Origin of the sequence: Micromonospora sp. H61 (genome assembly GCF_018070325.1) — a bacterium.
Lineage (GTDB): Bacteria > Actinomycetota > Actinomycetes > Mycobacteriales > Micromonosporaceae > Micromonospora > Micromonospora salmantinae.
The window spans coordinates 55,766-97,049 of record NZ_JAGPXY010000020.1 but is presented as its reverse complement, the minus strand read 5'-3'; the positions used below and the strand labels follow the sequence as shown (position 1 = coordinate 97,049).

The following is a 41,284-nucleotide window of genomic DNA, read 5'->3' as shown; positions in this document are numbered from 1 at the left end:
GTAGGTGGCGATGGTCGCCGCCAGCCCGGATGTGGACAGGTTCGGGTTGTCCTTGCCGAAGGTGAAACGGCCCCACTCCGGCTTGCCGAAGTCCGCCCACCCGTCCCGCCCGGACAGGCCCAGGATCTCTCCCCAGCCCAACGATCCGCGCTTGCGTACCAGTTCGGCCTTGGGCTGCGGCATCGCGATCACCAGCGGGCTGTTGGCGATCGACGGGTAGCGGTCCGGAGTCTGCAACTCCCGCCCGGCGGCTTTGTCGAGCAGCCGGAGTTGGCCGGTCCAGAGGCTCGACGTCGGCAGCCAGACCTGTGGTTGCGGCAGGCCGGTGTGGGTCCAGCCGGAAGCCAGCGCCTCGGTGGCCTTGCCCGAGTTCAACGCGCTGACGTGCACCTGGGCGCAGCCACCGTCCTTGATCGACCGGTCGCTGCGGTTGTAACGCTCGGCCAGGTCAACCAGCAGAGCCGCCTTCTCCGTCGAGGAGTTGACCTGGAGGATCGTGGCGCAGTCGGTGCCCGCTTCGCGCTGTCGGACGAACACGAACGCCCCGGCGATGACCACCAGCCCGGCGGTGACGGCGGCGGTGTACGGCAACCACTGCCGCGTACGCGTAGCGGGTGGGGCCATCGGGACGTCCTCCTCGGCGGGCGGCTGGTGGCAGTCAACCTATCGATGCGGCGCCAGTCGGCGAACCCGACCCCAGCGCGCCGGTCACCTGCGGTCGGGCCGTCTCCCGAGGGCCGTCGCGACCAGCAGTCGAACCAGGTAGACCACGACGAAGGCGACCGCCCCGACCGCGGCGGCCGGGCCGACAGCGCTCGACGCGACGTAGCCGGCGGCGGCCCCAACCGAACCGAGGAAGAGCGCTGTCGAGATGCCCCAGGCGTCGAGGGCCTCACGACGCAGCCGCCGCAACGTGCCACCGCCTCCAGCACCCATGCCGGGCCCCGTCGCCGGCAGGTGTGCCGGCTGGGTCTGCACCGGCGGGTGTGCCGGCTGGGCCGGTCGGGCCTGGGTCGGCACCGTCGGCCGGGCCGGTACCTGCGGCTGCGTCGCGCCCGGTTGCGACGCCGTCGGCGTGAGCTGGGGGAGCGGTTGGTTCGGCGTCGGCGCGCCCGCGGTCTCGTTGCCGGCTTCGAGCAGGCTCTCCCGACGTAGCGGCTCGGTGACCCTGCCGTCCTGCCGAAGCAGCCGCACCAACACGCGCTCGGCAGCCGGCCGGTCCGCCGGGTCCTTGGCCAGGCACTCCCGGATCAGCTCGTCCAGTACGGGAGGCATCGCCGGCAGGTCGGGCGGATCGTTCAGCACCCGGTGCATCACGGCGAAGAGCGAGTCGTTGCCGAACGGCGGCCGACCACCGGCGGCGAAGGCGATAGTGGCCGCCCAGGCGAAGACGTCGCACTGTGGACCGATCACGTCGTTGCGGAACCGCTCCGGTGCCATGTAGGCGGTGGTCCCCATGACCCGGCTGGAGGCGGTCTCGGTGTTGCCCAACGCCCGGGCGATACCGAAGTCGATCACCCGAGGACCGTCCACGCCCAGCACCACGTTGTCCGGCTTCAGATCGCAGTGCACCACCCCGGCACTGTGGATCGCCGCGAGCGCCGTGACGGTGCCGACCGCGAGCCGGTGCAGGGCGTTACCGGTCACCGGACCACGCTCGCGGACGTGCCGGTGCAGGGTCAGGCCCTCGATGAACTCACTGACCACGTAGGGCCGCTCGCCGTCCACCTCCGCGAAGAGCACCTGCGCGGTGCAGAACGGCGCGACCCGGCGGGCTGCGGCGATCTCCTTGACGAACTGCGACCGCGCCCGTGGATCACTCAGGTCGACGTTGACCATCTTGACCGCGACCCGGTCACCGGCGTCGTCCTCGCCGAGATAGACGACCCCCTGCCCACCCGCACCCAATCGCCCGACCAGGCGATACGGGCCGGCGGTGACCGGGTCGTGCGTCCACAGTTTCGCCAACCCCGGCACCGGCGGGCCGGCCAGCTCTGACATCCCGACTCCATCAGTGTCGTGCCCGGCCACCGGCGGCGCAGGACACGGCCATCGTGCCATGTCGGCCGCCGGCGACCGAGGACGTTCGACAATGGGTCGAGGTCGAAGAAGACCCATTCGCCAAGGGCCATCCGGTACGACGACGCAACCGGTGCGACAGCGCCGGCCCCGGTTTGTCGCAGGGTGCGCTGAACAGGTCTTCCATGGCCCGCGTGAGATCACCGCCGGCTCCTTGTCAGCTCTGTTGGCCGGGCTCGGGCCGGCACGGCTGCTGAGTGGCAGAACCCTGCCGACCGTTCTAGGCTCTTCTCTGGGTCAAGCCACGTGCCCGACACGATCCCGAGTCTCGGGAGGTCCGCACGTGACCGACGAGCCAGCAACCGCATCGGCCGTGAAGGCCCACCTGATATCCATTGATGCAGGTTTGCGGGCGGCTGGCGACCCGCCCGGTCTGAGCACGACGCGGCCTCCCCACGCGGGGTCGCGACGACGCCCAGACCGGACAGCGGAGGAACCCATGACCACCACTTCGACGGGTCGGCCCGCACAGACGAACAGCCCGGCCGACCGCGGCACCACGCCTGAGTCGCCGGCCAGCCAACTCCTCGCCGTGATGGTCGCGCTGCCGGCTGGCCATCCGTCCAGGCCCGCCGCCCGCGCCCAGGCCATCGAGGCATGGCTCCCGTTGGCCCATCACCTCGCCCGGCGCTACAGCGGCCGCGGCGAGCCGAACGAGGACCTGACCCAGACGGCAGCACTGGGCCTGATCAACGCGATCGACAGGTTCGACGCTTCGCGTGGGATCGAATTCGTCAGCTACGCGGTCCCCACAATCGTGGGAGAGATCAAGCGTCACTTCCGTGACCGCACCTGGGACGTGCGGGTTCCCCGGCGGTTGCAGGAGCGGCGGATGGCCATCGGCGAGGCCAACAACAGCCTCACCCAGTTGCTGGGCCGCTCGCCGACCGTCGCCGACATCGCCCGACATCTCGACCTCACGGAGGAGGAGATCCTCGAAGGGTTGGAAGGCGCCCGCGCGTACAACGCGGTCTCACTGTCCACCCCGTTCGGCGATGGCACCACCTCCAGGGAACTGGGCGACACTCTCGGCGGCGACGACAACGAACTCGCCCTCGCCGAGCTGAGGGTGGCTCTCACGTCGGCGGCGGCGGTCCTTGACGACCGGGAACGGAGGGTCATCGCACTGCGCTTTCACGGCAACCTGACCCAGCAGGGCATCGCCGAGCAGATCGGGGTGTCACAGATGCACGTCTCCCGGCTGCTGACCCGCGCGCTGGCCAAGCTGAGGGTGCAGCTCACTGCCACCCCTTGAGGGCGGGCCGGTGACCTGCGGCGATCGGTGGATCCGGCCGCCGCCGGGCCGACGGGCAGGAGTCGCCGGATGGGATTCCTGACATCTTCGTCAGACAGCCACTAGCGAGCCGGTTTTCGCTGCAATCGGCGCAGCAAGGTGCGGGTGACCAGCTAGCGTGGGCTATCGCTAGCGGCGTTGCCAGCTCTGTGACGGTGGTCTTGACGTCATAACCTCGGGCAACCTGGGGCGCGGTTCGCGACAAGTGCCCCGGTCAGGCCCCGGCCGGTAAGAAGGTTCCGTCCGGGGCCGCCCGCCTAGGTGAGGGAGCAGCGGGATGGCTGGCAGTGACAGCGGTGCGGGCACCGACGAGCCACGGCCCGCAGCGGTGGACGATCTCGCGGCGAAGCTGAGTGACCTGGCTCGGAGGTTGCAGCACGAGGACAGCGTGGAGGCGACCCTGCAGGCGATTGCCGGCGCAGCGGTGGGGACGGTTCCGGGCGCGGAGCAGGCCGCCCTGTCCGTGGTAGAACACCGCCGGGAGATCCACACTCGGGCCGGTACCTCCGACCTGGTGTACGCGGTGGATCGGGTGCAGTACGAGGTCGGTGAGGGCCCGTGCCTGAGCGCGGTGTATGAGCAGCAGACCGTGCACGTGCCGGACATGAGGGTCGAGGGGCGGTGGCCCCGGTTCACCCAGCGCGCCGCCGAGTTGGGCGTGTCGAGCATGTTGTCGTTTCAGCTGTACGTGCAGGACGACAACCTCGGCGCGCTCAACCTGTACTCGTCGCGCACGCACGCCTTCGATGACGACTCGGCGCACGTGGGGCTGCTGTTCGCCGCGCACGCCGCAGTGGCGATGTCCGGCGCGCAGCACCTCGAACAGCTCAATCAGGCGATCTCGGTGCGGGACGTCATCGGGCAGGCGAAGGGCATCCTGATGGAGCGTCACAAGCTGACCGCCGATCAGGCATTCGCTGTCCTGGCACGGGCCAGTCAGAACACCAACCGGAAACTCGTCGACGTCGCAAGGTACCTGACGGCGACGGGCCAACTGACCCACGCACACCCCGGTGAACGGCGCCTCCGTGTCCCTCATGCTTCGGATCGAGAAGGCGGGGACAGGCGGTCGGGCACGCCGAAAACACCCAGTAGCCCGGTGATGGCCAAAACCCTGTGCACGGTCGGAGTCAGGTTGCTCAGACGCAGCCGGCACCCTGTCCCGTAGGCGTGTTCTCGGCAGGTGAGTAGGCACCTGATGCCGGCAGAGTCGATGAACGTCACGCCGGCGAGGTCTACCTCTATGTCTCGGAAGTCGCGCTCGCGCAGAATGCCCTGCACAACCTGTTCGAAATGATCGGTGACGCACCCGTCCAGCTCACCGACGGCAGCGACTCGCGCCCGCGTCGAGGTTTCGACGTGTACGTCGACCCGCAGGAGGCCTTGCTCGGTCGGACATTGACCGGGTGAGTAAGGGTGCACGAGGTACCTCCCGCAAGAGCGGCGGTCATGGTCTCTCGCTGCTGAAGGTGGAACTTGTTCGATGGCAACTATAACCGTTGTCGCTCTGCCGTCCACCATCGATGCGGACGTCTCCGGGGCGATGACGTGCCGGCTCAGGGCCTCCGGATCGTCGCGGCGCGGGCGACGAGCGCCGCGGCGACGTCGCGAAGTTTGCGGTTGGAGTTTTGGGAGATCTTCGCGAGGATCGTGAAGGCTTCGTCGGCGGTGCAGCGTCGCTCGCCCATGATGATTCCCTTGGCCTGCTCGATCACCGCGCGGCTCTTCATCGCGGCCTGCATGTGCTGCGCCAGGGTCACCTGGGTGTCGTACAGGTGGGCGTTGGTCATGGCCACGGCGGCGTAGTCGCCGAAGGTCTCCGCGAGGGTCACCGCCTCGGCGCGGAAGGCGTCGGGTCGGGTGGCGTAGAGGTTGAGCGCACCGGTGACGGACTCGTGCATCGGCAGGCCGATCGACAGGGAACTGTGCGCGCCGGCGGCGACGGCCTGGCCGGCCCAGTCCGGCCAGCGGCTCTCAGCCGTCATGTCGACCACGTGGACGGTGACGTTGGCCGCCGCCGCCACGAGACATGGACCCTGGCCCTGTTCGTACTGCGCTTCGTCCAGCGCGAGGGCAAGTTCGCCGGTGAAGGCCGCGGTGTGCGCGCCGCCGGCCCCGACCAGGGTGACCGAGACCTGGTCGGCGCCAGGAACGGTCCGGGTGGCCAAGCCGGCTACCCGGGACAGGACACCGCTGAAATCGGTTTCGGTGAACTTGATCCGACCCAACTCCGCGAAGGCAACGGCAGGCAGCAGTGGGTCTACGTCACTCATGTCTGTGTCCCTCTGAAGGGCACGTCACAGACGCTCCAGCGGGCGCCCGGGCATGCGGATCACTGCAGGGCACCCAAAGAGAAACCCAGGAACCGCGCCGCTTCATGACGCCGGATCGCCGACACCCGGAGAGGCATCGGCCACAGATGAGCCAGCATAGCGGCTAGATCCAGCTTCGCCACATGCCTGCCTCGGCGGCCTAATCCGATGGTGGTTGGCGGCGGATGACGAGCAGGGCGATGTCGTCGGTGGGATGCTCCTCCGCCGTGGTGGCCATGATGTGGTCGCACAACGCTTCGGCGGGCCCGGACCGCACGGCGTCAGCGAGGCGCTCGATGCCGGTGTCGATCAGTTCGCTGCGGCGTTCGACCAGTCCGTCGGTGTAGAAGACGAGCGCCGCGCCTGGCGGTAGGTCCAGAACGGTGGTGCGGCGACTGGTTGATGGTCGGCCCACGCCGAGTGGCCGGTCCACCGTCAGGTTGACGAGCTGGGTGGGATGGCCGGGGACAGCCAGCAGTGGTGGCAGATGGCCTGCGGAGGAGAGGTGGACCGTTGTGCGGTCGGGCGCGATCAGGGCGTAGACGGCGGTGGTGAGGGTGCCCGCCTCAAAGTGGTGGATCTTGCGATCGAGGGAGGTCAGCGCCACGGCGGGATCGTCGGAATCGAGGGCGTAGGCGCGTAGCGCGCTGCGGATGCGTCCCATGACGACGGCGGATGGCAGCCCGTGGCCGGAGACATCACCGATGACGGCGCCCAGCCAGCCCGAGGGCAACGTGAACACGTCGTACCAGTCGCCGCCGATGCCCAGGTCGTGGCCGGGCACGTACCGGGCGGCCAGGTCCAGGCCGGGAATGTCGGGTAGCCGGCCGGGCAGCAGGCTGTGTTGCAGGGCCAGCGCTGCCTGCCGGTCGAGGACCTGTGCTCGGGCCTGACCTGCGAGGCTGGCACGATCGGCTACAAGCTGCAACAGCTTCACGTCTTCGGGGCCGAACCGCCGCAGGGCGAGGGAGCCGACGTGCAGCACGCCGACGAGGATGCCGTTGGCGAGCATGGGCACACCCAGCAGGGCACGTATGCCCGTGGCGAGCAGGACCGGATTGACCACGTCGTCGGGAGTAACGTCATGGATCGTGACCGGCGCGCGTGTCGCCGCCACCCGCCCGGCGAAGCCGCGTCCGACCCGGATGCGGAATCCGCGGCGTACCTCCTCCTCCAGGCCCTTGGCCGCGGTCGCGACGAGCTCGCCGGTGTGGTCGTCCAGCAGGAGGATGGTGGCGGTATCGACCTTGAGCAGATCCCGGACCCGTTCAAGGAGCTCGTCGAGCAGGTCGGCGATGTTCAGCCCCGACAGAGCGGCATCGGTGATCGCCTCGATACGTCGCAGGCGCTCCTCATTCGTCACCACCTCGGCATCAGCCACCCAGGCAGCCTAGACGCGGGCACCCGGCCGGTGGCACGTCAGGAGCAAGATCAACAGTGTCGCGCCGTCGACGCGGGGTACCTTCCGACGTCACATCGATGCACTGCCCGACTGGTGAACCCGTTCCGGAGAGCTATCCTCCCTCGTGCCACCGGTAAGGTCACCGGCTCCACGTCCGACAGGGAGGGGAAGCAGTGGTGAACCCGCCGCTCGATCACCACGCTCCCACCGTCAGGAAGCCCCTGCTCTCGACGTCGTTCACCCTCGCCGACCTCAACCGCGTCCGACACGAGGTCGAGGCCGTCAGTCGCCGGTGCGGCCTCGACCACGACGAGATCGAAAAATGGGTCATCGCAGTCAACGAACTGATGATCAACGTGATTCGGCACGGGGGCGGCGCCGGCGGGCTACGTCTGCTTCTGGACGGCCAGCTCGTCTGTGAAGTCACTGACCAGGGGCGCGGGTTCAACACCGCTCGCTACGTTCCGCGCACCGAGCGACCGCCCCTGTCCGATACAGGAGGAATGGGCCTGTGGGTGGTCGGGCGCATGGCCGTCTACCTCCTTGTCGACAGCGGACCCGCAGGCACCACCATCCGCATCGCGGCACGCACCCGCGGCACTCTCGGATAGCCGGGGTCGCTCGGCCGGATCGTCAGATCACTGGTTCCCGTGGTTGCCCTCCCAGTGGCCACCTCCGGGCGGAGTGTCGGTCTGGATGGCGAACCGGTTGCCGTCGAGGTCGTTCTCCACGACGCGGCAGTTGACGCAGTTACCCCGATCGGTGATCAGGATTCCGTGGGTCTGCGTGTGGGACTTGGTGTCGCGGATCAGGTTGCCCCGGATGGTGACCGAGTCGGCGGCGGCATTGATCATGATGCCGGCTCGTCTGGTGGGAGCGGCCGGCAGTTCGTACGGTGTGCCGGGCGGCGGTGTGTCGGCGCTCCAACTGTTGGCGCTGCCGGGGCGGATCGGGGTGAGGGTGAGGGTGGTGGCGTCGTTGGCGGCCACGACGGCGTACCGGTGGCTGACACGGAGCACCTTGCCGCGGTGGCCGTCGGCAGGCCAGCTCGCATGCTGGTCAACCATTGTGTTCTGGCTGTAGCGAACCGATTCGCCGCCCCCCTCGGCGGCGTCGGCACACTGGCGGCCGTTGTTACGGATCCGGTTGTTGATGATGACGGCGTCGGTCAGTGGGCGGTCGAAGCGGATACCGTCGAGACTGTTGCCCCAGATGTCGTTGCTCTCGATGACGATCTCCTCGGCGGCGGCCTGGTCGCCGTCGCCGAGGTCCTGGTGGTGGTAGCCGTAGCGGCCGTTTCCAGTGATCCGGTTGCCCCGCACCGTGTAGGGGCCGGCGGTGTTACCGATGCTGACACCGTCGCGAAGGTTACCGTCCAGGACGCAGTCGGTGAGCAGGCCGCCCTTGCCCGGGATGCCGGTGGTGCCCTTCGCCGAGACCTGGAAGCCAGCCTCGAGATTTCCGGTCATCGTGCATCCGGTGATGATGAGACCGTCGGCGCCCCAGTCGGAGATGCCGAACCGGTTGGCCTCGGCGTGGCAGGCGACGATCCTGATCCCCCGGGGCTGGGGTCGATCGGGGTGCTGCATCTCCAGGAAGATGCCGTTGGTCGCGTTGCCGACCGTGACGCAGTTGGCGATGGTCAGCCGCTCCATCGCCCCCCATCCGCCGATGCCGACACCGATGCCCGCGCCGCCCATCTCCATGCCGTTGTCGATCCGGCCGCATTCGAGCACCCGGACCGCCTGGATCAGGGTGTCCTGGAGGAAGTCGCAGCCGAAGCCGGTGGCTGCCGTGTGGTGGATGAACAGGTTTCGGAACAGGCCGCCGGTCACGTACTGCAACCCGAGCCCCTTGGAAAGGGGGTCGTACGCCGGCTGCGCCACCCCCGACCCGTCGATCTCGAAGTCCGCGAAGGTGCAGTAGGCAAGGTGACGGTCCGGACTCGCCCCGTGCAACTGCGCGGTGTAGAACGCCAGGGGTACCGCCTGGGACCGGTTGCCCTCGTTGCTCAGGACGAACCGGGTGGCGCCGGGCCCGGCGCCCATCAGCGACACGCCGCTGCGCCAAACGGTGGCGGCGTCGCGGATGGCGTACACCCCGGGCGGGCAGTAGATCACCCGCGCTCGCCCGTCCGCGGCGAACGCGTCGCCCAGTTGATCGACGAGCGCGGCGAGCGCGGGCTGGTCGTTGGTCGTACCGTTGCCGGTCAGGCCGTGATCCTGAGCGTTGCAGAGCAGCGGGGCCCCGGCCACGGGGTACTGACGTACTCCCGGGCTGGCCGGGGTCATCTGGCTCGGCACCGAAAAATCTCCCCTCGTGACCCCCGGCGGGCGACCGGTCCCTCAGCCTCGATCCGGCCTGGGATGCGCGAGTTGGCCTGCTCCGACGGTACGGCGATCCACGCCGCCCGACGGGTCAATCGCCGTGAACACCCACAGATCATCACCGACGGCCTGTGGACCTAACCGACATCCCGCTTGCTGACATGGTGCTCCCGCTGTCCACCGACCGCCTCCCTGCCGTACGAGACGCGCACGTCGGTCACGGCGAACCGGCTGCGGGGCAGCGTGGGGATTCGGCGCAGCGAGATCGTCAGGTCCTGCTCGGGCACCGTGTAGTCCAGCCGTGCCAACCAGCCGGCGAAGGCCGCGAGCAGGGCCACCGTGACGTCCTCACCCGGGCAGCGGTGCCCGGTGCTCGGATCGGCCCCGCCCTGGGGGATGAGTTCGTACGGATCGGGAGTGCGCCCGACGAATCGCTGGGGGTCGAAGCGGTACGGGTCGGGCCACAGCCCCGGGTCGTGGTTCTGACCGTATATGTCGAGCAGGACGAGCGACCCGACGGGAACGTGCTGGCCCTGCCAGGTCAGGTCGGTCACCGCTCGGCCACCGACGAACGGGGCGAACGGATAGAAGCGGCGCACCTCGTGGGCGAAGGCGACCGCATAGCCGGTGTCGTCGGCGCGCAACTGGTCGCGGTGTTCGGGCCAGCGGTGCAGCGCGTGTGCCGTGAACGCCACGAACCAGGACACCGCGACGGTGGGACGGATGATGTTGAGCAACTCGACAGCGGCGAGCTTGGCGTCCGCCAGTTGACCGTCTCGGTGGCGGTGCCCGGCGACCGCTTCCAGTGCCGATCCGGCAGGTGCGGTGATCGCGTTAACGCGGACCTGCTGGACGAGCCCGGCCAGCCAGTTCTCCCGCCGCCCACGGGCGCGCCGTGCCCGCCAGTGTCGCGGGCCGAGCGTGGCGAAGCCGTCGACCAGGGCGGTCAGGTCGCGGGCCACGGGTCCGACAGCGGCGTCGCCGAGTGGGATTCCGGCCCAGCGGCAGACGCCCTTGGTGATCGCGTGGCTCGCCTCGTCGAAGAGCACCACCGGTCGCCCGTCACCGCTCGTCGCGATCGCCTCGTTCCAGGCCGCGCCCACCTGGTCGACCAGGGCGGCAACGCCACTCGGATCGGTGAGCAGGGACAGGAACATCGCCTTGCGGTGACGATGGTCCGCACCGTCGAGGGTGTGCACAGCCCGGTGACCGAACAACGTCCCCTGTACCGGCTCCGGGATGGCTGCGTGCCGGCACACGTGCCGTTCGTCGTAGAAGAACCGCACCGCCTCGGGTCCGCGGAGCGCCAGTGCGCGCTGACCCAGCACCCGGATCCGCGCGCTGGATGCGCCTTCACGTCTCAACAACCCGGGCAGCCAGGCGTAGCCGTTGAGGATCGCCCCGAGGGTGTCGTCCAGATGTGGTCCGCGCTGGTCGGTCATGAGCGGGCAGTGCCCACAACGCCCGGCGCGAAACCCGCCTGGCCGACCCGAACGACAGTGTGAGCAGGAACCCGCGACGTCGGCGGCGGGCGAGGTTCGGGGCAGCGGTGTCCATCGCGGCAAGTGGCTCGTCCCAGGTCCATCGTGGAGGTTGAGCGGGTGTAGCGTCGCCGCATGACGGTGCTGCAGGAGTTTGTCGCCGCGCTCTCCAGCGGCCGGATCCAGGTTGTCGACCTCACCGCTCCGCTCTCGGACCAGACCCCGATCCTCGGTCTGCCCGAGCAGTTCGGCCAGACCTGGCCGTTTCAGCTCAGCGAGATCAGCCGGTACGACGACCGTGGCCCGGCCTGGTACTGGAACAACTTCTCCACCGGCGAGCACACCGGCACCCACTTCGACGCCCCGGTGCACTGGGTCACCGGTCAGCAGGGTGCCGACGTGTCGCAGGTTCCGGTGAGTCAGTTGATCGCGCCGGCGGTGGTGATCGACCACGCTGCCGACGCCGCCGACAACAGTGACTTCCTGCTCGAGGTCGAGCACGTCAAGGCGTGGGAGGCGGAACACGGCGCCCTGCCCAGCGGTGGCTGGCTGCTCTACCGCACCGGCTGGGACGCGTACGGCGACGACCCGGAGCGGTACGCCAACGCCGGCCGCACCCCGGGCATCTCGGCGGAGTGCGCCCGCTGGCTGGCGGAGGAGTCGCCGATCCAGGGCGTCGGAGTGGAGACGGTCGGGACCGACGCTGGTGCCGCGCACTCGTTCGACCCGCCGTTCCCGTGCCACTCGTACCTGCTCGGCCAGGACAAGTACGGCCTGACCCAGCTCCGTAACCTGGCGCAGTTGCCGGCGACCGGCGCGGTGGTGATCGCCGGGCCGCTGCCTATCGTCTCCGGGTCCGGCAGCCCGTGTCGGGTCCTCGCCCTGGTCGAACGGTAGGCCGAGCCACCGATGCGGGTAGCCGAGGTGGTCGGGCGGGTCCTGTACGGACACGGCGCGCGGCACGTCTTCGGGGTGGTCGGCAGTGGCAACTTCCATGTCACGAACGCGCTCGTCGCGGCCGGCGCCCGGTTCGTGGCGGCAGCCCACGAGGGCGGCGCGGCGAGCATGGCCGACGGGTACGCCCGTACCGCCGGGACGGTGGGGCTGCTCTCGGTGCACCAGGGCCCAGGTGTCACCAACGCGTTGACCGGGCTCACCGAGGCGGCGAAGAGCCGTACCCCGATGGTGGTACTGGCCCCGGAGGCGACCGCGCCGGTGTCGAACTTCTTCATCGACCTGCCGGCGCTCGCCGCCGCGGTCGGGGCCGACTTCCACCGGGTACGCGCGACGCACGCGGCTGAGGACACCGGCGCGGCGTACCGGGCCGCCGCCCGGGGCGCGACTGTGGTGCTGGGCCTGCCGTTGGACGTGCAGCAAGCCGTGACCGAACCGTGGTCCGGCCCGGTCCCTGCGGCCGAGCCGACCCCCGTCACCGCCCCGCAGGTCGTGCCGTTGCTGGCCGCGCTCCAGGCCGCCCGTCGACCGGTCTTCATCGGCGGTCGGGGCGCCCGGTCGGCCCGGGAACCGCTGACCCGGCTCGCCGACGCGTGCGGCGCGCTGCTCGCGGTCTCGGCCGCGGCGAAGGGGCTGTTCGCCGGCAACCCGTGGAACCTCGACGTGGCCGGTGGCTTCGCCACCCCGCTCGCCGCCGAGCTGATCGGCAGGGCGGACCTGGTCGTGGCGTGGGGCAGCACGCTGAACATGTGGACCACCCGGCACGGCGAACTGATCCCGCCCTCCGCCGTCGTCGTCCAGGTCGACAGCGACCCGGCCGCGTTCGGGGTGAACCGCCCGGTCGACCTGACCGTGGCCGGCGAGGTGACGGCGGTCGCCGAGGCGGTGCTCGCGCGGCTGGGCGTCGGCTCCACCGGGGCCGGGGACGCCACCACCGGCGGGTGGCGTACGCCGGAACTGGCCCGACACATTCGCGACCACGGTCGGTGGCGGACCGTTCCCTACCAGGATGAGGGCGGCGGCGCCCCGGCGACGATCGACCCGAGGACGCTCTCGGCCGCCCTGGACGACCTGCTGCCGGCCGACCGGACGGTGGTGGTCGACTCCGGCAACTTCATGGGCTACCCGTCGATGTGGCTCGACGTTCCGGACGTGGCTGGATTCTGCTTCACCCAGGCGTTCCAGTCGGTCGGGCTCGGTCTGGCCAGTGCGCTCGGCGCGGCGGTCGCCCGGCCGGACCGGCTCACCGTCGCCGCGGTCGGCGACGGTGGCTTCGTCATGTCCGCGACCGAACTGGTCACCGCCGTCCGGCTGGCGCAACCCCTGCTCGTGGTGATCTACGACGACGCGGCGTACGGGGCCGAGGTGCACCACTTCGGCCCGGACGGGCATCCGTTGGAGACCGTCACCTTCCCCGAGACCGACCTGGCCGCGATCGCCAGTGGTTACGGCTGCGACGGATTGACCGTCCGGACCGTCGACGATCTTGGACCGGTACGCCGCTGGCTCGCTGGTCCCCGTACCCGGCCGTTGGTGATCGACGCCAAGGTCTGCGCCGCGCGCGGCTCGTGGTGGTTGGAGGAGGCGTTCCGTGGTCACTGAGCCAACGCCGCCGTGCCCAAGGCCAGGCCAGACCCGGCGCTCCCGGGCGTCAGCCGGGGCAACGCCCGGTCAGGTCGGTGACAGGGTGTCATAGCTGACGTACGTTGGCGCGGTGGCCACTCTTTGGACCTTGGGATGCGATGCCGACGATCCCCAGCGGATCGCTGCCTTCTGGGCGTTGGCCCTCGGCTATGTCAAGGAGCCCGGTTTCGACGAGCCCGACAACGCGTCCATCGTCGATCCGGACGGCAGGGGTCCTGCCATCAGTTTCCTCAAGGTCCCCGAGGGCAAATCCGCCAAGAACCGTATGCACATCGACATCCGGGTGGCCGGTCCAGGCTCCGGGGACATGGCCGAGCGCGCCCGGTTGATCCGGCAGAAGGTGCCCGATCTGGTTGCCGCCGGCGCGACTGTGGTCCGCGAGGAGTGGTACGGCGATGTCCTCGGCCACGTCGTCATGCTCGACCCCGAGGGAAACGAGTTCTGCGTCGCTTGAGGCCAGGATCAGGGCCGAACCCGCATGTGGCCGCCGGCCGGCTTCTCGACCGGCGGCCGCGGGATGCCCGCCGCTGCAGCGGCTGTGGCATCGTCGCCATTTTTCCCCGGGCCGGGCGAATTAAGCGCGGGCGAGCCGCCGTCGACTACTGACCGGCGGTTTCAGCGGTGCGCTCCACCGATGCTTGGGCGACCTCGCGGACGGTGCGGTTGGTGTCGTGCGCCATCCTCGTCAGGTCGGCGAAGGCTCGCTCGGGGGTGCAGCGCCGGTCGCCCATGACGATCCCCTTGGCCTGTTCGATGCTGGCTTCGCTGTCCATGGCGGCGCTCACGTGTTGCGAGAGGGTCGCCTGGGCGTCGTTGAGGTGGTCGTTGGCCATGGCGAGAGTGCCCCCGCACCTTAGAAAGGGCACTTCACCGGCGTCCTCGACAGGGCCGGCGTGCGTAGGTCGCTGCAGGCCCCCGCTCAGGGGAGTCCTAGACCTACGCCGCTTCTTGACGATGGTTCGGTCGACGTTGAAGGCGTCGACCACAGACCCCGAGCGTACGCGCCCTCGGCAGCCGCCGCCGATCGTCGCGAGGGGCGCCACGCCATTACTGCGGGACGTGGATGACGGCCGACGCTCCGCTACGGGTAGGCTGGAGATCTGTGGCACGGCGCCTTCGATGGGCGTCGTCGAGACCAGCGTCAAGAAGCGGCGCGGATCCCGGACTCCGCCCGCGGAGTCCTGCAGCGATCCGCGCCCCCACCCCAGGCACCTGCTGGTGGTACGCGCCCTCGTTAAGGACGCTTTGATGACGCACGTCGAACCCATGGACCCGCACGAGGCGTTCGCCGAGCTCGGCCGCATCCGACTCGCCGACGTTGACATCGACACCCTGCTGGACAAGATCGCGCAGCTGGCCAAGCGCACGATCCCCGGGGCCAGCGAGGTCAGTGTCACCCTGCTGCACGACAACAAGCCGCAGACCGCCGCGTTCACCGGCGCCCTCGCCCTCGCCCTCGCCCTCGACGAGAAGCAGTACGAACGTGGCTACGGCCCATGCCTGCAGGCCGCTGAAAGCACCTCCAGCCTGATCGTGCCGGACACCGGCAGCGAGCAGCGGTGGCCCGGCTGGGCCGAGACCGCCGCCCAGGCCGGCGCGCACAGCTCCCTGTCGGTCGGGCTGCCGGTGCACGAGCACGTCACCGGCGCGCTGAACATCTACGCCACCACACCGAACGCCTTCGACGACGACGCGATCGCTATCGCTCAGACGTTCGCCGGGTTCGCCGCAGTCGGCCTGGCCAACGCCCACCTGTACGAAACCCAGGCCACCCTGGCCGGGCACATGCAGAAGGCGATGGAGAACCGCGCCGTCATCGAGCAGGCCAAAGGCATCATCATGGGCGAGCGTCGTTGCACCCCCGAGCAGGCCTTCGCCATCCTGAGCAAGCTGTCGCAGGACAGCAACCGCAAGGTGCGCGACGTCGCCTCGGCGGTGGTCGAGAACGCACGCCGCCCACAGCGGTAGCACCGGCGAGATCGTTTGCTGGTGGACCCGGAGGGTAGGGGGAATCCATGACTACGCCCGAGCAGAGTCAGCAGGAGAGAGCCCTCGAGACCGGCGCGGTGTACCAGGACGCCGAGGGGCGCCGGACGACGGATCCCGGGTCCGGGGCTGCGCACGCCGACAGCGAGGCCGACCGCAACGCGGAGCACCTGAGGCGGGGAGAGGTCGGGCCGCGCATCCCGGAGGAGTAGCGGGCCGGGGTGTGTGGGAACCACCTCGGGGTAGCGGTAGGGGGAGAGCGAAACCCCCGAGGAGGACGAGATGACCGATCCCAGGTACGTACCGGTCGGACTGGCCGACGCCGGACGGCTGATCGACGACGAGGGCGCGGGCGCCGGTCCCGCCGGGGAGATCGTCGGCGCGGACGACGCGAAGGCGGACGCCGCCCGGACGGGTGCCGACGTGGACCTGTCCCACGCGGCCCGCGACGGCGACGGCACCCCGACCGGCGCGGCGGACGCCGAAGCCGACCGTGACAGAGCCGCCGGCGGCGAGTGACCCGACGAGGCGCCAGTTGGCCCGCCCCGCCGCCTCTCGGCGGCGGGGCGGCTCGCGTTCCAGACCTGTCAACCGGCCCGCACCGGCCCCCGGCGACAGGTCAGCGGCGGGCGAGTTCCGGGGCGGCGGTGTCCAGGGGAACGGCGGCGTCGGGCACCAGGCCGAGTTGCACGCTCGGCCGAGATCCGATCGCGGCGAAGAGCCAGTCGGCGGCGGTGCGGGCGCGGTTGGCGGGCAGGGACAGCAGGTGGTAGCCGCGCGCCACGGCGCGGGCCGGCAGCCCGGACAGGGGTACGTGCAGCGGGTTCGCGGTGGCCTGCCACCCGCCGAGGTCCACCACGAAACCCAGGTCGCGATGCCGGTACGGGCGGCGTCGGCCGACGCCGTAGGAGGCGGCGATGTTGTCGGCGGCCAGCCGGCCCTGCCGCACGGCGTGCTGGGCGGTCATCGGGGTGATCTCACCGGGTCGGGCCGGGTCGGGTACGGCGGCGGCGTCGCCACAGGCCAGGATCTCCGGGTGGCCGGGCACCGTCAGGTACTCGTCGACGGTGACCCGTCCGCGGGTCGTCGGCAGCCCGGTGGCCTCGACGAGTGGGTCGGGCCGTACCCCGACGCACCACACGAGGGTCCGGGACGGCAGGAAACGGCCGTCGGAGAGTTGAACCCCGTCGGCGGTGGCCTCGGTGACCGATGTGCCCAGGCACACCTCGATCCCGCGCTCGCGCAGCACCCGCTCGGCTGCCCGCGACATCCGGGCGGCGAGGCCGGGTAGGACCCGGTCGGCGGTGTCCAGCAGTAACCAGCGTGGACGGATCCCGTCCAGCCGCGGGTGGTGGCGGACGATCTCGTCGGTGAACAGTTGCCCCTGAGCGGCGACCTCGGTGCCGGTGTAGCCGGCGCCGACCACGACGAAGGTGCAGCGTGCCGCCCGTTCGGTCGGGTCGTCGGTGGCGTCGGCCAGTTCGATCTGCTGGATCAGCCGCTCCCGCAGGTACACCGCTTCGGGGATGCCGCGGAAGCCGTGCGCGTGGTCGGCGACTCCGGGGATCGGTAGCAGTTTGTTGACGCTGCCGGCGGCCAGGACGAGGCGGTGGTACGACAACCGGCTGGTGCGTCCTTCCGGGTCCACGTAGGAGAGGGTCCGCCCGTCGACGTCGATGCCGTCGACCTCGCCGAGGACCACTCGTACCCCGGGCAGGGTGTCGGCCAGCGAAACGGTGACCCGGCGCGGGTCGAGCACGCCGCCGGAGACCTCCGGCAGTAGCGGCAGATACAGGAAGTAGTCGGTCGGGTTGACAAGCACCACGTCGGCGGCGCCGCGCGAGACGCGGGCCAGCCGACGCGCGGCGTGGAAGCCGGCGAATCCCGCGCCGACGATGACGATCCTGGGTCGGGCCATGGCGGTTCCCCTCAACGGTCGACTGTCGTTCCTCGTCTCGTTCAGGTGGTAACCCCACGCTGGAGGCGGAAACGTCCGAATCCTGGAACCGGGTGCCGGCTGGCGCCGTTTGCGCCTCCCGTCGTCGGGAAGGCGGCTCTCGCTTGCCGGCACCCCCTTGCCTGTCGCTCAGCTCATGGTGGCCAACAGGTCCCGGCAGGCCCGCTCGCACGCCCGGCACGCCTCGGCGCAGACCCGGCAGTGTTCGTGCTTGTCGGCGTGAGCGGCACACTCGTCCCCACACGACTTGCAGGCGGTGGCGCACGCCTCCAGCAGGCTGCGGCTGATGTTGGCGTCGTAGCCGGTGTGTCGGGACAGCACCCGAGCGGTCGTGGTGCAGATGTCGGCGCAGTCCAGGTCCGTGCGGATGCACTTGGTCAGCTCGGCGACCATGTCCTCGCTCAGGCAGGCGTCCGCGCACGCGGTGCAGGCCTGGGCGCAGTCGTTGAGCGTGTCGATCGCCGCCGCCAGCTTCGCGCGGTCCAGGTTGATCGATTTGGGGTACGTCTCCAGCATCTTCATTGTGGTGCTCGGCATCAGGAATTCCTCTCTCTCGGTTCCTGATGCCCTACCCCAAAAGCCCCGGGACACACCGGGTGGACGTCGGCGGCCGACCGGAGGACCAGCGGACCGAAGCGGCCGCCTGCCCCGGTCGGCGCCGTCAGTCGGCGACGACGAGCGCCTGGGGCGCGGCGGCCTTCATCCGGGTACGCAGCCACTTGAGCTGGATCGCCGTTTCTCCCTCGCAGCGTCGTACAACAGCGAGCAGTTCTTCGTCGCGGGCACCGTAGGCGGCCTGGCCGACGACCGTCCAGGTGATGTCGCACTCGGCGGCCATCAGGTAGAGGTCCTGGAGGTCCCGCAGGACGCCGATGCCGCCGGTGCGGGTGCCGGTGAACAGTTGCGAGTGCAGCCGGTCGGGTTCGTCGGGGGCGTCCTCGGAGTAGCGGACCACGAACGGGTGCAACTGCTCGGCGTGCGCGTCGCAGCGCTTCGCCTGCTGCTGGCAGAGGTGCTCGACGTCGGGTTCCTCGGCGTGCGCCTCGGCGACCTGCCGGAACGCGTCGGCGAGGTTGACCTGCGCGCGGTGCAGGAGACCGAGGTAGTGGGCGAGGTGCACGGCTCACTCCTTCCCGCTGGTGGCCTCGGCCGCCGGCCCACCAACGGTGGGCGGCACGTCAGCGCCCGCTGGTGGTGCGCTGCCGCCGACGGTCGGCGCCGGCGAGGGTACGCCCCGCCCGTCGGCGAGTTTCGTCACCGCGACGGCGGCGACCTTGAACAGGGGCTGCTTGGACACCGGGTCCCAGGCCGTGATGGTCAGCTCGTTCGCCGCCCGCGGGGTGCGGGCGGCGGGGTCCTGGTCGAAGTAGCCGTAGTGGAACGGCAGGAAGACCACGCCGGGGCGGATGCCGCAGAGCCGGGCGCGGGCCTGGATGGCGCCGCGCGTCGAGGAGACGCCGACCAGGTCGCCCTCGGCGATGCCGAACCGGGCCGCGTCGGCGGGGTTGAGCTCGACCCACACGTCCGGTGCCGCCTGGTTGAGTTGCGGGGCCCGGCCGGTCTTGGTGCGGGTGTGGAACTGGTAGACGGTGCGACCGGTGGTCAGGAGCAGCGGATGCTCGTCGTCGGGCACCTCAGGTGAGGGTTGGTAGTCGACGGTGTGCAGGAACGCCCGCCCGTGCGGTTCCTTGGCCCGGTATTCCGCCTCGGTGAACTCCGCGCCGGTGGCCAGGTCATGACCGTACGTCTCGCAGTAGTCGGGGTCGGTGTGGAAATGTCCGTCGGTGTAGAGGCGCTCCGTGCCGTCGGGATGCTCGTCGGTGCAGGGCCACTGGATGCCCGAGCCGCCGCGCAGCTTCTCGTAGGTGATGCCGGTGTAGTCGCACGGCCGGCCGCGCGAACACTCCTTCCACGCCTCGAACACCTCCTCCGGCCCGCTCCAGTCGATCAGCGGCTGGCCGTCGCGGTCGCGGAAGTCCATCCGGCGGGCGTAGTCGAGGAAGATGTCCAGGTCCGGGCGGGCCTCCCCGGGCGGGTCGACGGCCTTGTCGGAGATGTGCACGGTCCGGTCGACGCTGGTGAACGTGCCGGTCTTCTCGCCCCAGGTGGCGGCGGGCAGCACGACATCGGCCAGCTCAGCGGTCTCGGTGAGGAAGAGGTCCTGGACCACCACGAACAGCTCCGGCCGGGTCAGGATCTGCCGGATCCGGTGCAGCTCCGGCAGTGAGACGGCCGGGTTGGTGGCGGAGATCCAGAGCAGTTTGATCGAGCCCTGCTCGGCGTACCGGAAGATCTGCATGGCGTGCGTCGGCGGCGCCCAGTGCGGAATGGTGTCCACCTCCACGTTCCACAGCCGGGCCAACTCCTCGACGTGCCGCTCGTTGTCCCAGTTGCGCAGGCCGGGCAGGTCGCCGTCGGCGCCGGTCTCCCGGTTGTTCTGGGCGGTGGGCTGGCCATTCATCTGGTAGATCCCGGCGCCGGGCCGGCCGATCATGGCGCGGATCAGGTGCAGGTTGTTGACGGCGCAGGCGGCGGCGGTGGCCTGGTTCGACTGGTAGAAGCCCTGCAACACGGTCGACAGCAACCGCTGCGAGGTGCCGAGCAGTTCGGCGGCGCGCTCCACGTCGGCGGCCGGCACGTCGCAGATGTCGGCTACCCGCGACGGCGGGTAGCCGTCGACAATCCGGCACAACTCCTCGAAACCCAGTGTGTGTGCGTCGACGTAGTCGTTGTCGTACCAGCCCTGCCGGATGATCTCCCGGAGCAGGCCGTTCATCAGGGCAACGTTCGTGCCGTTACGCACCGCCAGGTGCAGATCGGCCTCCCGGGCGACCGGGGTGGCGCGCGGGTCCACCGCCAGCATCGCCGGGGGGTTGGGGCCACGGCGTCGGTCCAGCATCCGCATCCACAGCACCGTCTGCGTCTCGGCGACGTTGTGACCCCACAGCGCGATGGCGTCGCAGTGGTCGACGTCGGTGTACGAGCCGGGCTGCCCGTCGGTGCCGAAGCTCGCCTTCATCGACGCCGCCGCGGTGGCCGTGCAGAGCCGGGTGTTGCCGTCCATGTGCGGCGTGCCCAGACCGGCCTTACCGATCACACCGAGCGTGTAGTACTCCTCCAGGAACAGTTGCCCGCTGGTGTAGAAGCCGAAGTGCCCCCACCCACCGGGCCCGTCGAGGAGGTCCTTCGACCGGGCCACGATCCGGCCCATCGCCGTGTCCCAGTCCGTCTCCACCAGGCGGCCGCCGTCGCGGACCAGCGGTCGGGTCAACCGGTCCGGGCTGTGGTTGGCCTGCCAGCCGTACAGGTCCTTCGGGTCGACCCGACCCCGGTTGATCCGGTCCACAACCCGCCCGCGCACCCCGACGATCCGCCCGTCGGCGACCGCGATGTCCAGCGCGTCGCCGTTGGAGTGCAGCACCGACGCCGACTGCACCCACCGGTCCACGTCGGCATCGGTCCGGCCGTCGGCCAGGTACCGGTCCACCCGCACCGGCCACTGCTGTCCCGGCCCGTACGGGGTCCGCTCACCCCACGGGTCGGCGATCCGGTCCACCACGATGTCCTCCTTCCGGTGACGGCGCGGACGCCGCCCACAGCGGCATCGGCCGGCCCGACACCCGTCCGTACAGCCAGTCGACGACCGTGACCAGCACCACAGCGCCGGCCGCGACGAGTAACTGGGTCGGGGTACGGAGCAGGCCCAGGCTCACGATCAGTGTCGTCGCGCCCGCCGGGGCGTGCGACGCCTTCAACAACACCAGCACCGACGCGGTGACCGCCAGCGACCCGGCCACCGCCACGATCCTCAACCAGGTCACCCCCTCCTGGAGCGCCGAGGGTTCGTCGGCAAGCCCGCAGACCACCAGGAACAGGTACCCGGCCAACAGGGCCACCCCGTGCCCGATGAACGTGTTGCGCGGCGAGGACTCCGGCGACGCCGGCTTCTCCACGTGCAACATCACCGCCGGTCCCAGACTGGGGAACAGCCACGGCTGGTGGGTGACGAGGGCGACCAGCCCGGCGAGCAACACCGCCAGTGCGCCGCCGGCGAAGGCGTGCGCGGAGCGCCCCGCTCGGCCCATCACCTTCCCCCTGTCGCTCGTGCCGCTCCGCGCTTGCTCGGGAACACTTCTCCCGAACCTTGTTCGTCATGGCTGCCCGGCGTCACAGCGGATCGTCGAAGCCTTCGGTGGCCCGTTCGCGGCGCAGGTGCGCCAGCGCCCGCCGGCCCAGGTCGGTGTCCTCCCGACCGAGCGCCTCGTACATGGTGGCGACCTTCTCGTAGGGCTGCGCGGGCGGAAGCAGCGGGATCGCCGGGTCCACGATCGCCTCGATCAGCGTGGGCCGGTCCGCCGACAGGGCCTCGTCCCAGGCCTTGTCGACCTCGGTCGGGCTGGTGACCCGGACGCCGCGCAGGCCCAACAACTCGGCCCACCGGGCGTACGGCGCGTCGGGCAGGCGCTGGGAGTCGACGAAGCGGGGATCGCCCTCCATCTCCCGCTGTTCCCAGCTCACCTCGGCCAGGTCGCGGTTGTGCAGCACCAGCACCACGAACCGGGGGTCCGCCCAGTCGCGCCAGCGGTGCGCGACGGTCAGCAACTCGGCCAGCCCGTTCATCTGCATCGCCCCGTCCCCGGCGAGTGCCACCACGGGTCGGTGCGGGGTGGCGAGTTTCGCGGCCAGCCCGTACGGCAGCGCCGAGCCCATCGACGCCAGGGTGCTGGACAGGTGCGCGTCCACACCGACGGGCAGCCGCAGGTGCCGGGCGTACCAGTAGGTCACCGACCCGACATCCACCGCCACCTGTGCGTCTGCGGGTAGCCGGTCGGTGAGGGCGTGCAGGACGTACTGCGGGTTCACCGGCTCGGCGGTGGCGGTCGCCCGTTGCCGGGCGATGTCCCGCCAGCGGGTCACCTCGCCCTCGACGCGCTGACGCCAACTCCGATCTGGCCGGGCGGTGAGCAGCGGCAGCAGCGCCCGGATGGTCTCGGCGGCGTCGCCGAGCAGCGGCACCTCCACTGGGTAGCGCATCCCCAGGCGTCGACCGTCGATGTCGATCTGCACCGCCCGCGCCTGCCCCGGTGTCGGGTAGAACTCCGACCAGGGATCGTTGCTGCCGACGATCAGCAGGGTGTCGCACCCGTTCATCAGCATGCTGCTGGCGGTGCTGCCCAGGTGGCCCATCACGCCGGTGTGAAAGGGCAGCGCCTCGTCCAGCACCGGCTTGCCCAGCAGCGACGCCGTCACGCCGGCGCCGAGGGCCTCGGCCAGCTCGACCACCTCGCCGGCGGCGGCTCGGGCACCCTGCCCCACCAGGATCGCCACCCGCTCGCCGGCGTCGAGCACGTCCGCGGCTGCCCGCAGATCACCGGCGCGGGGTCGCAGCTCGGGCACCGGCAACCCGGGGTTGGTCACCATGATCCCGTGCTCGTGCGCGCCGAGGTCCGGGGCCGGGGCGGTCTGCACGTCGTGCGGCAGGATCACACAGGTCGGGCTGCGGGTCGCCAGGGCGGCGCGGATCGCCCGGTCGAGCAGCATGGGCAGCTGCTCCGGGGTGTACGCGGTCTGCACGAACTGTGCGCACACATCGCCGTAGAGGCGTACCAGGTCGATCTCCTGCTGGTAGCCGCTACCGAGAACGGACGTCACCTGCTGGCCGACCAGGGCGAGCACCGGCTGGGAGTCCAGCCGGGCGTCGTAGAGGCCGTTGAGCAGATGTACCGCGCCCGGTCCCTGGGTCGACAGGCACACCCCCAGCCCGCGGGTGTACTTGGCGTGCCCGCAGGCCATGAACGCCGCCGTCTCCTCGTGCCGGGCCTGCACGAACTCCGGCCGACCGGCCCGACGCAGCGCCCCCATCACCCCATCGATACCGTCCCCGGAGTAGCCGAAGACCCGGTCCACGCCCCAGTCGGCCAACCGGGCCACCACCAGGTCCGCCACCGTCGCGTCCGCCACCGTCGCCTCCTCGCCTGGACCGCCCTCCAGCATGTGGCCCTACCCTCAGCCCGGCAGACCGAACCGGACGAGGGGCACCTCTTCGGGGATTCTCGCCAGCACTGCCGGATCGATGCTTGCCCACGGCTCGAATGGTGTGGGCGGCGAAATCGTGGGTAGGGTGGTCCGCGGGTCAAGACATGCGCCCAGGTCCGCCTCCCGCGCCTCGTCGCCGCGGCAGGGTCCGACTCACCGATGCAGCAGATCGGGAGGCGTCATGTCCATCCTCGAACAACCCACCCGGCAGCACGCTCAGCCCACCAAACCGATCATGACGCTCGACCTGCGCAATGATCGGCATGCGCCACTGATCGCCGTTTCCGGCGAGGTCGACATGAGCACCGCTCATCTCATCAGTGAGCTGGCCGAACACGTGATCACCAGGCGACCCGCACGTCTGGTGCTCGACCTCTCCGAGGTGACGTTCTTCAGCGCCCACGGCATCAGCGCCCTGCTGCGTATACAGCGCGCGGCGGAGTCTGCCGAGGTCACGTTGGCTCTGCGCGCCGCCGCCTCATGCGTCAGCTACCTGCTGGCAGTGACCAGCGCCGGGATAAACCTGGATATCCCGGCGGCCAACGCGAGTCGGTTATCCCATTCTCGATTGGGGAGCGTCGATCGGGGGGAGTAGCCCTACATGAGGGGTGCAGGCGCTGCGGTGGGCGCGGCTCTGGTTCTGGTGACCGGGGCGGGTTGCAGCTCGGTACCGGTCGGCGCGGCCCACTCCGCGACCGGGGTCGAGGGCTGAACAGGAAAACCGCGCTCTGGGCGATCGGCTGCGCGCCGCCTTTGCGGACCATCGACTGGCGCTGGCCGCACCGCGCTGGCTCGCCCCGATGCTCGACCTGATCGGCGCAGTCCACCAGCTCATCGATGTCGACGGGCTGGGGCCGTACCGGTGGCCACCGCTGTCGCCGGACTGGGCGGTGAACCTGCATGGGCGGGGGCCGCAGTCGCGCCGATTGCTGCACATCGCCCAACCCCGGCGACTGATGGCCTTCGCCTGGCCGGAGGCGGGACACCACACTGCACCGGAGTGGCGGCAAGACGAGCACGAGGTCCGCCGGTGGTGCCGGCTACTGGCCTGGTACGGCATCGTGGCCGACCCGGACGACCTCGCGCTGCGCCGACCACCGGCGCAGAAGCTGCCGATCGGGGTGACGATCGTGCACTGGGAGGAGGCCGAACGGATCGGACACGAATTGTCCGCCGCGGTGACGGCCATCGCCACCAGGGAGCGGTTCACCTGCCGATCCTGGTGATCATCGCCCATCGGGTCTGCCAGGGTCGTTCGTGCGGCGACGTTCGCCCAGGTGAGCCGGCGCTTGGTCCAAAGATGCGGGTGGTGGAAAATAGGCGAATGCGCGTACGCAACCGCAACAACGTGGTGGTGACCGGTCGTCAGGGCGGCCCTACCGTTGTGCTCGCGCACGGCTTCGGCTGCGATCAGCAGATGTGGCGTCATGTGGTAGCCGAAATCGGACAATGGGCCCAGCTGGTGTTGTTTGATCACGTCGGATCGGGCAAAGCCGATCCGGCGGCCTGGGACGCTGACCGGTACGCCTCCCTGGACGGCTACGCCGACGACGTGCTGAGCATCTGCCAGGACCTCGACCTCCAGCAGCCGGTCTTCGTGGGGCATTCGGTCAGTTCGAGCATCGGGGTCCTCGCGGCGAACCGCGAACCGGACCGCTTCTCCGCGCTTGTCCTGGTCACCCCCTCACCGTGTTACATCGACGACGAAAACTACCGGGGCGGTTTCACCCGCGACGACATCGACGACCTGCTCGGTTCACTCGAGAGCAACTACCTCGGCTGGTCGTCGAGCATGGCACCTTTGATCATGGGCAACCCGGAGCGGCCGGAGCTGGGTGAAGAGCTGACGGCGAGCTTCTGCCGGACGGATCCCGCGATGGCGCAGGTGTTCGCCCGTGCGACGTTCCTGTCTGACAACCGCGCGGATCTCGCCGCGGTGAGCGTTCCCACGTTGATCCTGCAATGTGCTCAGGACGCCATCGCGCCGCCCGAAGTCGGCGCGTTCGTGCATGCGCAGATAGCCGGAAGTCGGCTCGTGACCTTGGATGCGACAGGGCATTGCCCCCAGTTGAGCGCGCCGGAGGCCACCGCCGCAGCGATCACGTCGTTTTGCAGGGCCGCCTACCGATGACCGCAACTTCGGGGCACGACCCTCGCGGCCAAGGTTCCGGCGACGACAGGAGTGCCCAGCCGAGTGAAGCCGGGTTCCCGGCCCTGCTGGAGGACGACCTCGAAGACCTGTACGAGAACGCGCCCTGCGGGCACCTGTCCACCCTCCTGGACGGCACCATCGCCAAAATCAACGGCACCCTGCTGACGTGGCTCGGCTACCGCCGCGAGGAACTCGTCGGTCAGCGCCGCTTCAGCGATCTCCTCACCGGTGGCGGCAGGATCTACCACGAGACCCACTTCGCGCCGATTCTGGCCATGCAGGGCGAGATCGGCGGTGTGTCCCTCGAACTCCGTACCAAGGACGGCACCCGGATGCCGGTCCTCGTCACGTCGATCGTCAAGGCCGGCAGCGAGGGTCAACCCCAACTCATCCGGACGGCGATTTTCGACGCCAAGATGCGCCGTGCCTACGAACGAGAGCTCCTCGATGCCCGTAAGGCCGCCGAACGCGAGGACGAACGGCTGCGGCACCTCGTCGGCAAGCTCCAACGCAGTCTCCTCCCCGCCGTGCTGCAGACTCCGCCCGGACTGGACAGCGCCGCGTACTACCGGGCGGCCTCCACCGACCATGTCGGCGGCGACTTCTATGACCTGTTCCCCCTCGTCGACGGCCGCTGGGGGTTCTTCCTGGGCGATGTCAGCGGCAAGGGGGTCGAAGCGGCTGCCGTCACCGCCCTGGCCCGCTACACGTTGCGGGCCGCAACCGTCTACGACCCCGACCCCGCCGCCGCGCTGCACAACCTCAACACGGTGCTCTGGCAGGAATACCGGGAGGACGCCCGCTACTGCACCGTCGTGTTCGGCATCCTCACACCCACGACGGCCGTCGGCGGCTTCACCGCGATCATCGCCAGCGGTGGGCACCCGGAGCCCCTGCTACTGCGGGCCGATGGCTCGATCCACTACCACCCCACGAAGGGCCGCATCGTGGGGGCCTTCCCGGACTCCCGATACACCAACACCACGGTGGTGGTGAACCCTGGCGACACGTTCCTCCTCTACAGCGACGGACTCACCGAGGCTCGTCCCGTCGGCAGTGAGACCGCCGACGGCCGCTACGGAGCGCCGGCCCTCGCCCGATTTGCCCGCTCTCTCGCGCCCACCACCGCCGCCGCAGCCGTCACCGCCGTCACCGCTCTACTCGATACGTTCGGCGCCGGACTCACCGACGACACCGCTGTCCTGGCCATCGGTGCCCCACCGCACCGAGCCTGACCGGCCGGACTCCGACACCCGGCTGTGCAGCCGGCGAATCGGCAATGTTCTGGCCGGCCGGCCCACGCTCCGACGCCCTTGCGACGCACCGACGCGGCCTGCCGAGGGGGTGCGCTCAGGCCGGTCGTCCGGGGGCAGGTGGCAGACTCATCGGCGTGGACGACGTGGCTGCATCGACGGTGGATGGTGAGCTGGAGAGCGTCAGCCTGGTGGACCTCGCCGTCTCTCGGCTGACCCGGGAAATCCTCAGCGGCAAGAGCGACCCGGGCGAGCGCCTGGTGGAGGAGCAGTTGACCCGGCGGCTGGGGATCAGCCGGGCTCCGTTGCGGGAGGCGCTGCGGTTGCTGGCCCAGCAGGGGCTGGTCGAGCACGTGCCCCGGCGTGGAGTCCGGGTAGCCACCCTGTCGGACCGCGACGTGCAGGAGCTGTACGAGCTGCGTGACATGCTGGAACGCTTCTCGGTGCGGGCGGGGATCCCGGTCGCTCGGGAGGGTGACCTCGCCGGATTGCGTGCGACGCTCGATCAGTTGAGGGAGGCGACCCGGGCCGGTGACCGGATGGCGGTCGCCGAGTCGCACCGGGAGTTCCACGTCGCGCTGGTGGCGCTCGCCGGCAACCGGCAACTCTCCGCCGTGTACGGCTCGATCCTGGTGAAGCTCCAGCTCTACATGGCGATCAACCTGCGCCGGGAGGCGGAGCTGGCGCAGCCGCTGGACGGGGTCCACCGGCACGAGCGTTTGTTCGAGGCGGTCGCCGGAGGAGACCCGGAGGAGGTGCTCGCCGTGCTCTCCGGGCACGGCGCGCGTTCGTACCTCGGCTAGCTGACGTCAGCCAGGGCCGGCGGGCTGCGGCCACGCGCCGTCATGTCGTCGTTACGTGCCGCGCGGTTTCCTGAAACAGAACAGTCGACAATCGACTGTATGCCAGAGCGAACGAGGTCCATTGCGGAGCTTCGGTCGGCGTACCGCGAGGGCGGCCTGACCCCGGCGGACCACGCCGAACGCGTCCTGGACGGGCTTGCCGGGCGCGACGCCGGGCCGGTCTGGATCAGCGCGGTCCCGGCCGAACTCCTACGTGAGCGCGCCGGATCGCTGACCCGCCACGGTGATCCCGCGCTGCCGCTGTACGGGATCCCGTTCGCGGTCAAGGACAACATCGACGTGGCCGGCATGGTCACCACCGCGGGCTGCCCCGACTTCGGTTACCTGGCCGCTGAGGACGCTCCGGTGGTGCGCCGGCTCCTCGACGCCGGGGCGCTGCTGGTCGGCAAGACCAACCTCGACCAGTTCGCCACCGGCCTGACCGGCGCCCGCTCGCCGTACGGCAGTTGCCAGAGCGTGTTCGGCGGCGGCCTCATCTCCGGGGGCTCCAGCTCCGGCTCGGCGGTCGCGGTGGCCGCGGGCCAGGTCAGCTTCGCCCTGGGTACGGACACCGCCGGCTCCGGCCGGGTGCCGGCGGCACTCAACGGGATAGTCGGCCTCAAGCCCACCCGAGGTCTACTCAGCACGGCCGGCGTGGTGCCCGCCTGCCGCTCACTGGACTGCGTGTCGGTCTTCGCCCCCGACGTGGCCGGCGCCCTCGACGTGCTGCACGCCGCCCGTGCCGTCACCCCCGCCGACCCCTGGGGGCGTCCGTTCCCGGCCGAGCGGGTCGTGCCCCGCCCGCCGGGGACGCTCCGCCTCGGGGTGCCCCGGACAGAAGACCTGGAGTTCTTCGGCGACACCGGGCAGGAGACCCGCTTCGCTGCGGGCGTGGAGCGGCTGCGCACCTTCGTCGGGTCCCCCCGGTCGGTGCCGCTCGGCGCCTTCTTCGAGGCGGGCGACCTGCTCTACCGGGGACCCTGGGTGGCCGAGCGACTCGTCGCCCTGGACGGCTTCCTGCGCTCGCACCCCGAGTCGGTCCTCGCTGTCACCCGGGCCGTACTGGAGACCGGGCGGCGCTACGACGCGATCGCCGCCTTCCGGGGTCAGCACCGCCTGCGCGAACTGCGAGCGCAGGTCGACCAGCTCTGGCAGGACATCGACGTGCTGGTGGTGCCCACCGTCGGCACCACCTTCACACTCGACGAGATCGCCGAGGACCCGATCGGGCGCAACGCCATGCTCGGCCGCTACACCCAGTTCGCGAACCTGCTCGACCTGGCCGCGGTGACCGTACCCAACGGGTTCACCAGCTCCGGCCGCCCGGCGAGCCTGACCCTCGTCGGCCCGGCGTTCAGCGACACCACACTGGCCCGGCTGGCCGCCACCCTGACCGAGGGCGGTGCGCCGCCCGGCGCGGTCGAGGCCGTCTCACCGCCGTCGCAGCGCTCGGCGGAACTGCTGGTCGCCGTGGTCGGCCGGCACCTCACCGGTGAGTCCCGCAACGGCGAGTTGCTCGGGCACGGCGCGGTCCTCGCCGGCACCGCCCGCACCGCACCGCTCTACCGGCTGTACCGGATGGACACCCCCGACGGCGAGGGACTGCCCGGCCTCGTCCGGATCGGCCCGGACAGCTCGACGGGCCATCCGATCGAGGTCGAGCTGTGGCGGCTGCCCAGCGCCGCGGTCGGTGGCCTGCTGGCCGGCGTGCCGGCACCCCTCTCGCTCGGTTGGGTCCGGCTGCACGACGGGCGGGACGTGCTCGGTTTTCTCTGCGAAGCGTATGCGGCGGGCCCACCGGCCGAGGACATCAGCTCCAGCGGTGGGTGGCGGGCGTACCGGCGTTCCGCGGCCCGGCGCTGACGCGGCAGCACCAGCGATCACGACAGGAGGCGAGAGGATGGGCAGCATCGGGCCGGTAACGGCCAACCCCTACCCGTGGCCCTACGACGGCGCGGCGGACACCGCGCGTACCGCACTGCTCTGCATCGACTGGCAGACCGACTTCTGTGGACCGGGCGGCTACGTCGACGCGATGGGTTACGACATCGGCCTCACCCGGGCCGGCCTGCCGGCCACTGCCCGGCTACTGGAGCACGCACGATCGCTCGGGATGCTTGTCGTACACACCCGGGAGGGACACGACCCGCAGCTGTCGGATCTGCCGGCGAACAAGCGGTGGCGTTCGGCGCGTATCGGCGCCGAGATCGGCGCCGCCGGACCGGCCGGCCGGATCCTGGTCAGAGGTGAGCCGGGCTGGGAGATCGTGCCCGAGGTGGCCCCGGTGTCCGGTGAGGTGATCATCGACAAGCCGGGCAAGGGCGCCTTCTACGCCACCAACCTCGACCTGGTGCTCCGCACCCGGGGCATCACCCACCTGATCCTCACCGGCATCACCACCGACGTCTGCGTGCACACCACAATGCGCGAGGCGAACGACCGTGGGTACGAGTGCCTGATCCTCTCCGACTGCACCGGCGCCACCGACAAGGCCAACCACGACGCGGCACTGCACATGGTCACCATGCAGGGCGGTGTCTTCGGCTGCGTCACCACCTCCGACGACGTCATCGCCGCCACGGCCAGGTGAGGTGCGCCCATGTTGACCATCGCCGCCGCACGGCCCGGACCGTACTCCTTCGACCTCTCGACCACGGCGCTGCTCGTCATCGACATGCAGCGCGACTTCCTGGAACCTGGCGGTTTCGGTGAGAGCCTGGGCAACGACGTCGGTCAGTTGCGCCGGACCATCGCGCCGCTCGCGGCGCTGCTGGCCGACGCCCGAGCCGTCGGCCTGAGCATCCTGCACACCCGCGAGGGGCACCTGCCCGACCTGTCCGACTGCCCGCCGGCCAAGCTCAGCCGCGGCGCGCCGAGCAAACGGATCGGTGACCCCGGACCCAAGGGCCGCATCCTGGTCCGTGGCGAGTACGGCCACGACATCGTCGACGAGCTGACGCCGCTGCCCGACGAGCCGGTCATCGACAAGCCCGGCAAGGGCGCCTTCCACGCCACCAACCTGGACGTCCTGCTCACCGAGCGGGGCATCCGCAGCCTCCTGGTCGCCGGGGTCACCACCGAAGTGTGCGTGCACACCACCGTCCGGGAGGCCAACGACCGCGGGTACGAGTGCCTCGTGCTCGCCGACTGCGTCGGGTCCTACTTCCCCGAGTTCCACCGGGTCGGACTCGCCATGATCGCCGCCCAGGGCGGCATCTTCGGCTGGGTCGCCGACTCGGCGCAGGTACGCGCCGCGCTACCCACCACCGGAGTGTTGCAGCCCTCCTCCTGACCGGGAGCAGCCATGACCTCGACCAAACCCACAGTCGTCCCGCTCCCGTACTGGGTCCGCGGCGACACCAACGCGTTCTTCGGTTTCGGCGTCAACGTCCTGGTCAACGTGCTCACCCTGACCGGGCTCTGCCTCGCCGTGGTGAACCTTCCCGAGGGGGAGGTGTTCGGCACCATCCTGCCGGCGCTCGGCATCGCCCTGGTCGCCGGGAACATCTACTACACCTACCTGGCCCGCCGGCTGGCTCGACGGGAGAACCGCACCGACGTGACGGCACTGCCGTACGGGCCGAGCGTGCCGCACATGTTCATCGTCATCTTCGTCATCATGCTCCCCATCTACCTGCGCACCCAGGATCCCGTACGGGCCTGGGAAGCCGGTCTGGCGTGGGCCTTCATCATCGGCGTGATCGTGTTGATCGGCGCGTTCGTCGGGCCGTACATCCGCCGGTACGCGCCCCGGGCCGCGCTGCTCGGCACCCTCGCCGGAATCTCCATCACGTTCATCTCGATGAACCCGGCCGGGCAGATGTGGCGGATGGCCTGGGTCGCACTACCGGTCTTCGCGTTGCTGCTGATCGGTCTGCTGACCGATGTGAAGTTGCCGTTCAACTTCCCGATCGGGCTCGCCGCGCTGCTGCTCGGCACCGCTATCGGTTGGGTCGGTGGGGCGATGTCGGTGCCGGACGTGACGGCCGCGGCCCGGGACATCGCGGTCGCCGTCCCCTCGTTCAAGCTGGACCTGCTCTTCACCGGGCTCGCCGACATGGCGCCCCTGCTGGCGACGGCGATCCCGCTCGGCGTCTACAACTTCACCGAGGGCATGACGAACGTGGAGAGCGCGGCCACCGCCGGGGACAACTACAACCTGCGCAGCGTGCTGCTCGCCGACGGTGCGGGCGCGGTGATCGGGGCAGCGCTCGGCTCGCCGTTCCCACCGGCCGTCTACGTCGGGCACCCGGGCTGGAAGGCCGCCGGTGGACGCAGCGGTTACTCGATGGCGACCGGTGTGGTGATCGCGCTGCTCTGCTTCCTCGGCATGTTCGGGCTGCTCGGCGCGATCTTCCCGACGGCGGCGATCGTGCCGATTCTGCTCTACATCGGATTGCTGATCGGTGCACAGGCGTTCCAGGCGACCCCCAGGGCGCACGCCGCGGCAGTGGTCGCCGCGCTGATCCCGAACATCGCGGCCTGGGCCACCGGGCAGATCGACAACACCCTGGCGGCGGCCGGCACCACCGCCGCGGCGGTCGGTGACGATGCGCTCAACGGCGCCGGAGTGATCTACGACGGGCTGATGGTGCTGGGTCAGGGCGCGATCCTCGCCGGCCTGGTGCTCGGCGCGGTGGTGGTCTTCATCATCGACAAGCGGTTCGGTCGGGCCGCGATCTTCGCCGGCTCCGGTGCGCTGCTGTCATTCATCGGGTTGATCCACGGCGAGCGGATCGAGTGGAACGCCAACGGTCAGGTGGCCCTCGGCTACCTTTTCGTCGCGGTGATCTGTGTGGTCTTCGCGCTGGGCCGCCCCACGCCCCGCGAACCCGGACCGGAGGAGGTCGAACTGGACGGAGAGCCCGACCGGGCCGACCCTGCCACCGATCGGTCAGCCGGCGAGCAGCGGACCTCGGCGCTGAGAGGCTGACCCGGCGGGCCCGGTCGGGGGCGTCACGGCTCCCGACCGGGCCGGCAAGTTCCCGGACCGAACGGACCGAAGGGACGTACCGCATGGAGATCGACCGGACGGACGTGGTCGCCGAGGTGGCGGCGGCCTTCGCCGACTACGAACGGGCGCTGGCCGACGGGGACGCCGACCGGATCTGCGGGTACTTCTGGGATTCCGAGCGGACAGTGCGGTTCGGCCTCGCCGACCATCAGTACGGGCTTGACGAGCAGCGCAAGTGGCGTGCCGCGCAGCCACCGCTGCCGGCCGGTCGCCGGCTGGTCGACCCGATCGTCACCACGTTCGGCCCGGACCTGGCGGTCGTGACAACCCGATTCGGGTACGACGGCACCGCCGCCACCGGGCGGCAGACCCAGACCTGGGTACGCCTGCCCGTCGGCTGGCGGATCGTCACCGCGCACGTCTCAGTCTCCGCCGCTCCCACCGCCTGACGGCAACGCGCCGCCCGGGAAAGGAACCGAGCGGCGCATCTACGACATGAGGGGCGTTGCCTGGTGCGGTACTAGGCGCGCCTGGCCCACTGCTGGTTGGCGCCGCCGTGGCAGGCCCAGAGGTGAAGTTGCGTCCCATTGGCCGTGCCGGATGCGACGGCGTCGAGGCACAGCCCCGATTGGGCGCTGGTGATGGTGCCGTTGGAGTTCAGGTTCCACTGTTGGTTGGCTTGGCCGTTGCAGTCCCAGATGAGGACCGCGGTGCCGTTGCTGGTGCCCGCGCCGCTGGCGTCGAGGCACTTGTTGCCGTAGACGGTCAGGGTGCGGTTGGCGGTGTGGGTCCAGCGCTGGTTGGTGCCACCGTGACAGTCCCACAGCTGCGGGCGGGCGCCGTTGGCGGTACTGGAGTTGGGGATGTCGATGCACCGGCCGGACTGGCTCCCCGCGATCAGCACGTTCTGCTGGCCGGGCGGCGGGGTGGTCGGCGGGGGAGTGGTGGGCGGCACGTCCGACCCGAACTGGGTGAAGAACCGCCACACTTCCTGCTTGACCCAGCTCCGCGCGCCGCTCTCACAGCCGGCGCACCCGTCCACCGGGCCCTGCTGGTGGCCGCCGTCGAACGCGGCCCAGAGCACCGGGTATCCGGGCTGGCAGGAGTACGCGGTGGTGATGTGGGTCAGGCTGCCAGCCCTCGGCTCGGGCGGGCTCTGTGCGGCGCATCCGTTGTTGCGGACGAACCTGTCGCGCAGCGACCGTCCGCTGGGGATGTTGTCGTTGATGCCGTGAATCCCCAGGTACGCCACTGGCTGGGTGCCGCCGCTGCATCCGCTGATCGCCCCCGGGGCCGCGATCGCCGCGACCGCCCGGAACACCGTCGGCCGGGAACACGCCAACGAGTAGCTCATCGCGCCGCCGTAGCTGAACCCGACCGAGAAGCGTTGTGTGGTGTCGACGCAGAGAGCGTTGTCGATCATGCGGATCATGTCGTCGGTGAAGGTGACGTCCTCACCGTTGGAGTTGCCCCAGCCGTTGTTGAGGCCCTGCGGGGCGACGAAGATGGTGGTGTTGTTCGACTGGGAGAGCATGCCGTAGTAGGCCCACGCGGCCCCGTCGGAGCCGCCGCCCGCGACCTGGCTGGCGGTGCCGCCCAACCAGTGGAACCCGAAGGCCAACCGGTGGGCGTAGGTGTTGTTGTAGTTGTCCGGCAGCCGAAGGATGAAGCTGCGGCTCTTTCCGCTGCTCTGGATGGTGTGGGTGCCGCTGTTCAGTCCGGGCGCCTTGCCGCAGCCGGCGGTGGTGGCCGCTGCCGCCGGTGAGACTGTCGTGAGGACGTACATTCCTACGGCGATCAGGACCATCACCGCCATGGCTGCCCCCAGCCAGGGGGCGGAGAGTTTGCGAATTGGCACGGCCGATCCTCCTTGTGGGTGGTTGAACATCCGTTGGGCCGGTCCCCGTCCCGGGAACCTCGCCGGGCTCAGCTCCGGCTCCAGCGTTGGTTGGCCGCGCCGGTGCAGTCCCAGATCTGGACGCGCGTGCCGTTGGCAGTGCCGTTGCCGACCATGTCCAGGCACCGGCCCGAACCAACTCCGGTGATCGAGCCGTCGGTGTTGAGCCGCCACTTCTGGTTGGACTGGCCGTTGCAGTCCCAGATGATCACCGTGCTGCCGTTCGCGGTGCCGGCGCCGTTGACGTCGAGGCACTTGCCGCCGAAGACGCGCAGCTCCTGGGCGGCGGTCGAGGTCCAGCTCTGGTTGCTCTGGCCGTGGCAGTCCCAGATGATCGCCGCCGCGCCGTTGGTCTGCGAGGCGCCGTTGACGTCGAGGCACCGTCCGGAGGACGTGCTGCGCAGGGGCGACGTGCCGCTCGGTGGCGGGGTGGTGGTCGGTGGCGGTGTCGTGGGGTCGGTGCTACCGAACTGGGTGAAGAACCTCCACACCTCGCCCTTGGTCCAGGTCCGGGCGCCGCTGTCCCCGCCGCCGTCCACCGGGCCGGGGGTGTGCCCGCCGTCGAAGGCGGCCCAGACCACCGGATAGCCGGACTGGCATCCCGAGTAGGTGGTGGTGATGTGGGTCAGGCTGCCCGCCCTCGGCTCCGGCGGGTTCTGCGCGGTGCACCCGTTGTTCCGCACGAACCTGTCACGCAGGGACCGTCCGGCGGAGATGTTGAGCACTGAGTCTCCGATGCCGTGGATCCCCATGTATGCGATCGGCTGGGTGCCGCCGCTGCACCCGCTGAGCTGCCCGCCGGCGTAGACCGCGACAGCGCGGAATACCCCTGCCCGGGAACAGGCCAGTGAGTAGCTCATGCCGCCGCCGTAGCTGAAGCCGAGCGCGAAGCGTTGCGTGGTCTCGACGCAGAGGTCTGCCTCGATCACCCTGATCATGTCGTCGACGAAGGTGACGTCCTGGCCGCCGGGGTTGGCCCAGCCGTTGCCGTTGCCCTGGGGGGCGACGAAAATGGTGCTGTTGTTCGCCTGCTGCCGCAGCCCGTAGTAGGACCAGGCGGCCCCGTCGGACCCACCGCCGTCGACGTCGTTCGCGGTGCCGCCGTTCCAGTGGAATCCGAAGATCAATCGGTAGGGATGGTTCCTGTCGTAGTTGTCAGGAATCCTCAGGATGAAACTACGGTTCTGGCCGCTGCTCTGGATGGACCGTTGGCCGCTGGTCAACGTGGGCGCCTTGCCGCACCCGGCGGTCGCTGCGGCCGCTCCGATGTTCGCGGCCGACGCGGTGGTGCTCAAACCACCGGCCAGTGCCCCCGCGCTCACTGTCATGACGACGGCCGCCGCCGTCGCAAGCAGTCCAAGGATGGGTCTACGTCTTGTCATGAAAGGGCTCCCGCCACTCGGCACGAACTGGTTGAAAGAGGTCCACGGCAACCCGCACGCCGCCACGACGCGCCGCTGCGGGTCACCCCATCGACCACGTTCGCCGCGGACGAACCCCAGAGGACGCGATGTGCCGGCGGCGCCCGGCCGGCTCGTCGACGCAGGTTTCCGCCACTGGTCTCGCTGCCCACGCAGGACCAGTCGGTCGTCGAATCGACTGTGGCCACACCGTGCGCCCGAACACCACGCGACCGTTCGCCCGACGGTGTCGGAAGACCCGGCTCGGCGTCGAATCGATTCGCTCCGACGCTAGATCGCGTAGTGAAAGATGTCAATGCCGTGTCCGGCAGGTTGCGACCCGGCTGGACCGGTCAGGCGCTCGTGAGATCTGCCGCGCCGAAGGAGACCGCGAACCGCTTGCACCAGATGGAGACGCTGCGGAAGTCGGCCGGGTCCACCGACGCCGGCAGCTCGTACACCTGGTTGCCCTTGTTGCCCTTGAGCTTGGCGAGCTCGACCCATTCGCCGTCGTCGAACACCCGCCAGCCGGCCGTGCCCCGGATGACCGGTTGGTCGGTCAGCCACACCCGAAGGTCCGGACCGTTCGACGTGTTCAGGTCTCGGATGATGAGCTGGTGGCGCCCGTCGGCGAGCCGGTGGATCTCGGCACTGCCGGTCGTCCGGTGCTCATGGGTGACGAACTCGCCGGTGGTCAGGATCTCGTTCGCCGCTGGGGTGGCCGCCGAGGTCGCGGGGGCCGGCGTCGAGGACTCCGGGGTCGCGGACGCCGGGACTGGGGCGGCCGATGTCGTCGCTACGCGGGGAATCGCCTCGTCGACGTAGGTGTCGGTGAACAGCTTCCACGGCTGGAACCAGTAGAGGCCCAGCATCGCCACGACGACAGCGACTGCGAGACCGGCTCGGACCACCGGCGACCGGAACATCCGTTTTCTCACCCCCGCAGCGTACGGCCGCAGCCGCCGTCGAACTGTTCGCGAACCCTTTCGGAACTCTTACGACGCTCACCGCTCCGTATCTGCCAGGGCCAGTCCGCACGGGCAGGCTCCCTGGTCCTCCGGCAACGTCTTCACCGCGTCACCGAGCAGGAGGCGCAGGCGATCGATGTTCCGGGCGAAGACAGTGAACACCTCCTGCTGGGTCACGCCCTGGCCAACCTCGACGCCCGAGTCGAGGTCGGTCACCACTGACAGCGCTGTGTAACACAGTGCCAGTTCGCGGGCCAACACCGCTTCCGGATGGCCGGTCATGCCGACGACCGACCAGCCCTCCCGGCCGTACCAGCGCGATTCGGCGCGGGTGGAGAATCGGGGCCCTTCGATGACGACCATCGTCCCGCCGTCGACCGGCTGCCAACCGGCGGATCGGGCGGCGTCGAGGACAGTGGCCCGTCCGACCGGACAGTAGGGGTCGGCGAAGGGCACGTGAACGACCTGGGAGGGCTTCCCGTCCGCGCGGGGCTGCCCGTCGTAGTAGGTCTGCTCCCGGCCGCTGGTCCGGTCGACCAGTTGGTCCGGTACGACGAGCGTCCCCGGGCCCAGATCCGGTCGCAGGCCGCCCACGGCGCCCGGTGCGAGCACCTGGCGGACGCCGAGTGCGCGCAGCGCCCACAGGTTGGCCCGGTAGTTGATGCGGTGTGGGGGGAGGGTGTGCCGGCGTCCGTGGCGGGGCAGGAACACCACCGGCCGCCCGGCGACACTCCCGACGGACAGCGCGTCGCTCGGCGGTCCGTACGGTGTGTCGACGGTGACCTCTGCGACGTCGTCGAGGAACTCGTAGAACCCCGATCCGCCGATCACGGCGACCGGCGGGCGATCGGTCGTGCTGGTGTCTCCTGCTGACATGTGTGCCCCTCCTGGGCGAACAGTGAAAACGGGTGGGGGTCGACTCAGCGACGGTCTGCCCGTCGGTGCGCGACGCGTCGGTCGACGGTGGTGGCGACGACCAGGACGACCACGATCACGGCCCACACGACAGCCAGCCCGACAGCGAGCCCCAGCGGGTAGTCGCGGTCCGGTAGGCCCGGGTTCGGAGGCGCCGAGGGTGGTCGCCACAGCAGGGGCACCGCGATCAGCAGCAATGTGGCGCTGGCCAGCAGACCCGCGGCGATCCAGGCCCGGCGCAACCGATTCGTCACCAGTCGACCCAGCGCCAACCCGGCCAGTCCGACCAGCGGTGCCACCAGGACGTCGTGCAGCACCGGGCCGCCGATCAGCCATGGCAGGGCGGTGCCGAACTGGGGAAGCAGCAACCAACCGCCGTACGCGGTGGCCGCGGCACCGACCACGAACAGGAGCAGCCGGACGGTTCTCACCGCAACACCTCCAGCCGGGCCACCCACTTGGTCTGCAGGACGCCGGGCCGACTCGGCGCGATGAGTCGACACGGGTAACCGTGGTCGGGCGAGAGTTGCTCGCCATTGATTCGCAGCGCGAGCAGGGTCAGCGGGTCGCGGGCATGGGCCGCAGGGAGCGTGCTGGCCGCGTACAGGCCGTCGGTCTCCAGCGAGGTGACCCGAACCGGTCGGCCGGCCGGTGCGCCGGCCCGGCGGAGCAACTGAACGACGGGCACGCCGGTCCAGTGGGCCGAGGCGCTCCAGCCCTCGACGCAGGCGATCGGCAGTTCCGCCGTCCGTTGCGGCAGGGCCGCCAGGTCGGCCAGGGACAGGCTGTCTCGCCCGCCCGGCCAGACGATCTCCAGTCGCCAGTCCGGGGGAACGACGATGCGCGCGGCAGCCGCCGTACGGTTGATCGGTACGCCCTGCGGCCCGGACGCGGAACGCCACGCCAGCGGTGACACCCGACGTAGCCACGGCACTGTGACCCCGGCGGTGGCCAGCACGGCGACGCCGGCGACGCCCACCGAGGTACGCAGGAACGCGCGTCGCTCGGACGAGTCCCGATCGTCGGGCCCTGGTGTCGCGGCCGGTAGCGCTCCGCTGCGCCGCAGTGGCGTGCTCAGCGCCGCGCGGGCCACCGGGAGCTTCACCGCGACGTGCAGCAGCATCGCCCCGACCACCAGCCAGGCGACCGCGTAGTGCGCCGTCGGGAAGAAGAACCCCCACGGGTACGACTGGGCGACGTTGAACAGGCCCGTGACCAGTTCGAAGAACGCGCCGCAGACCAGCACCAGGACGGAGATCCGTTCGAGGGTGTGGGCGGACAACCGGATCGGCTGACGGAGGGGCGGACGGACGAACAGCCGGGGGTAGACGCTCCACAGTTTGGCCAGCAGCAACGGGATCGCCGCGACACCGGAGAGCACGTGAACGCCCTGGGTGACCCGGTACAGGTTGACCGGTCGGGTCGGCCAGGTGAACCAGCCCGGCGGGTGCTGGATGTAGTGGCTGAGCAACCCGGTGCCGAAACACAGCCCGAACGCCACCCCGAGCCAGAGGCCGAGCCGGGCGGTGACCAGCGGTGAGTGCGAGGGCCCGGTGAAGTCCTCGGGGGCGGGGACGCGTGGCCGGCGGATCATGAGCGTGCCAACTCGACGAACCAGCGTGGACCGAACCGGAAACGGTCGACGACGCGCAGGCCGGCAGCGGCGGCGGCACGGGCCACCGCCTCCGCCCCGACCCGCGCCCAGCGAAACGCCGGCCCGCGCAGTTCCCGATCGCCGGACGATCCGGACAGGACGTACGCCTGCCCCTGCCACAGCCCGGCCCCCGGGGGTTCCACCTCGACCACCAGCGTTCCGTCGGCCGCGACCAGGGTGCCGCACCGGCGCAGCAGGCGGACCGGGTCGCCGCCGATGCCGATGTTGCCGTCGATGAGCAGGGCGTGCGCCCACCTCCCCTCGCCGGGAAGCGGTTCGAAGACGTCGCGTCGCAGGGCCACCACACCTCGGCCCTGGGTCAGACGTACCGCCTCGGCGGAGATGTCCACACCCAGTGCGACGAGGCCGCGCTGGGCGAGTGCCCTGGTCAGCCGGCCGGGGCCGCAGCCGAGATCGATCGTGGGCCCGGTGCAGCGTGCGGCGACGGACTCGATTGCCGGTTCGGGCGGGCCGTGCCAGCGCCGTACCGGCAACAGGTCACGTCGCCCGTCGGTGTGCACCAGCCAATGCTCGGGTTGGGTCGCCGGCCTCGGGCCGACCGGCGTGCCATGGGCGTCCTGGTCGGCGGACCAACCGCCGAGTCTGCCCAGCACCACGTCGAAACCGTCGAGACTGATCGTCGGATTCACCGGGGGTGTCCGCTCAGCAGATGGCCGCCCACCGACGCGACGGCGTCCGCGAACCGGGTGCCGGGTAGGCCGGCCGCGACCGCCAGCGCCGTCGACCAGTCGTCGACATCGCGCAGCACGGGCAGGATCGCCGGCTGTACGCCGTGCCCGCGCAGCGCGGCGAGGGTGCGGCGCCCGGTGTCGTCGGTCGACATGGGTACGTCGCGTAACGCGCTCGCGTACCTCGGATCGCGTAACCCGAGTGCCCACCAGCCACCGTCCAGCGCCGGCCCGAACACCGCCTCGTGTTCGGCGAGCCGGTCCAGCGCGGCGGTGAGCACTGCCGGCCCGATCTGCGGGGTGTCCATGCCGATCTGCAGCACCGGTCGGCCGGGAAATGCCGCAGCGGTGTCGGCGTGGGCGTTCGCGAGGCGGTCGGCGAACGTGCCGCCGCGCTGCGGAAGCAGGTGCCAGCCCGCCAACGCTGCGGTCAACTCCGCGCCGAACTCGGCATCGGCGAACCGACCGGTGTGGGCCAGCACGGGAATGGTCGAGGCGGTGGCGCGCACCGCCGCGAGGGTGTCCAGCAGCGACGCCGCCGCGATCCGGGCCGCCTGGGTGGGATCGGCTGGCGGGCAGAGGCGCGTCTTCGCCTGCCCGGGGACCGGCGCCTTCGCGACCAGGAGCAGGACGTTCACCGGCCACCACCGGCGTCGGCGCGCAGCACTCCGGCGAAGTCCCGGGTCGCCCGCAGCGTGCCCCGGACCGACCCGGAGACCTTCGAGCGGGTGCCGGCGGCCCGGGGCGCGTACGCGACGTCCAGTTCGAGGATCCGCCAGCCCGCTCCGGCGGCGCGCAGCAGCAACTCCAGGGGGTAGCCGAACGCCCGGTCGTCGACCCCGAGGCCCAGCAGCGCCGCCCTGCGGGCCACCCGGATCGGGCTGATGTCGTACACCGGCACGCCACGACGCCGCAGCAGGGCCGCGACCAGCGCGTTCCCGGCGCGGGCATGCCACGGCCAGGCATCCGCCGAGACCGGCCGACGCCGCCCCACGGCGAGATCGGCTCGCCCGTCGAGCACCGCCGAGGAGAGCCTGGGCAACTCGGCCGGGTCGAACGAGCCGTCCGCGTCGAGCACGCAGACCAGA

General features: G+C 70.5%; 41 protein-coding genes and 1 pseudogene (1 of these 42 only partly in view). 19 read left to right on the top strand and 23 right to left on the bottom strand.

The window, feature by feature from the left end:
* A partial coding sequence (locus tag KBX08_RS13250; RefSeq protein WP_210783732.1) for a substrate-binding domain-containing protein occupies positions 1 to 624 on the bottom strand: 624 nt, incomplete at its 3' end.
* Positions 625 to 708: 84 nt separating this feature from the next.
* Positions 709 to 2,001 (bottom strand): serine/threonine-protein kinase, encoded by a 1,293-nt coding sequence (locus KBX08_RS13245; protein WP_210783730.1) that lies wholly within the window; start codon positions 1,999 to 2,001, stop codon positions 709 to 711.
* Positions 2,002 to 2,518: 517 nt separating this feature from the next.
* Here KBX08_RS13245 and KBX08_RS13240 point away from each other — a divergent pair.
* Both KBX08_RS13240 and KBX08_RS13235 read left to right on the top strand, forming a co-directional pair.
* Positions 2,519 to 3,334 carry a SigB/SigF/SigG family RNA polymerase sigma factor gene (locus tag KBX08_RS13240; protein WP_210783726.1) on the top strand — a complete coding sequence of 272 codons (816 nt, stop codon included), beginning with the start codon at positions 2,519 to 2,521 and terminating at the stop codon, positions 3,332 to 3,334.
* A 316-nt stretch (positions 3,335 to 3,650) separates the two neighbouring features.
* A pseudogene (locus tag KBX08_RS13235) lies at positions 3,651 to 4,334 on the top strand (GAF and ANTAR domain-containing protein); the annotation flags it as partial.
* 74 nt (positions 4,335 to 4,408) lie between these two features.
* Here the strand turns inward: KBX08_RS13235 and KBX08_RS34880 are convergent.
* The 3 genes from KBX08_RS34880 to KBX08_RS13225 form a co-directional block, all read right to left on the bottom strand.
* Positions 4,409 to 4,690: an STAS domain-containing protein gene (locus KBX08_RS34880; protein ID WP_372494821.1), complete on the bottom strand. Its 282-nt coding sequence runs from the start codon at positions 4,688 to 4,690 to the stop codon at positions 4,409 to 4,411.
* Between the two features lie 239 nt (positions 4,691 to 4,929).
* Positions 4,930 to 5,646, bottom strand: coding sequence for a GAF and ANTAR domain-containing protein (locus KBX08_RS13230; protein WP_210783722.1), 717 nt, complete (start codon positions 5,644 to 5,646; stop codon positions 4,930 to 4,932).
* 199 nt (positions 5,647 to 5,845) lie between these two features.
* Entirely contained in the window at positions 5,846 to 7,066 is a 1,221-nt protein-coding gene (locus KBX08_RS13225) for a PP2C family protein-serine/threonine phosphatase (RefSeq protein WP_210783719.1), read from the bottom strand.
* Positions 7,067 to 7,263: 197 nt separating this feature from the next.
* Here KBX08_RS13225 and KBX08_RS13220 point away from each other — a divergent pair, with 197 nt between their 5' ends.
* The gene (locus KBX08_RS13220; RefSeq protein WP_210783717.1) at positions 7,264 to 7,698 is read left to right on the top strand and encodes an ATP-binding protein; all 435 of its coding nucleotides are present in this window, start codon (positions 7,264 to 7,266) and stop codon (positions 7,696 to 7,698) included.
* Between the two features lie 27 nt (positions 7,699 to 7,725).
* Here the strand turns inward: KBX08_RS13220 and KBX08_RS13215 are convergent, their stop codons facing one another.
* Positions 7,726 to 9,378, bottom strand: coding sequence for a right-handed parallel beta-helix repeat-containing protein (locus tag KBX08_RS13215; protein WP_210783754.1), 1,653 nt, complete (start codon positions 9,376 to 9,378; stop codon positions 7,726 to 7,728).
* A 173-nt stretch (positions 9,379 to 9,551) separates the two neighbouring features.
* A complete protein-coding gene (locus tag KBX08_RS13210; RefSeq protein ID WP_210783715.1) occupies positions 9,552 to 10,856 on the bottom strand; it encodes a cytochrome P450 in 1,305 nt (434 codons plus the stop codon).
* 174 nt (positions 10,857 to 11,030) lie between these two features.
* Between KBX08_RS13210 and KBX08_RS13205 the strand changes: the two genes are divergently transcribed.
* The 3 genes from KBX08_RS13205 to KBX08_RS13195 all read left to right on the top strand — a co-directional run bounded on the left by KBX08_RS13205 (position 11,031) and on the right by KBX08_RS13195 (position 13,947).
* The gene (locus tag KBX08_RS13205) at positions 11,031 to 11,792 is read left to right on the top strand and encodes a cyclase family protein (protein WP_210783713.1); all 762 of its coding nucleotides are present in this window, start codon (positions 11,031 to 11,033) and stop codon (positions 11,790 to 11,792) included.
* Between the two features lie 12 nt (positions 11,793 to 11,804).
* Positions 11,805 to 13,451, top strand: coding sequence for a thiamine pyrophosphate-binding protein (locus KBX08_RS13200; protein WP_210783711.1), 1,647 nt, complete (start codon positions 11,805 to 11,807; stop codon positions 13,449 to 13,451).
* Positions 13,452 to 13,563: 112 nt separating this feature from the next.
* Complete coding sequence (locus KBX08_RS13195) at positions 13,564 to 13,947, top strand: VOC family protein (RefSeq protein WP_210783709.1); 384 nt, start codon at positions 13,564 to 13,566, stop codon at positions 13,945 to 13,947.
* Between the two features lie 145 nt (positions 13,948 to 14,092).
* Here KBX08_RS13195 and KBX08_RS33780 read toward each other — a convergent pair whose 3' ends face one another.
* Positions 14,093 to 14,326: an ANTAR domain-containing protein gene (locus tag KBX08_RS33780; RefSeq protein ID WP_247669319.1), complete on the bottom strand. Its 234-nt coding sequence runs from the start codon at positions 14,324 to 14,326 to the stop codon at positions 14,093 to 14,095.
* Positions 14,327 to 14,741: 415 nt separating this feature from the next.
* Between KBX08_RS33780 and KBX08_RS13185 the strand changes: the two genes are divergently transcribed.
* The 3 genes from KBX08_RS13185 (at position 14,742) to KBX08_RS13175 (ending at position 15,998) form a co-directional block, all read left to right on the top strand.
* The gene (locus tag KBX08_RS13185; protein WP_247669318.1) at positions 14,742 to 15,461 is read left to right on the top strand and encodes a GAF and ANTAR domain-containing protein; all 720 of its coding nucleotides are present in this window, start codon (positions 14,742 to 14,744) and stop codon (positions 15,459 to 15,461) included.
* 47 nt (positions 15,462 to 15,508) lie between these two features.
* On the top strand, positions 15,509 to 15,691 hold the full coding sequence (locus KBX08_RS13180; RefSeq protein ID WP_210783706.1) for a ribonuclease: 183 nt from the start codon (positions 15,509 to 15,511) through the stop codon (positions 15,689 to 15,691).
* Between the two features lie 70 nt (positions 15,692 to 15,761).
* Positions 15,762 to 15,998 carry a hypothetical protein gene (locus tag KBX08_RS13175; protein ID WP_210783704.1) on the top strand — a complete coding sequence of 79 codons (237 nt, stop codon included), beginning with the start codon at positions 15,762 to 15,764 and terminating at the stop codon, positions 15,996 to 15,998.
* A 100-nt stretch (positions 15,999 to 16,098) separates the two neighbouring features.
* Here KBX08_RS13175 and KBX08_RS13170 read toward each other — a convergent pair whose 3' ends face one another.
* From KBX08_RS13170 to KBX08_RS13145, 6 genes are all read right to left on the bottom strand, one after another.
* Entirely contained in the window at positions 16,099 to 17,397 is a 1,299-nt protein-coding gene (locus tag KBX08_RS13170; protein WP_210783702.1) for an NAD(P)/FAD-dependent oxidoreductase, read from the bottom strand.
* A 168-nt stretch (positions 17,398 to 17,565) separates the two neighbouring features.
* Positions 17,566 to 17,973, bottom strand: a complete 408-nt coding sequence (locus tag KBX08_RS13165) for a four-helix bundle copper-binding protein (RefSeq protein WP_210783700.1) — start codon at positions 17,971 to 17,973, stop codon at positions 17,566 to 17,568.
* Positions 17,974 to 18,097: 124 nt separating this feature from the next.
* A complete protein-coding gene (locus tag KBX08_RS13160) occupies positions 18,098 to 18,556 on the bottom strand; it encodes a hypothetical protein (RefSeq protein ID WP_210783699.1) in 459 nt (152 codons plus the stop codon).
* A gap of 3 nt (positions 18,557 to 18,559) precedes the next feature.
* A complete protein-coding gene (locus tag KBX08_RS13155; protein ID WP_210783697.1) occupies positions 18,560 to 20,995 on the bottom strand; it encodes a molybdopterin oxidoreductase family protein in 2,436 nt (811 codons plus the stop codon).
* The gene (locus KBX08_RS13150) at positions 20,964 to 21,521 is read right to left on the bottom strand and encodes an HPP family protein (protein WP_210783695.1); all 558 of its coding nucleotides are present in this window, start codon (positions 21,519 to 21,521) and stop codon (positions 20,964 to 20,966) included. The genes KBX08_RS13155 and KBX08_RS13150 overlap by 32 nt, the downstream gene beginning before the upstream one ends.
* Before the next feature lie 82 nt (positions 21,522 to 21,603).
* Positions 21,604 to 23,430, bottom strand: a complete 1,827-nt coding sequence (locus KBX08_RS13145) for a thiamine pyrophosphate-requiring protein (RefSeq protein WP_282102823.1) — start codon at positions 23,428 to 23,430, stop codon at positions 21,604 to 21,606.
* A 223-nt stretch (positions 23,431 to 23,653) separates the two neighbouring features.
* On the opposite strand from KBX08_RS13145, the gene KBX08_RS13140 reads away from it, so the two are divergent.
* From KBX08_RS13140 to KBX08_RS13095, 10 genes are all read left to right on the top strand, one after another.
* A complete protein-coding gene (locus tag KBX08_RS13140) occupies positions 23,654 to 24,067 on the top strand; it encodes an STAS domain-containing protein (RefSeq protein WP_210783691.1) in 414 nt (137 codons plus the stop codon).
* A 205-nt stretch (positions 24,068 to 24,272) separates the two neighbouring features.
* Positions 24,273 to 24,698, top strand: a complete 426-nt coding sequence (locus tag KBX08_RS13135; RefSeq protein WP_210783689.1) for a hypothetical protein — start codon at positions 24,273 to 24,275, stop codon at positions 24,696 to 24,698.
* Between the two features lie 98 nt (positions 24,699 to 24,796).
* On the top strand, positions 24,797 to 25,603 hold the full coding sequence (locus KBX08_RS13130; protein WP_210783687.1) for an alpha/beta fold hydrolase: 807 nt from the start codon (positions 24,797 to 24,799) through the stop codon (positions 25,601 to 25,603).
* Positions 25,600 to 26,859: a PP2C family protein-serine/threonine phosphatase gene (locus KBX08_RS13125; protein WP_210783685.1), complete on the top strand. Its 1,260-nt coding sequence runs from the start codon at positions 25,600 to 25,602 to the stop codon at positions 26,857 to 26,859. The genes KBX08_RS13130 and KBX08_RS13125 overlap by 4 nt, the downstream gene beginning before the upstream one ends.
* Before the next feature lie 155 nt (positions 26,860 to 27,014).
* A complete protein-coding gene (locus KBX08_RS13120) occupies positions 27,015 to 27,680 on the top strand; it encodes a GntR family transcriptional regulator (RefSeq protein ID WP_210783683.1) in 666 nt (221 codons plus the stop codon).
* Positions 27,681 to 27,779: 99 nt separating this feature from the next.
* Complete coding sequence (gene atzF, locus KBX08_RS13115) at positions 27,780 to 29,582, top strand: allophanate hydrolase (protein ID WP_210783681.1); 1,803 nt, start codon at positions 27,780 to 27,782, stop codon at positions 29,580 to 29,582.
* Positions 29,583 to 29,619: 37 nt separating this feature from the next.
* Entirely contained in the window at positions 29,620 to 30,309 is a 690-nt protein-coding gene (locus KBX08_RS13110) for a cysteine hydrolase family protein (protein ID WP_210783679.1), read from the top strand.
* Between the two features lie 9 nt (positions 30,310 to 30,318).
* Positions 30,319 to 31,011, top strand: coding sequence for a cysteine hydrolase family protein (locus KBX08_RS13105; RefSeq protein ID WP_210783677.1), 693 nt, complete (start codon positions 30,319 to 30,321; stop codon positions 31,009 to 31,011).
* Positions 31,012 to 31,023: 12 nt separating this feature from the next.
* Complete coding sequence (locus KBX08_RS13100; RefSeq protein WP_247669317.1) at positions 31,024 to 32,652, top strand: regulator; 1,629 nt, start codon at positions 31,024 to 31,026, stop codon at positions 32,650 to 32,652.
* Positions 32,653 to 32,735: 83 nt separating this feature from the next.
* Positions 32,736 to 33,122, top strand: coding sequence for an AtzH-like domain-containing protein (locus tag KBX08_RS13095; RefSeq protein WP_210783675.1), 387 nt, complete (start codon positions 32,736 to 32,738; stop codon positions 33,120 to 33,122).
* Positions 33,123 to 33,193: 71 nt separating this feature from the next.
* Here KBX08_RS13095 and KBX08_RS13090 read toward each other — a convergent pair whose 3' ends face one another.
* The 9 genes from KBX08_RS13090 to KBX08_RS13050 all read right to left on the bottom strand — a co-directional run.
* On the bottom strand, positions 33,194 to 34,531 hold the full coding sequence (locus KBX08_RS13090; RefSeq protein WP_372494802.1) for a ricin-type beta-trefoil lectin domain protein: 1,338 nt from the start codon (positions 34,529 to 34,531) through the stop codon (positions 33,194 to 33,196).
* A gap of 68 nt (positions 34,532 to 34,599) precedes the next feature.
* Entirely contained in the window at positions 34,600 to 35,952 is a 1,353-nt protein-coding gene (locus KBX08_RS13085) for an RICIN domain-containing protein (protein WP_210783673.1), read from the bottom strand.
* Positions 35,953 to 36,323: 371 nt separating this feature from the next.
* Entirely contained in the window at positions 36,324 to 36,908 is a 585-nt protein-coding gene (locus tag KBX08_RS13080; RefSeq protein ID WP_372494803.1) for a DM13 domain-containing protein, read from the bottom strand.
* A 66-nt stretch (positions 36,909 to 36,974) separates the two neighbouring features.
* Entirely contained in the window at positions 36,975 to 37,814 is an 840-nt protein-coding gene (locus tag KBX08_RS13075) for an S-methyl-5'-thioadenosine phosphorylase (RefSeq protein ID WP_210783671.1), read from the bottom strand.
* A 44-nt stretch (positions 37,815 to 37,858) separates the two neighbouring features.
* Positions 37,859 to 38,284, bottom strand: coding sequence for a hypothetical protein (locus KBX08_RS13070; protein ID WP_210783669.1), 426 nt, complete (start codon positions 38,282 to 38,284; stop codon positions 37,859 to 37,861).
* Positions 38,281 to 39,447: a molybdopterin-dependent oxidoreductase gene (locus KBX08_RS13065; protein WP_210783667.1), complete on the bottom strand. Its 1,167-nt coding sequence runs from the start codon at positions 39,445 to 39,447 to the stop codon at positions 38,281 to 38,283. The genes KBX08_RS13070 and KBX08_RS13065 overlap by 4 nt, the downstream gene beginning before the upstream one ends.
* Positions 39,444 to 40,157, bottom strand: coding sequence for a class I SAM-dependent methyltransferase (locus KBX08_RS13060; RefSeq protein WP_374101939.1), 714 nt, complete (start codon positions 40,155 to 40,157; stop codon positions 39,444 to 39,446). The genes KBX08_RS13065 and KBX08_RS13060 overlap by 4 nt, the downstream gene beginning before the upstream one ends.
* Positions 40,154 to 40,834 (bottom strand): DUF2064 domain-containing protein, encoded by a 681-nt coding sequence (locus tag KBX08_RS13055; RefSeq protein ID WP_210783665.1) that lies wholly within the window; start codon positions 40,832 to 40,834, stop codon positions 40,154 to 40,156. The genes KBX08_RS13060 and KBX08_RS13055 overlap by 4 nt, the downstream gene beginning before the upstream one ends.
* Positions 40,831 to 41,284: the 3' portion of a glycosyltransferase family 2 protein gene (locus KBX08_RS13050; protein WP_210783663.1), read on the bottom strand. 224 nt of this gene lie beyond the right edge of the window; the window shows 454 of its 678 coding nt (coding positions 225-678); the start codon falls outside the window, past its right edge; its stop codon occupies positions 40,831 to 40,833. The genes KBX08_RS13055 and KBX08_RS13050 overlap by 4 nt, the downstream gene beginning before the upstream one ends.

Coding starts and splice junctions, on each gene's coding strand:
- KBX08_RS13245 (WP_210783730.1), bottom strand. CDS start 2,001: ATGTCAGAGCTGGCCGGCCCGCCGGTGCCGGGGTTGGCGAAACTGTGG.
- KBX08_RS13240 (WP_210783726.1), top strand. CDS start 2,519: ATGACCACCACTTCGACGGGTCGGCCCGCACAGACGAACAGCCCGGCC.
- KBX08_RS13230 (WP_210783722.1), bottom strand. CDS start 5,646: ATGAGTGACGTAGACCCACTGCTGCCTGCCGTTGCCTTCGCGGAGTTG.
- KBX08_RS13215 (WP_210783754.1), bottom strand. CDS start 9,378: ATGACCCCGGCCAGCCCGGGAGTACGTCAGTACCCCGTGGCCGGGGCC.
- KBX08_RS13210 (WP_210783715.1), bottom strand. CDS start 10,856: ATGACCGACCAGCGCGGACCACATCTGGACGACACCCTCGGGGCGATC.
- KBX08_RS13205 (WP_210783713.1), top strand. CDS start 11,031: ATGACGGTGCTGCAGGAGTTTGTCGCCGCGCTCTCCAGCGGCCGGATC.
- KBX08_RS13200 (WP_210783711.1), top strand. CDS start 11,805: ATGCGGGTAGCCGAGGTGGTCGGGCGGGTCCTGTACGGACACGGCGCG.
- KBX08_RS33780 (WP_247669319.1), bottom strand. CDS start 14,326: ATGGCCAACGACCACCTCAACGACGCCCAGGCGACCCTCTCGCAACAC.
- KBX08_RS13185 (WP_247669318.1), top strand. CDS start 14,742: ATGACGCACGTCGAACCCATGGACCCGCACGAGGCGTTCGCCGAGCTC.
- KBX08_RS13180 (WP_210783706.1), top strand. CDS start 15,509: ATGACTACGCCCGAGCAGAGTCAGCAGGAGAGAGCCCTCGAGACCGGC.
- KBX08_RS13175 (WP_210783704.1), top strand. CDS start 15,762: ATGACCGATCCCAGGTACGTACCGGTCGGACTGGCCGACGCCGGACGG.
- KBX08_RS13170 (WP_210783702.1), bottom strand. CDS start 17,397: ATGGCCCGACCCAGGATCGTCATCGTCGGCGCGGGATTCGCCGGCTTC.
- KBX08_RS13165 (WP_210783700.1), bottom strand. CDS start 17,973: ATGCCGAGCACCACAATGAAGATGCTGGAGACGTACCCCAAATCGATC.
- KBX08_RS13150 (WP_210783695.1), bottom strand. CDS start 21,521: ATGGGCCGAGCGGGGCGCTCCGCGCACGCCTTCGCCGGCGGCGCACTG.
- KBX08_RS13145 (WP_282102823.1), bottom strand. CDS start 23,430: ATGCTGGAGGGCGGTCCAGGCGAGGAGGCGACGGTGGCGGACGCGACG.
- KBX08_RS13140 (WP_210783691.1), top strand. CDS start 23,654: ATGTCCATCCTCGAACAACCCACCCGGCAGCACGCTCAGCCCACCAAA.
- KBX08_RS13135 (WP_210783689.1), top strand. CDS start 24,273: ATGCTCGACCTGATCGGCGCAGTCCACCAGCTCATCGATGTCGACGGG.
- KBX08_RS13130 (WP_210783687.1), top strand. CDS start 24,797: ATGCGCGTACGCAACCGCAACAACGTGGTGGTGACCGGTCGTCAGGGC.
- KBX08_RS13125 (WP_210783685.1), top strand. CDS start 25,600: ATGACCGCAACTTCGGGGCACGACCCTCGCGGCCAAGGTTCCGGCGAC.
- atzF (WP_210783681.1), top strand. CDS start 27,780: ATGCCAGAGCGAACGAGGTCCATTGCGGAGCTTCGGTCGGCGTACCGC.
- KBX08_RS13110 (WP_210783679.1), top strand. CDS start 29,620: ATGGGCAGCATCGGGCCGGTAACGGCCAACCCCTACCCGTGGCCCTAC.
- KBX08_RS13105 (WP_210783677.1), top strand. CDS start 30,319: ATGTTGACCATCGCCGCCGCACGGCCCGGACCGTACTCCTTCGACCTC.
- KBX08_RS13100 (WP_247669317.1), top strand. CDS start 31,024: ATGACCTCGACCAAACCCACAGTCGTCCCGCTCCCGTACTGGGTCCGC.
- KBX08_RS13095 (WP_210783675.1), top strand. CDS start 32,736: ATGGAGATCGACCGGACGGACGTGGTCGCCGAGGTGGCGGCGGCCTTC.
- KBX08_RS13085 (WP_210783673.1), bottom strand. CDS start 35,952: ATGACAAGACGTAGACCCATCCTTGGACTGCTTGCGACGGCGGCGGCC.
- KBX08_RS13075 (WP_210783671.1), bottom strand. CDS start 37,814: ATGTCAGCAGGAGACACCAGCACGACCGATCGCCCGCCGGTCGCCGTG.
- KBX08_RS13065 (WP_210783667.1), bottom strand. CDS start 39,447: ATGATCCGCCGGCCACGCGTCCCCGCCCCCGAGGACTTCACCGGGCCC.